The organism is Peribacillus butanolivorans (assembly GCF_001273755.1).
Lineage (GTDB): Bacteria > Bacillota > Bacilli > Bacillales > DSM-1321 > Peribacillus > Peribacillus butanolivorans.
The window spans coordinates 613,077-670,747 of record NZ_LGYA01000001.1; the positions used below are offsets into that span (position 1 = coordinate 613,077).

At 37.2% G+C, this 57,671-nt stretch carries 57 protein-coding genes and 1 pseudogene (1 of these 58 only partly in view); 35 read left to right on the forward strand and 23 right to left on the reverse strand.

The annotated features are described in order from the left end of the window. Both lepB and cobT read left to right on the forward strand, forming a co-directional pair. Nucleotides 1–144: the 3' portion of a signal peptidase I gene (lepB, locus tag AKG34_RS02930; RefSeq protein WP_053344700.1), read on the forward strand. Its footprint begins 405 nt before the window's first position; only the last 144 of its 549 coding nucleotides appear in the window; its start codon lies beyond the left edge, outside the window; the stop codon is at nucleotides 142–144. 164 nt (nucleotides 145–308) lie between these two features. Then, nucleotides 309–1,355: a nicotinate-nucleotide--dimethylbenzimidazole phosphoribosyltransferase gene (cobT, locus tag AKG34_RS02935; protein ID WP_053344701.1), complete on the forward strand. Its 1,047-nt coding sequence runs from the start codon at nucleotides 309–311 to the stop codon at nucleotides 1,353–1,355. Nucleotides 1,356–1,490: 135 nt separating this feature from the next. Here the strand turns inward: cobT and AKG34_RS26490 are convergent, their stop codons facing one another. The 3 genes from AKG34_RS26490 to AKG34_RS02945 form a co-directional block, all read right to left on the reverse strand. After that, on the reverse strand, nucleotides 1,491–1,718 hold the full coding sequence (locus AKG34_RS26490; RefSeq protein WP_201783552.1) for a zinc-binding dehydrogenase: 228 nt from the start codon (nucleotides 1,716–1,718) through the stop codon (nucleotides 1,491–1,493). Nucleotides 1,719–2,050: 332 nt separating this feature from the next. Further along, entirely contained in the window at nucleotides 2,051–2,182 is a 132-nt protein-coding gene (locus AKG34_RS29220; protein ID WP_269083720.1) for a hypothetical protein, read from the reverse strand. A gap of 562 nt (nucleotides 2,183–2,744) precedes the next feature. After that, nucleotides 2,745–4,145: a sigma-54 interaction domain-containing protein gene (locus tag AKG34_RS02945; RefSeq protein WP_053344703.1), complete on the reverse strand. Its 1,401-nt coding sequence runs from the start codon at nucleotides 4,143–4,145 to the stop codon at nucleotides 2,745–2,747. Nucleotides 4,146–4,698: 553 nt separating this feature from the next. Between AKG34_RS02945 and AKG34_RS02955 the strand changes: the two genes are divergently transcribed. Next, nucleotides 4,699–5,748 (forward strand): XdhC family protein, encoded by a 1,050-nt coding sequence (locus tag AKG34_RS02955; protein ID WP_053344705.1) that lies wholly within the window; start codon nucleotides 4,699–4,701, stop codon nucleotides 5,746–5,748. Continuing rightward, nucleotides 5,741–6,361, forward strand: a complete 621-nt coding sequence (locus AKG34_RS02960) for a nucleotidyltransferase family protein (protein ID WP_053344706.1) — start codon at nucleotides 5,741–5,743, stop codon at nucleotides 6,359–6,361. Before AKG34_RS02955 ends, AKG34_RS02960 begins: the two co-directional genes overlap by 8 nt. A 174-nt stretch (nucleotides 6,362–6,535) precedes the next feature. Here AKG34_RS02960 and AKG34_RS02965 read toward each other — a convergent pair whose 3' ends face one another. Both AKG34_RS02965 and AKG34_RS02970 read right to left on the reverse strand, forming a co-directional pair. Then, nucleotides 6,536–7,135, reverse strand: coding sequence for a DNA-3-methyladenine glycosylase (locus AKG34_RS02965; RefSeq protein ID WP_053344707.1), 600 nt, complete (start codon nucleotides 7,133–7,135; stop codon nucleotides 6,536–6,538). A gap of 120 nt (nucleotides 7,136–7,255) precedes the next feature. After that, nucleotides 7,256–8,821, reverse strand: coding sequence for an MDR family MFS transporter (locus tag AKG34_RS02970; protein ID WP_053344708.1), 1,566 nt, complete (start codon nucleotides 8,819–8,821; stop codon nucleotides 7,256–7,258). Between the two features lie 270 nt (nucleotides 8,822–9,091). Between AKG34_RS02970 and proC the strand changes: the two genes are divergently transcribed. The 3 genes from proC (at nucleotide 9,092) to AKG34_RS02985 (ending at nucleotide 12,052) form a co-directional block, all read left to right on the forward strand. Then, nucleotides 9,092–9,898: a pyrroline-5-carboxylate reductase gene (proC, locus tag AKG34_RS02975; RefSeq protein WP_053344709.1), complete on the forward strand. Its 807-nt coding sequence runs from the start codon at nucleotides 9,092–9,094 to the stop codon at nucleotides 9,896–9,898. An 85-nt stretch (nucleotides 9,899–9,983) separates the two neighbouring features. Then, the gene (locus AKG34_RS02980; RefSeq protein WP_053344710.1) at nucleotides 9,984–11,351 is read left to right on the forward strand and encodes an FAD-binding oxidoreductase; all 1,368 of its coding nucleotides are present in this window, start codon (nucleotides 9,984–9,986) and stop codon (nucleotides 11,349–11,351) included. Between the two features lie 104 nt (nucleotides 11,352–11,455). After that, complete coding sequence (locus tag AKG34_RS02985; RefSeq protein WP_053344711.1) at nucleotides 11,456–12,052, forward strand: dienelactone hydrolase family protein; 597 nt, start codon at nucleotides 11,456–11,458, stop codon at nucleotides 12,050–12,052. 81 nt (nucleotides 12,053–12,133) lie between these two features. Here the strand turns inward: AKG34_RS02985 and ald are convergent, their stop codons facing one another. The 6 genes from ald to AKG34_RS03015 all read right to left on the reverse strand — a co-directional run bounded on the left by ald (nucleotide 12,134) and on the right by AKG34_RS03015 (nucleotide 18,605). Then, entirely contained in the window at nucleotides 12,134–13,267 is a 1,134-nt protein-coding gene (ald, locus tag AKG34_RS02990; RefSeq protein ID WP_053344712.1) for an alanine dehydrogenase, read from the reverse strand. A 198-nt stretch (nucleotides 13,268–13,465) separates the two neighbouring features. Next, entirely contained in the window at nucleotides 13,466–14,287 is an 822-nt protein-coding gene (locus AKG34_RS02995; RefSeq protein WP_053344713.1) for an EcsC family protein, read from the reverse strand. Nucleotides 14,288–14,337: 50 nt separating this feature from the next. Further along, nucleotides 14,338–15,591 (reverse strand): PucR family transcriptional regulator, encoded by a 1,254-nt coding sequence (locus AKG34_RS03000; RefSeq protein ID WP_053344714.1) that lies wholly within the window; start codon nucleotides 15,589–15,591, stop codon nucleotides 14,338–14,340. Between the two features lie 144 nt (nucleotides 15,592–15,735). Next, nucleotides 15,736–16,734 carry an inorganic phosphate transporter gene (locus tag AKG34_RS03005; protein WP_053344715.1) on the reverse strand — a complete coding sequence of 333 codons (999 nt, stop codon included), beginning with the start codon at nucleotides 16,732–16,734 and terminating at the stop codon, nucleotides 15,736–15,738. Between the two features lie 15 nt (nucleotides 16,735–16,749). Then, on the reverse strand, nucleotides 16,750–17,370 hold the full coding sequence (locus tag AKG34_RS03010; protein ID WP_053344716.1) for a DUF47 domain-containing protein: 621 nt from the start codon (nucleotides 17,368–17,370) through the stop codon (nucleotides 16,750–16,752). Between the two features lie 236 nt (nucleotides 17,371–17,606). Continuing rightward, nucleotides 17,607–18,605, reverse strand: a complete 999-nt coding sequence (locus tag AKG34_RS03015; protein WP_053344717.1) for an inorganic phosphate transporter — start codon at nucleotides 18,603–18,605, stop codon at nucleotides 17,607–17,609. Nucleotides 18,606–19,004: 399 nt separating this feature from the next. Between AKG34_RS03015 and AKG34_RS03020 the strand changes: the two genes are divergently transcribed. Both AKG34_RS03020 and AKG34_RS03025 read left to right on the forward strand, forming a co-directional pair. Beyond that, on the forward strand, nucleotides 19,005–19,835 hold the full coding sequence (locus AKG34_RS03020; RefSeq protein WP_053344718.1) for an aldo/keto reductase: 831 nt from the start codon (nucleotides 19,005–19,007) through the stop codon (nucleotides 19,833–19,835). A 509-nt stretch (nucleotides 19,836–20,344) separates the two neighbouring features. Further along, nucleotides 20,345–20,599 (forward strand): GlsB/YeaQ/YmgE family stress response membrane protein, encoded by a 255-nt coding sequence (locus AKG34_RS03025; protein WP_170946860.1) that lies wholly within the window; start codon nucleotides 20,345–20,347, stop codon nucleotides 20,597–20,599. A 145-nt stretch (nucleotides 20,600–20,744) separates the two neighbouring features. On the opposite strand, the gene AKG34_RS03030 is transcribed toward AKG34_RS03025, so the two are convergent. After that, nucleotides 20,745–21,650: an RluA family pseudouridine synthase gene (locus tag AKG34_RS03030; RefSeq protein ID WP_236694865.1), complete on the reverse strand. Its 906-nt coding sequence runs from the start codon at nucleotides 21,648–21,650 to the stop codon at nucleotides 20,745–20,747. Between the two features lie 231 nt (nucleotides 21,651–21,881). Between AKG34_RS03030 and AKG34_RS03035 the strand changes: the two genes are divergently transcribed. After that, a complete protein-coding gene (locus tag AKG34_RS03035; protein ID WP_053344719.1) occupies nucleotides 21,882–22,301 on the forward strand; it encodes a DUF5365 family protein in 420 nt (139 codons plus the stop codon). A gap of 70 nt (nucleotides 22,302–22,371) precedes the next feature. On the opposite strand, the gene AKG34_RS03040 is transcribed toward AKG34_RS03035, so the two are convergent. Both AKG34_RS03040 and AKG34_RS03045 read right to left on the reverse strand, forming a co-directional pair. After that, entirely contained in the window at nucleotides 22,372–22,842 is a 471-nt protein-coding gene (locus AKG34_RS03040; protein WP_053344720.1) for a thioredoxin family protein, read from the reverse strand. Continuing rightward, nucleotides 22,842–23,279, reverse strand: a complete 438-nt coding sequence (locus AKG34_RS03045; RefSeq protein ID WP_053344721.1) for a disulfide oxidoreductase — start codon at nucleotides 23,277–23,279, stop codon at nucleotides 22,842–22,844. The genes AKG34_RS03040 and AKG34_RS03045 overlap by 1 nt, the downstream gene beginning before the upstream one ends. Nucleotides 23,280–23,670: 391 nt before the next feature. Here AKG34_RS03045 and AKG34_RS03050 point away from each other — a divergent pair, with 391 nt between their 5' ends. From AKG34_RS03050 to AKG34_RS03065, 3 genes are all read left to right on the forward strand, one after another. Further along, nucleotides 23,671–25,218, forward strand: a complete 1,548-nt coding sequence (locus AKG34_RS03050) for a bifunctional GNAT family N-acetyltransferase/carbon-nitrogen hydrolase family protein (RefSeq protein ID WP_053344722.1) — start codon at nucleotides 23,671–23,673, stop codon at nucleotides 25,216–25,218. 156 nt (nucleotides 25,219–25,374) lie between these two features. Beyond that, complete coding sequence (locus AKG34_RS03055) at nucleotides 25,375–27,105, forward strand: phospho-sugar mutase (protein WP_053344723.1); 1,731 nt, start codon at nucleotides 25,375–25,377, stop codon at nucleotides 27,103–27,105. Nucleotides 27,106–27,305: 200 nt separating this feature from the next. Further along, on the forward strand, nucleotides 27,306–27,833 hold the full coding sequence (locus AKG34_RS03065; RefSeq protein ID WP_053344725.1) for an NADPH-dependent FMN reductase: 528 nt from the start codon (nucleotides 27,306–27,308) through the stop codon (nucleotides 27,831–27,833). Nucleotides 27,834–27,959: 126 nt separating this feature from the next. On the opposite strand, the gene AKG34_RS03070 is transcribed toward AKG34_RS03065, so the two are convergent. Then, a complete protein-coding gene (locus AKG34_RS03070) occupies nucleotides 27,960–28,202 on the reverse strand; it encodes a YhdB family protein (protein WP_053344726.1) in 243 nt (80 codons plus the stop codon). Between the two features lie 128 nt (nucleotides 28,203–28,330). Between AKG34_RS03070 and AKG34_RS03075 the strand changes: the two genes are divergently transcribed. The 9 genes from AKG34_RS03075 (at nucleotide 28,331) to AKG34_RS03115 (ending at nucleotide 38,037) form a co-directional block, all read left to right on the forward strand. Further along, nucleotides 28,331–29,299, forward strand: a complete 969-nt coding sequence (locus AKG34_RS03075) for a M14 family zinc carboxypeptidase (protein WP_053344727.1) — start codon at nucleotides 28,331–28,333, stop codon at nucleotides 29,297–29,299. A gap of 48 nt (nucleotides 29,300–29,347) precedes the next feature. Next, nucleotides 29,348–29,668, forward strand: coding sequence for a DUF3889 domain-containing protein (locus AKG34_RS03080; RefSeq protein ID WP_053344728.1), 321 nt, complete (start codon nucleotides 29,348–29,350; stop codon nucleotides 29,666–29,668). 476 nt (nucleotides 29,669–30,144) lie between these two features. Then, complete coding sequence (locus tag AKG34_RS03085) at nucleotides 30,145–31,026, forward strand: radical SAM/SPASM domain-containing protein (RefSeq protein WP_053344729.1); 882 nt, start codon at nucleotides 30,145–30,147, stop codon at nucleotides 31,024–31,026. Nucleotides 31,027–31,232: 206 nt separating this feature from the next. After that, on the forward strand, nucleotides 31,233–32,075 hold the full coding sequence (locus AKG34_RS03090) for a MurR/RpiR family transcriptional regulator (protein ID WP_053344730.1): 843 nt from the start codon (nucleotides 31,233–31,235) through the stop codon (nucleotides 32,073–32,075). 21 nt (nucleotides 32,076–32,096) lie between these two features. After that, nucleotides 32,097–33,254: a M20 peptidase aminoacylase family protein gene (locus AKG34_RS03095; protein ID WP_180320452.1), complete on the forward strand. Its 1,158-nt coding sequence runs from the start codon at nucleotides 32,097–32,099 to the stop codon at nucleotides 33,252–33,254. Next, entirely contained in the window at nucleotides 33,244–34,038 is a 795-nt protein-coding gene (locus tag AKG34_RS03100) for a GNAT family N-acetyltransferase (RefSeq protein WP_053344731.1), read from the forward strand. The genes AKG34_RS03095 and AKG34_RS03100 overlap by 11 nt, the downstream gene beginning before the upstream one ends. Nucleotides 34,039–34,051: 13 nt before the next feature. Continuing rightward, nucleotides 34,052–35,161 carry an o-succinylbenzoate synthase gene (gene menC / locus AKG34_RS03105; RefSeq protein ID WP_053344732.1) on the forward strand — a complete coding sequence of 370 codons (1,110 nt, stop codon included), beginning with the start codon at nucleotides 34,052–34,054 and terminating at the stop codon, nucleotides 35,159–35,161. 169 nt (nucleotides 35,162–35,330) lie between these two features. Further along, nucleotides 35,331–36,410, forward strand: a complete 1,080-nt coding sequence (locus AKG34_RS03110; RefSeq protein ID WP_053344733.1) for a YkvI family membrane protein — start codon at nucleotides 35,331–35,333, stop codon at nucleotides 36,408–36,410. 211 nt (nucleotides 36,411–36,621) lie between these two features. Continuing rightward, a complete protein-coding gene (locus tag AKG34_RS03115) occupies nucleotides 36,622–38,037 on the forward strand; it encodes a SpoVR family protein (RefSeq protein ID WP_053344734.1) in 1,416 nt (471 codons plus the stop codon). A gap of 268 nt (nucleotides 38,038–38,305) precedes the next feature. Here AKG34_RS03115 and AKG34_RS03120 read toward each other — a convergent pair whose 3' ends face one another. Beyond that, complete coding sequence (locus AKG34_RS03120; RefSeq protein WP_053344735.1) at nucleotides 38,306–38,632, reverse strand: antibiotic biosynthesis monooxygenase family protein; 327 nt, start codon at nucleotides 38,630–38,632, stop codon at nucleotides 38,306–38,308. Between the two features lie 1,189 nt (nucleotides 38,633–39,821). On the opposite strand from AKG34_RS03120, the gene AKG34_RS03125 reads away from it, so the two are divergent. Further along, on the forward strand, nucleotides 39,822–40,010 hold the full coding sequence (locus AKG34_RS03125) for a hypothetical protein (RefSeq protein WP_053344736.1): 189 nt from the start codon (nucleotides 39,822–39,824) through the stop codon (nucleotides 40,008–40,010). Nucleotides 40,011–40,639: 629 nt separating this feature from the next. On the opposite strand, the gene AKG34_RS03130 is transcribed toward AKG34_RS03125, so the two are convergent. Then, nucleotides 40,640–41,419: a PhzF family phenazine biosynthesis protein gene (locus AKG34_RS03130; RefSeq protein ID WP_053344737.1), complete on the reverse strand. Its 780-nt coding sequence runs from the start codon at nucleotides 41,417–41,419 to the stop codon at nucleotides 40,640–40,642. A 115-nt stretch (nucleotides 41,420–41,534) separates the two neighbouring features. Here AKG34_RS03130 and AKG34_RS03135 point away from each other — a divergent pair, with 115 nt between their 5' ends. Continuing rightward, a complete protein-coding gene (locus AKG34_RS03135; RefSeq protein ID WP_053344738.1) occupies nucleotides 41,535–42,923 on the forward strand; it encodes an aminotransferase-like domain-containing protein in 1,389 nt (462 codons plus the stop codon). A 777-nt stretch (nucleotides 42,924–43,700) separates the two neighbouring features. On the opposite strand, the gene AKG34_RS03140 is transcribed toward AKG34_RS03135, so the two are convergent. Then, nucleotides 43,701–46,358, reverse strand: a complete 2,658-nt coding sequence (locus AKG34_RS03140; protein WP_083450880.1) for a heavy metal translocating P-type ATPase — start codon at nucleotides 46,356–46,358, stop codon at nucleotides 43,701–43,703. Nucleotides 46,359–46,399: 41 nt separating this feature from the next. Next, nucleotides 46,400–46,720, reverse strand: coding sequence for an ArsR/SmtB family transcription factor (locus tag AKG34_RS03145; protein ID WP_053344739.1), 321 nt, complete (start codon nucleotides 46,718–46,720; stop codon nucleotides 46,400–46,402). Between the two features lie 123 nt (nucleotides 46,721–46,843). Between AKG34_RS03145 and AKG34_RS03150 the strand changes: the two genes are divergently transcribed. The 7 genes from AKG34_RS03150 (at nucleotide 46,844) to AKG34_RS03180 (ending at nucleotide 52,156) form a co-directional block, all read left to right on the forward strand. Beyond that, nucleotides 46,844–47,311 (forward strand): copper resistance CopC family protein, encoded by a 468-nt coding sequence (locus AKG34_RS03150; RefSeq protein ID WP_053344740.1) that lies wholly within the window; start codon nucleotides 46,844–46,846, stop codon nucleotides 47,309–47,311. A 300-nt stretch (nucleotides 47,312–47,611) separates the two neighbouring features. Beyond that, nucleotides 47,612–48,295 (forward strand): DsbA family protein, encoded by a 684-nt coding sequence (locus AKG34_RS03155; protein ID WP_053344741.1) that lies wholly within the window; start codon nucleotides 47,612–47,614, stop codon nucleotides 48,293–48,295. Then, nucleotides 48,295–48,732: a disulfide oxidoreductase gene (locus tag AKG34_RS03160; RefSeq protein WP_053344742.1), complete on the forward strand. Its 438-nt coding sequence runs from the start codon at nucleotides 48,295–48,297 to the stop codon at nucleotides 48,730–48,732. The genes AKG34_RS03155 and AKG34_RS03160 overlap by 1 nt, the downstream gene beginning before the upstream one ends. A gap of 754 nt (nucleotides 48,733–49,486) precedes the next feature. Beyond that, a complete protein-coding gene (locus AKG34_RS03165; protein ID WP_053344743.1) occupies nucleotides 49,487–49,972 on the forward strand; it encodes an arsinothricin resistance N-acetyltransferase ArsN1 family A in 486 nt (161 codons plus the stop codon). A gap of 20 nt (nucleotides 49,973–49,992) precedes the next feature. Next, nucleotides 49,993–50,205: a hypothetical protein gene (locus AKG34_RS28210; protein WP_053344744.1), complete on the forward strand. Its 213-nt coding sequence runs from the start codon at nucleotides 49,993–49,995 to the stop codon at nucleotides 50,203–50,205. A 56-nt stretch (nucleotides 50,206–50,261) separates the two neighbouring features. Continuing rightward, nucleotides 50,262–50,717 (forward strand): MarR family winged helix-turn-helix transcriptional regulator, encoded by a 456-nt coding sequence (locus AKG34_RS03175; RefSeq protein ID WP_053344745.1) that lies wholly within the window; start codon nucleotides 50,262–50,264, stop codon nucleotides 50,715–50,717. A 65-nt stretch (nucleotides 50,718–50,782) separates the two neighbouring features. Further along, nucleotides 50,783–52,156, forward strand: a complete 1,374-nt coding sequence (locus tag AKG34_RS03180) for an FAD-dependent oxidoreductase (RefSeq protein ID WP_053344746.1) — start codon at nucleotides 50,783–50,785, stop codon at nucleotides 52,154–52,156. A gap of 283 nt (nucleotides 52,157–52,439) precedes the next feature. Here the strand turns inward: AKG34_RS03180 and AKG34_RS03185 are convergent, their stop codons facing one another. The 3 genes from AKG34_RS03185 to merR are packed head-to-tail and all read right to left on the reverse strand — an operon-like array spanning nucleotide 52,440 to nucleotide 53,817. Beyond that, nucleotides 52,440–52,898: an NUDIX domain-containing protein gene (locus AKG34_RS03185; RefSeq protein WP_053344747.1), complete on the reverse strand. Its 459-nt coding sequence runs from the start codon at nucleotides 52,896–52,898 to the stop codon at nucleotides 52,440–52,442. Nucleotides 52,899–52,907: 9 nt separating this feature from the next. Beyond that, the gene (locus AKG34_RS03190; RefSeq protein ID WP_053344748.1) at nucleotides 52,908–53,366 is read right to left on the reverse strand and encodes a putative iron-sulfur cluster-binding metallochaperone; all 459 of its coding nucleotides are present in this window, start codon (nucleotides 53,364–53,366) and stop codon (nucleotides 52,908–52,910) included. Between the two features lie 13 nt (nucleotides 53,367–53,379). Continuing rightward, the gene (merR, locus tag AKG34_RS03195; RefSeq protein ID WP_053344749.1) at nucleotides 53,380–53,817 is read right to left on the reverse strand and encodes a mercury resistance transcriptional regulator MerR; all 438 of its coding nucleotides are present in this window, start codon (nucleotides 53,815–53,817) and stop codon (nucleotides 53,380–53,382) included. A gap of 358 nt (nucleotides 53,818–54,175) precedes the next feature. Between merR and AKG34_RS03200 the strand changes: the two genes are divergently transcribed. From AKG34_RS03200 to AKG34_RS28590, 4 genes and pseudogenes are all read left to right on the forward strand, one after another. After that, entirely contained in the window at nucleotides 54,176–54,523 is a 348-nt protein-coding gene (locus AKG34_RS03200) for an ArsR/SmtB family transcription factor (RefSeq protein ID WP_053344750.1), read from the forward strand. A 17-nt stretch (nucleotides 54,524–54,540) separates the two neighbouring features. Continuing rightward, complete coding sequence (locus AKG34_RS03205; RefSeq protein WP_053344751.1) at nucleotides 54,541–55,839, forward strand: arsenical efflux pump membrane protein ArsB; 1,299 nt, start codon at nucleotides 54,541–54,543, stop codon at nucleotides 55,837–55,839. A gap of 33 nt (nucleotides 55,840–55,872) precedes the next feature. Then, the gene (arsC, locus tag AKG34_RS03210; protein ID WP_053344752.1) at nucleotides 55,873–56,292 is read left to right on the forward strand and encodes an arsenate reductase (thioredoxin); all 420 of its coding nucleotides are present in this window, start codon (nucleotides 55,873–55,875) and stop codon (nucleotides 56,290–56,292) included. An 88-nt stretch (nucleotides 56,293–56,380) separates the two neighbouring features. Beyond that, a pseudogene (locus tag AKG34_RS28590) lies at nucleotides 56,381–56,499 on the forward strand (arsenic metallochaperone ArsD family protein); the annotation flags it as partial. Between the two features lie 87 nt (nucleotides 56,500–56,586). Here the strand turns inward: AKG34_RS28590 and AKG34_RS03215 are convergent. Next, entirely contained in the window at nucleotides 56,587–57,342 is a 756-nt protein-coding gene (locus AKG34_RS03215; protein WP_053344753.1) for a SurA N-terminal domain-containing protein, read from the reverse strand. Between the last annotated feature and the right edge of the window lie 329 nt (nucleotides 57,343–57,671).

Sequence of the window (57,671 nt, forward strand, 5' to 3'; positions counted from 1 at the left end):
CCCAATGGTTATTTATTTGTCATGGGAGATAATCGTAGGGATAGCTGGGATGGCAGAAGATTTGGTTTTATATCCGAGGAATCACTTGTGGGTAAAGTGGAATTTCGTTTCTATCCATTAAATGAACTAGGGATGCCACAGTAAAAATTATAAACTTGGAATACGCGTGTGTTAATTATCCATATTACTTGAGGAGAAATTTTATAGCGTAATAATATGGACTAAGTTGTATTTATAGCAGATGATAGATTAAGAACCTTTTCCAATGGTTAAGGTTTTTTATTTTGAATTTTGGAGGTTTTTTCATAATGAAGAATGAATTAGCCACTCTCTCCATCCCAATGCTGGATGAAGAAATGGGACAGCAGGTAAAAAGGTATGTGGATTCTCTGACAGTTCCGCAGGGAAGTTTGGGACGGCTAGAAGAATTAATAATTGAATTAGCAAAGATGACAGGTGAAGCCTTTCCTGAAGTATCGAGACCGGGCGTGATTGTGTTTGCAGCCGATCATGGGATTACGGATGAGGGGGTTTCCGCTTATCCAAAAGAAGTGACAGAACAAATGGCTCTCAATTTCCTGAATAACGGAGCCGCCATCAATGTATTCAGCCGTGCGATTCATGCTTTTTTTGACATAGTTGATATCGGGATTGACGCTGATATTGAAGCACCGGAATTAACTTCAAGGAAGGTCCGCCGTGGAACAAGAAACTTCTATAAAGAAGATGCGATGACACGGGAAGAGGTAAACCAAGCGCTTGAAATCGGGTATGAGCGCGCACAGAAAATGATTGAACAGGGAGCGAAATGTCTAATCCTCGGTGAAATGGGAATCGGAAATACGACAGCTAGTTCTGCAATCATCTCCGTTATTAGCGGGAAGAGCGTAGAATCGCTTGTAGGCCAGGGAACAGGACTAAAAAGTGAAGGTATTTTACATAAACAAAGAATTATTGAAGAAGCAATCTTATTAAGAAAACCTATTCCTGATGATCCAATCGATATTCTGATGAAAATTGGCGGATTCGAAATTGCCGGGATGGCAGGAGCCATGCTTGCAGCAGCCAATAACCGAATTCCCATTCTTGTTGATGGTTTTATTACAACGACGGCTGCTGTAATTGCAAACCTGATTTCGGGTCGTGCATCTGATTATATGTTTGTCGGACATCAATCCGCAGAGCCGGGACATAAAACGGCCATTGAATTGCTTGGTAAAGAGCCAATTCTTCAACTGGGAATGAGAATAGGAGAAGGAACAGGAGCCGCAGTTGCTTTTCCTATTCTTAAGTCGGCGACATTGGTCATAAAGGAAATGGCAACATTTGAGTCGGCAGGTGTGTCAAACAAATAATAATTATAATAAGAAGGAGGCTTTCTATATGAAGGCCTCTTATTTTTATGTAAAAAGACCTGCTAAGAAAAAACCATCATGCATCTACCGTGATTTCTTGTTTTTTACCATGAGCGGTTCGGTGCATCCGCTTTATTAGGTTTTGTTATTATGTTCCAAAGTTATTACTACATTACCCTTTTTGTGTCCTTTTTCTACATAGCTATGGGCCTCGACAATTTGTTCCAACGGATAGTGCCTATCTATGACAGATTTTATCTTTCCCGCCTCAATAAGCTCTTTGAGAAAGATTAGATCCTCAGTGCTTCCGGGTGTTATTCCACCTATTACTTTCTTGCTGCCTATCATTGAAGTCCAAAGCATTTGAACAAACTGTGGTAGCCCAGCGACAGCTGCAAGATAGAATAACGAGAACAAAGGAGAGTTATTTACTGAAACGTAATATCTCTGTTAGAATTTTCAAGAATATGGATACCGATATTCAGTATTTAAAGTTTAGAAAAGAGAGTTTTTTGATAGACAAAAGATTACTATCCTTGCTCCACTAATAGGTGCGATTCTTCATTAAGAAGGATCGCCTTTCCTTATGCAGATAAAGGGGCAGGATAGTTGATCTTTGGTGTCGTAATTGACTCAAACTATTCATTAAGAAGAATGTAAATCAGCTAAAAAAGAGGATATTAAATCCTCTCAGTTTATTTGTCTTTATCTAATTGTTCATCAGATTTTTGGACGATTTCTTTTAATTCTTCTATGTCACCTTTAGCATTAATAATTTCAAAGATCTCATTTAAGCCTTCTGAGGTTTTTTCATCTTCTGTTTTCACTTTACCCCTCCTAATTGTGGTTATTTATAAGGTCTCCAAAAACTAGAAGATAAAACATTAAAAGAAAAAAAGGGATTAGGAAAAGTGTACAAGTTGATTTCATAATAAAACCCCTCCAAATAGGAGAGGTTGTAAAGGTTTTATGGAGTTGTTTAAGTTGGTAACACTTCCCGATATTACACATCAAAGGCTGCTTGTGCTTTTGTAATTTGAAGTTAGCTAATTAAGTTAATTCTTCCTTACCGGCAATGATATCATAGCGTCTGCTTGCTGTTGTAATTGGTCATGTAGAATTGAACTTCTGTTTCAGCACGAAAGTATTTTTCTTTTGATATGAGGATCGAGGTGTGTTCGAATTCTAGAGAGAAAGTACTTGTTCAACTACAGGTGCGTTAGTTGATTAAGGAACACAAAAATGACTAAGGTTTTTAGGTATTGATTTAGTGAAAGGGTCTTAAAAATAATCAATTTCTTTAAACTTTTCAATGAAGATTTCATACTTAGATTTAAAATGAACAAATCTCAATAGCATTAATTTGATTAAATTTTATTTAAAGCTACATTACTCAGGAGAGAGTTGACTTTGATATTTCTTCATTTTTCGAACGACAGAAGGCTGGCTAATGCCTAAAAATTTAGCCATTTCATATGTGGACTTACATTGTTTATGTGCTTTCATCATCATCCATTTTTCCACTTGTTCAAGAGCTGTCTTGAGATCGCTGTCCTCAACCATCATTTGATCGATCATTAGGGTATCATCCTTTTTCTCCAAAGATTCTTGACTATGAAAATAGGAGGGGAGGAAGCCTGGGAAAATAATGGAGTCTTCGGAAGTCAAAATGAGCCGTTCAATTAAGTTTTCTAATTCACGTACGTTCCCGGACCATTTATGCTGGATGAGGATTTCGTATGTGGAGGGGTGCAATTTTTTGTCGGTCTTGTATTTCTTGTTAATGATCTCGAGATTATGATTGATTAAGATGGCAATATCCTCTTTTCTTTCTCGTAAAGGTGGGATATGGACAGGAATCACGTTTAAGCGGTAATACAAATCGAGCCTAAATGATCCTTTTTCTACCATTTCTTCGAGGTTTTGATTTGTTGCTGTTACGAGCCGAAAGTCTATCTTATGCTCTTTTTTTCCACCCACTCTTTTAAAGGTTTTCTCCTGCAGAACATTTAATAATTTCACCTGCATATCCAGGGGAAGTTCTCCGATTTCATCTAGAAATAAGGTTCCGTTATGTGCCAGTTCAATCAATCCTTGTTTCCCATGCTTTTGCGCCCCTGTGAAGGATCCTGCTTCGTATCCAAACATTTCAGATTCAAAAAGACTTTCTGGAATGGTACTGCAGTTGACTTCGATGAATGGTTCTTTACTGCGATAGCTCTGATTATGGAGCCTTCGGGCAAAGACGCTCTTTCCAACCCCCGATTCCCCGAGAAGCATGACAGTAGCATCCGTTTTTGAAACACGGAGTATCGTTTTGGCGATTTGCCGCATTTCCTTGCTTCGATAGATAAGTTCTTCCTGTTCCCGAAGTTCCTCGACCTCAGTTTGGTAGTCTTGAACCTTTTTCTTCAATTGTCCGTATTGATCCTGTAGGTTTCTGATTTCTGTTTGGTCCTGGGCATAACTAACGACGCGAACCAATTCACCATCATCATTAAAGATTGGATATGCAGTCGACATGACAATTTTTCCCGTCTTCGTATGTTGCATGATTTGAATAGGTGTTCGTTCTTTCAAAACCATAGCGGTGATCGATGGAGAAAGTATTCCTTCAGTTTCCAGCTGGTAAACCGATTTTCCAAGATAATGGTCAGGCTCAATTCCATAAATCCACCAGTGGTTAGGATTCGTAAATAAAATAAAACCCTTTTCATCGGTCACGGTAATATTGTTATTGGATGTGCTGATGATGGTGTCCAATACTCTTTTCACATTGTTATCACTCATTATTTTCTCCTTATCTATTGTTCTAGTGATTCAAATATAAATCAAAAACAAGGGTAAAATCAAGAATTTTCAGTTATTTTGATTTGGAAGTGAATCATTTGTGACCAGGATCTTTTTGGTCAGCTTTGCTTTAGCAGCCTTTGTTCAAATGGTGGTGGGCTTTTATTCTAATAAATTTATAAAGCGTGCAGTTTTTGTTGGTGGAGCTGGTGCGACGATAATTTTATTTATGCTTTTAACTCTTTTTACAACGAGTTGTACAGTAAGGAATATTAGGCTGTGTTTCGTATCTAATCGCAGCAATAGGACTGATTCTTTTGGCATTTTTATCTAGGTGAGCGGTTCATATAAAGGCGGTTTATCGCTATTTTATGTTTTGTTGCTCTTTCACTGTTTCTTAGCATAGTTTTAGTAAGAAAGAATACTAAATAGATAGTATAGAGAGAAATTTTTTTGTGAAAAAATGGATAGAAAAGGGATTTTCCCTTTTTATCTTTCACTTTCTTCATAAAGGTCAATAATTAACTCTTAGCAGGCAGGAGGAGAAACGGATATGTCACGGTTACAAGAGTTTAAAGATGTATTTAAAAATATTAAATTAACATGGGAACGTAACGAACAAGCGGTGATTGCCATGCAAATTAGTGTGAAAGGTTCTACCTACAGACTGCCAGGTACCAAAATGATGATGGCTTCTGATGGGCAAATGTTCGGTACGATAAGCGGAGGATGTTTGGAAAGCGATCTTTTTGGGTGGGCAGAAAAGGCAATGGAAATGAAAAGGCCTTTAACACATAAATACGATTTAAGTGAAAATGAAGTGTGGGGTTTAGGAATAGGATGCAAAGGGATTCTTGAAATGCTCATTCTACCTATAGATCAAAATGATGTATTTTGGAAAAAAACAGAAGAAATTATCCAGAAGGGTCAAGCTTTCTCTTGTGTACTGGAAATACCTACTGGGAGGAGGTTATTGATTGAAAAAGAAGGTAATATAATTGGGGATTTGGATAATCTCCCCTGCGAGGTTGTTGAAAAAGCAAGAAATAGTATGGACACGCAAACTCGTGCAGAAATAATGAGCTGTGACGGAAGCAGATTTCTAATTGATGCAGTTAAACCTGGGGAAAAATTAATTGTTGCGGGAGCCGGAAGGGATGCAGTACCTGTGGCTGATTTGGCTGCTAAAGCTGGTTTTTCAGTTACTGTATTAGATTCACGTGTGGAATTTAACAACCCTCGACTTTTCCCCTTTGTTATACATTTAATCGAAAATCCTGAAGAGATTAATTCAAATAATGTCACGGATTCATGGTGGATCATCATGAATCATTACCAAGAGATTGATGAAAAGGCATTACAACTTGCTTTGAAAAGTAATCCACGGTACATCGGTGTTCTTGGTCCTATGGCTAGAACAAAAGAAATGCTTATAAATATTGGACAAACTTTTTCCGATGGGCCGATACATTCACCAATTGGTTTGGATCTAGGAGCTGAAACGATGGAGGAAGTAGCCATAAGTATTGTTGCTGAACTAATGACAGTCAAAAATGGTAGAAATCCGGTTCCACTCCATGGAAAGACGAAAATCCATGCTTAAGGTAGGAGCTGTAATTCTTGCAGCTGGAATGTCAACACGTATGGGAAAACCTAAACTATTATTACCTTTAAATGGTCAACCTCTTTTTAAATATGCTCTTAAAGCAGCGGTTGATGCTTCATTACAGCCAATCGTTTTAATCGCAGGTCATTATATAGAAGAAATTCGACATTATACTCATGATTTAGAAGATATAGAAATAATTTATAATCAAAATTATGCAAATGGTATGGCTTCTTCTCTGAAACTCGGTATTCAGGCGGTAAAAAAAGATGTGGATGCTGTCATGGTTTTCTTAGCGGATCAGCCCTTAGTTTCCAAATCAATTGTACAATTACTAATTGACCACTATAAGGCTCATAAGCATGAAGGGATTCGTATTGTCCGGTCAAAATATAAAGAAGATTTAGGTCATCCAATTCTGTTTGATGCTGAATTATTTAATGAATTCGATTCAATAGATGGAGATCAAGGAGGCAAAGAAATTATAAAAAAATATACACAATTAACAAAGATCATTTCCTTTGATAACCAGATGTGGGGAATGGATGTTGATGCACCTGAAGATTACTTAATAATGAAAAAATATTTTGATTTAGAACTTTACACTTAGAAAAGCCTTGGCTTGAAAGGGACTACTGCACGAGTCGCAGCTATATAATCGTGGTTGAGCAGTGCCTTTTGTAATTTTTCGGTTGCCCATTCTAACTTTTATTCTGAAACCCAAAAGGAAAGAGTGACCGTGTTTTGCGGTCACTCCTTTTAAGTATAGGAAAATAATAAATTATTAGCGAGATATAAAAGGATTGTCGGTTACCCAAAAACGCCATGGATAGTCCTTCGCTTCTCCGGAGTTGCCAATGCCGATGCGGGGTCCGCTGGATATGTGCTCAGGCTTTTTTCCAGTAGCAAGATAAAGCGGCGGCTTTGTGAAAGGTTGCCCATAATCGGCCATAGTAATGCCTAGTGCTTTGGATAACTTTCCAGGTCCGTTCGTCAACTTTCGAAAATCAGCAAGCCCACGTCTTTCATGCATTAACTCAAGCCCTGAATAGGGTTCCACAGCCCGGATTAAGATGGCTTCCGGCTTATCCAGCCCACCGCTTACGACATTGACAAGCGTATGGGTGTGCATGACGTATGTATAGATCATTCCGGACTTTCCGAACATCACTTCAGTCCGCTTCGTCCTTCTATTTCCAAAACTATGTGCAGCCCTATCTTCCGGTCCCATATAGGCTTCGGTTTCAACAATAAATCCAGAAGCGATTCCTTCTGATGTTTCTTTTACCAGCAGGCAGCCGAGAAGGGATTTTGCCAGCACGAGCGTTGGCTGCTGATAAAACTCCGGTGGTAATATTGAATGGAAATTTGTATCCTTTAGCATAGTATCACTCCATATAGTCTCTTATAGATAAAATTCCCTTATTGTAGAAAAAGAAACCTAGGGATGAAGGAAAGTAAAAAGACCGGCTGGAAAGGCGCCGGTCTCCATGTTAATCATTTATTAACCTAAATCTTTTTCCGTTTCTTGATCTCTTTTGATTTTTCCAGAACCAACTGAAAGAGCAACTAATATTCCTACAGAGACAAAAAAGATACCAGTGACAAATACACTTGAAAATGCATCAATCCAGGCATTTTCAATGGTTTTTATAATGATATTGCTGACCTCAGCCGGCATTTTCAGATTCTCAGGATAGAGCATGATATTGAACAAATTATCTGTTTTATCGGCAAGTGCCTTCAATGCTTCTTGTATTAGGGTGTTTTTTTCACTAACAACCGCGTCATCCATATTTTGCTGTAGATTGTGATTCATGACTGCATTCAAAATCGTAATACCCATCGTTCCGCCTATTGATCGAAAGAAGGTCGAGGCTGCAGTGACCGATCCTAACTGTGATTTTGGAAATTCATTTTGAACGGCAATCATCAGGGTCGGCATAACAAGACCCATTCCCACACCTAAGACAGCCATGAAGGAATAAGCGGTCAGAATTGTAGTTTCACCATCCATCGTACTCATTAGGAAAAAGCCGAGAGTCGCAATGGCCATTCCAAAGGTAAGCACGGTACGAAAACGAAATTTTAACAACAGCCGCCCGCCAACGACACTAGAAAGAATCAACCCGATCATCATCGGAGTCATGGTCGATCCGGCTTTTGTTGGTGACACTCCTAAAACTCCTTGCATGAACAGTGGGACAAACATAATAGCCCCGAACATGCCCAGACCTAGCAAAAATCCTAAGATATTCGTGGTGGCAAAAACTCTATTTTTAAAGAGAGATAAATCAAGAATTGGTTCAACTGCTTTTCTTTCAAAAATGATAAATAGGACAATAAAGACAAGGGTGCTGCCGAAAATCAAGAGAGATTCAAGTGATATCCATTCGAATTTATCACCCCCGAATGTTAAGCCCAATAAAAGCAGGACAATACCAGGAATTAAGGTGAAAATACCAAGGAAATCGATATTCACTTTCTCTGTTTTTTGAATCGCTTCGTTCTTCAACCCGACATAAATCAAAATCGCTGATAATAATCCCGTCGGTACATTAATGAGGAAGATCCAATGCCAGCTGATATGGTCGACAATCAGTCCACCCAGAAAAGGACCAATTACAGAACTTAAGCCAAAAAGGGCTCCGAATACACCCTGCCATTTGGCTCTTTGTTCAGCAGTGAAAATATCGCCGATAATCGTTTGGGATAAGGGCATGATCATCCCGCCCCCGATTCCTTGCAGCCCCCGATAGATAATCAGCTGCTCCATCGAAGTGGCAGTGGCGCATAAAAAAGAGCCAATCGTAAAAATAACTGTACCAATCAAATAAAGGGAACGTCTGCCATATAAATCTGAAAGCTTCCCAACAATCGGTACAACGGTCGTAGAGGCAATTAAATAGGCAGTCGTCACCCATGCAAAGATAGTGAAACCATTCAATTCCCCAATAATCGTTGGCATTGCTGTCCCGACGATTGTCTGTTCCAATGAACTGAAAAACATACCAATGATCAATCCTGTTAAGACAAGCTTGGTATTGACTGCTCTTTTCTCGATTTGCATTTCATTTCTCCATTTCCTTAAACTGTATTCCTTTTTTCAACTAATGACTAATAGGTCAAAATTATATAGTGGAAATGACTTATAAGTCAATCCTTTTTTTTCGCTAAAAAATTCAGTTGCATAAGTCGTTTATTCGTCTATTTCATCTTAGTAATTCGACTAGAAATATGCAATTCCTTCCTAATCTAAATATCTGCGACGTGTTTCCATTTGCCATATCCTATATAATAAGAGAGAGTATAGATGAACTTATGATTGGAAGTGTAAGATATGAATAAAAAAATCGGGTTTATTGGATGCGGTAAAATGGGAGCGGCAATGCTTGAAGGCATGTTGCGCTCGGAAGTCATCTCACCTGAAAATATAATGGTCAGCACAGCAAGTGTTGAGACTTTGACGAAGATCACCTCGAAATATAAGATTGAAGGCTGTTTAGATAATAAAGAGGTAGCCGGTTTTGCCGATTTGCTCTTTTTAGGGATTCAACCCGCCATGCATAAGCAAGTGCTCGACGAAGTTAAGATTCATGTGAAAGAAGGAGCTGTGATCATTACAATGGCAGCTGGAATAACTACATCACAAATTGAGGAAGGTTTGGGAAAACCAGTGAAGGTTGTCCGAACGATGCCAAACACTCCTTCCCTTGTCGGTGAAGGCATGACGGCAATCAGCATTAATCGTGAAATCACAGCAGCTGATATTACTGATGTTACTACACTGTTGAATTCTTTTGGAAAAACAGAGCTTATACATGAAGATTTGATGGACGCAGTGCCAGCAATCAGTGGATCCTCACCGGCTTATGTATACATGTTTATCGAGGCGCTTGCGGATGGAGCAGTTCGTGACGGTATTCCACGAAAACAAGCATATCGAATGGCCGCACAATCTGTAATGGGTGCTGCTAAAATGGTGCTTGAAACAGAAAAGCATCCTGGCGCTTTAAAGGACGATGTATGCACTCCGGGGGGGGCAACAATATCTGCGGTTGCTTCTTTAGAGGAGAATCAGTTCAGAGCTAGTATTTTACAAGCGATGAAAGCCTGCACTGATAGAACGAAGGGGCTCGGACAGTAAGAATTATAGATTGCCTATTCTCAGGCAATCTACTTTTTTACATAATATTATCAGAATGTTTAGTTAAAAAAGAGGGGGAAGCAGAATGAATACATATATAGAGGATTTAAAAAAGATACTAACGGAAGAACAAGTCACGGTGAATGAAACTATATTAGAGCAGCACAGTCATGATGAATCGTATCATACTCCGCACTTACCGGATATGGTCGTTTATCCAAGAAGTGCTGTAGAAGTGAGCGCAGTCATGCGTTATGCGAATGAACATGAAATACCAGTCATTCCTTTTGGTCTAGGTTCGAGTTTGGAAGGACATGTGGTTCCAATTAAAGGGGGAATTTCGCTCGATTTATCCTTGATGAATCAGGTGTTGGAAATCAGGGAAAGTGATTTTTTGGTGAAGGTCCAACCAGGTGTGACACGGACGCAGTTGAATAAAGAATTGAAAAAATACGGATTGTTTTTTTCTGTCGACCCCGGAGCCGATGCGACATTGGGAGGGATGGCAGCTACGAATGCAAGTGGCACAACTTCGGTTAAATATGGGATAATGCGCGATCAGGTTCGGGATTTGGAAGTGGTTCTAGCAAACGGTGAAATTATCCATACCGGAAGCTTAGCTACAAAATCATCATCCGGGATACATTTAAATGGCTTATTTGTCGGTTCGGAAGGCACGCTAGGTGTATTTACTGAACTGACTCTAAAGGTGTACGGCATTCCTGAAGTAACAATGGCAGGGAGAGCTTCATTTCCAACCGTTGAACAAGCAGTATCTGCCGTCAATGGAATCATGCTAGCTGGGATTCCAATTGCGCGTATTGAATTGGTCGATGCCGAGTCTATTAAAAAAGTAAATCAATTTATGGACAAATTTTATGAAGTTAAACCAACATTATTCTTGGAGTTTCACGGGAATTTTGCCGGACTAGAACAGGATGTCAATTTTGCTAAGGAAATCGTAAGTGATTTTGGCTGTGAGGATATCCAGTTTGAAACGGATTCAAAAGCGCGAAATGCATTATGGGAAGCTCGCCATAATCTTGCATATGCTTTTATTCACAGTGCTCCTGGTAAGAAGCTGATGGTCACGGACGTAAGTGTGCCCCTCCATGAATTGTCGAATGCCATATTAGAAACAAGGAAAAAAGTCGAACAATCCAAAGTAGAAGGAGCGATTGTGGGCCATGTGGGTGATGGAAATTATCATGTGTTATTCATGATTGATCTAAGTAATCTAGAGGAAGTGAAAGAAGCGAAGCGGTTAAATGAAGAAATAGTCGAATATGCCTTAGCGAAAGGCGGTACATGTACGGGTGAACATGGGGTTGGGCTTGGAAAATCCAAATATCAGCGGAGAGAGCATGGAGCGGCATATGAGGTGATGAAAACGATCAAGCAGGCATTGGACCCGAATGGAATAATGAATCCAGGGAAGATTTTTGTAGATTGATAGTTGAAACATGAAAGAGGGTGCTTTAGGCACCCTCTTTCTGAAACGACAAAAGGGACAGGGGAACTGTATGATGAAGAGAAAAATCTTAACAGGGGTACAAGATGTTCAAGATACAAACAAAAAATACTAATAAAGTAATCATTGTACTGCATGAAATTTACGGGGTTAATCAACATATGAAGGATTTTTGTGAGTTATTATCAAAACAGAACTTTGATGTCATTTGTCCAAACTTTTTGCAACGGGAAGAACCATTTGCTTATGTGCAAGAAAAAGAAGCATATCTTAATTTTATGGATAATGTAGGTTTTACTAAGGCATCGAACAAAATAAAAAAGATAATATTGGAAGCTAATGAGGAATACTCAAAAATATTCATCATTGGATTTAGTATAGGGGCGACAATTGCTTGGTTATGTAGTGAGGAGATATTTGTTGATGGAATAGTAGGATATTATGGCTCCCGCATAAGGGATTATTTAGAAAAAGCACCAAAATGCCCTACATTGCTGATCTTTCCTCAAGAAGAACGATCGGTTGATGTAGCCGAGTTAGTTTTACATCTAGATAAAGAGAATATCGAGATACATACATTTAATGGTTTTCACGGTTTTAGTGACCCGTTTTCTCCTAAATATAATATAGAATCAGCAGAAAAAGCCAGTAGCCGAGTTATTAGGTTTTTACTAAAGTCATAGTAACTGTAGCGGGAAGATTCCCGATTAAGTGCAATAAAAAAGACTCCAGACGCGATGAACGTCTTTGGAGTCTCCTTATTATTATGCGTTAATATTATTTGGGTTTAAAGCATTTTCAACACTAACATAGTTGTAGCCTAGGTCTGATGCAACTGCTTCGAACGTGATTTCTCCATTGGCTACATTGACGCCTTTTGCAAGGGCATCGTTTTCAAGGATTGCTTTGATGGCGCCTTTGTTGGCAATTTGCAGTGCGAAAGGTACAGTTACGTTCGTTAAGGCAACTGTAGATGTTTGAGGCACTGCTCCTGGCATATTTGCTACCGCGTAATGAACTACTCCATGTTTAACATAAGTAGGGTTATCATGTGTTGTTATGTGGTCAACCGTTTCAAAGATACCGCCTTGGTCGATAGCAACATCGACAATGACTGAACCTGGAGACATTGATTTAACCATTTCTTCAGTAACGAGCTTAGGAGCTTTAGCACCTGGAATCAGAACTGCACCGATCACTAAATCAGCTTCTTTGACTGCTTCAGCTATATTATAAGGATTTGAAATGAGTGTAGTTAGTTCATTTCCGAAAATATCATCCAATTGACGAAGGCGATCAGGACTTAAGTCAAGAATGGTAACATCTGCGCCTAATCCAATGGCGATTTTAGCTGCATTTGTTCCAACCATACCGCCGCCGACGACAGCGACTTTACCACGTTTAACTCCAGGAACTCCGCTTAATAGAATTCCTTTACCACCGTTATTTTTTTCAAGGAACTGAGCACCGATTTGCGCTGCCATACGTCCAGCCACTTCACTCATTGGTGTCAATAAAGGAAGTGTACGGTTTACTGCAACCGTTTCATAAGCAATAGCCAAGACACCGCTTTCTTTTAGAGCCTGTGCAAGAGCTGGTTCAGCTGCAAGATGCAGATATGTGAAAAGAATTAAATCTTTACGGAAATATTTATATTCAGATGAGATAGGTTCTTTTACCTTCATGATCATTTCTGTGCTTGCCCAAACGCTAGCAGCGTCCTCGACTATAACAGCTCCAGCTTCTTGATATGATTCATTTGTAAAACTGCTTCCTAATCCTGCGTTCATTTCGATTAATACTTCATGTCCCGCATTGACTAATGCTACAACCCCAGCTGGAGTGATAGCTACACGGTTTTCGTTGTTTTTAATCTCTTTCGGAATTCCTATTCTCATCTTAATCCCTCCAATAATTTGTTTTACTATTTGTATCACAAGTATAATGGGAAAAAGAAACAGTTAGTATGTGGAAATCAGAAAAAGGAAAAAGGTGTATTTGTGGAATTCCACAAACGCAGTATCAATAATCATGGACTTGCCAGGGTTAAGTGCTTAGTTTAGATAGTTAACGTGAGAAAACATTACGCTGAAATCTTAATTTTTTGCAACCGGTTCGTGCATTCGCTCCAAAATCCTTCTTTTCTTATATAGCATTATTCCCGTATCGGCCATATCAGCGATCATAGAGCGATTGGTAAAGGCACCAAAGATTATTCCAGCAACAGGTACCATTTGCAGAAGCTTTTTCCAACCAAACTGATCACGATATGTATAAACAACTTCCCGCCATCCTTGCAATTCAGAAGCAAGTTCTCTTTTGGATTCAGATTCGGGAAGGTGCATATTCGACAATTCCTTTAACAGTGCCTTTTTTCCGACAACATCTGATGTAGTAAATTGTAGGCATTTGACGATGAAAATACGCTCCTGACGGTCTCGTGGATTGTAGCCGTAAGAGAGAGCAATTTCCTGAAGTGTCTTGATTGACATACCAAGAAGCAAGGGGATGTCAATAGCTAAGGTGAAGATTCCACCTATGCCGGTAGTAGCACCCTGAACTGTGGCCAATTTACTTCCGGACTTTTTAATCTCTTGACTAACACTGTCCATAATATGAAGGGGAAGTTTTGAAACATCTTCTATGGAGGAAACATTCAGTTCAGGATTCTTGGCCTGCAGCTGATTTAGAATATTGGATTCCTTTGTTAAATAGTGTCCTCCGGTTTGAATATAGCTACCGATTTCATCGAGCATGACACCAAGCTTTTTCTGTATGAAGTCCGGTGTTAGCTTGTCTAAAAGTTTGAAGGGGAGACGTCCAATTCGTTCCCAAAACCATAACCCATTCTGGTCTTTTTCCCATTTTTCAATGATTTTTAATTCTTTCTCAAGTTCTTCATTCGATTCTAGATTCATTTAACCAACCTTTCCATTTATTTGTTTTTTCCATATGTTGATGGAATATTTCAATTTTTCTTGTGAAATTTGTCAAATTCATAAAGTTTTATATCTAGAAATAGAGACATTTTTTGAATCGGATCTTTTAAACGAATATTTCCTACTTCTGTAATCCGTTTTAAACGGTAATTTAAGGTATTCACATGGATATGAAGATTTCTTGAAGCTTCATTTGGATTGCAGTCTTTCTCTAAATAGACAGTAAGTGTTTGCAGTAATTCTGTTTGGTTTTTCAAGTCATAAGCTCTTAGCTTCAAAATAGAAGGATGAGCGTGACGTTGTTTGTTGTTTGCAAGAGTTTCAATCATTTGAAACATGCCTAGCTCTTCATAATGTAAAATAAGCTTCATATCATGAGGAAAAATATTTTTCATTTTTAAGGTATATTGAGCTTCTTCATAGCTTGATTTTACATCCATTAAGTTTTTATACATATTACCTGAAGTACCAAGGATATGTTCAACGCCAAAACGCCGTTTCATTTCTAATATGAAGAAAGGAATGAAATCATAAATGGATGTGGTAAAAGAAGGGCAATTTTCTTGGTCTGATCCCGCAAAAAGAATGAGCTTGTTATGGTCAATGGCAAATAAGAACCTGTTTATCTTTTGAGTAGTCGTTAACATATAGGAAATGTAGCGTTCTACTTCGCGATTGATCTCTTTAGGGAATTCGAATACTAATATGGAAAAAACAACAGGAACTTGGATAGAAAACTTCGTGAAATTTTCTATTATTTCTGATTCTTCTTGATAATGTCCAGTTAACATACGCCAAAGAAACTCCTGATGACCTGCTTCTTTCCTTTTCTTTTTTAATTGTAATTGCTGCAACTGGTTTTTCGCTTCTTTTGCAGCAAATTGAAGAAAGTCCATATCTTCTTCGGAGAAAGGTTGATTCACTTCCAAGGCCCAAATGAAGCCAAGGACTTCATTATTTTTCCTAATAGAGACTGCCGCTCGATTACCGAGACCGACATCATTGATAGCCCCAATTTTAATAGGAACGTCCTCTTTCAATAAAGCCGGGATAAACCCATCTTTCCATAAGCTGTTGATGACTTTTTCAGGAACGCGCCTTCCGATAATGGTCATGATGCGTGCTTGGTCGGTTGTATCATCATGCGTACTATAAGCAAGCAGGCGATGGTTTCCGTCCTCAATTGTAATGGGACAGCCTAAGACGGAACTGATTCTATCCGCAAACTCCATCATATCTCCATAAAGGTCTTTAAAAATATCTCTATTTGTGAATTCCTTCATTATTATTTTGCCCCTCGCTTAAAAGATTCCTTTTACTTTAAATTTTAAACGATTATTCATGATTTAGCATAGAATTATATCCATGTTTTTTACGGGAGAAACAGAAAATCCCTACCGATGGAAACCGGAAGGGATTTTTTTATTTTAGAATAGGAAATTAATCAATAGGTAAAGCAAACCTGCTAATGTTGCTGAGATAGGAATGGTAATGAACCAGGTAACAATCATTCTTCTTGCCGTTCCCCATTTTACGCCCTTAACACGGTGGGCTGAACCAACTCCAAGAATCGAAGAAGAAATAACATGTGTTGTACTAACTGGCATGTGTATCACGGTCGCGCCAAAAATGATTAAGGCTCCTGTTAAATCCGCAGCAACACCATTGACAGGGCGGATCTTCATAATCTTGCCGCCAACGGTTTTAATGATTTTCCATCCGCCAACAGAAGTCCCAAGTCCCATTGCTAACGCACAGGAAAATTGAACCCAGAAGGGGATGTCAGTACTTGTTGCATACCCGTTTGCAATAAGGGCCATTGTAATGATCCCCATGGCTTTTTGGGCGTCATTCGTTCCGTGGGTATACGATTGTAGAGCTGCAGTTGCAATCTGTATAGTACGGAATCTCTGGTTTGTTTTTGTCAGGTTATTATTTTTAAATATAACTTTAAAGATGCTGTATACGATAAATCCAATTACAAAAGCAATTATAGGGGAGAAAATCAAAGCTTGAAGAATTTTCAAAAATCCTTCCCATTTAATACCGGCGAAACCAGCTGCTGCAATGGCGGCACCTGCAATCGAACCAATCAATGCGTGGGATGAACTGCTTGGTATCCCGTAATACCATGTAAGGAGGTTCCATATAATAGCGGCAAGTAAAGCTGCCAAGATTACATATGAACCATTTGGAAGCGTGAACGGATCCACAATATCCTTAGTTATGGTCTTCGCTACGCCTGTAAACGTCATAGCTCCGACGAAGTTCATGATGGCTGCCATGACAATGGCATGCCGAGGTTTCATGGCCTTTGTTGAAACAGCTGTAGCAATTGCATTTGCTGTATCATGGAAACCATTGATGAAGTCAAATGCTAAAGCAAAGAAAACGATTAATATAGTTAAAATTAATAAAGTATCCATTTATGGGGGTACTCCTTAGGCGTTTTTCATTATGATTGTTTCAAGTGTATTGGCCACAGCTTGACAGTGATCAGCGATCTCTTCAAGGCTTTCGTATATTTCTTTATATTGAATGATTCTGATTGGATCCTTTTCAACCGTAAACAAGTTTTTGATTGATTGACGTTGGATTCCGTCACAAACAGATTCAAGGTCTTTAATTTTAATTGCATTTTCACGAATCATTGGTAATTTTTTTGTGGAAAGTGTATCGACAGCTATTTCAATCTCATACGTACACTCTTTAATTGCATCCACAAATTTAAGCATATACTCATCAGCATTGACGATGGAGTACATTTCGAATAATGCGGCGCAGTGTTCCAAACCGTCTATGACATCATCCATTCTCATGGTTAATTCTAGGATATCCTCACGTTCGATAGGAGTGATGAAGGCATTGTTTAGTTCTTTAATTACGTTATGAACCATTGAATCGCCTTTATGCTCATAATCTTTCATAGTATCTGAAAATACTTTTAGATCGGAGATATTCTTCAGTTTATAATCCGCGAAATAGTCAGCACCTTCTTTAAGGTTTTGAGCGATGTTAAAAAGCATTACTGCGAATTTGTCTTTTTTAGATTTAAAAGCCATGTTAAGCCTCCCAATTAGTCATGCAAATTTTACGTAAAATTATTATACGCTTAGTATTAACAAGTTGATTGTAACGAATTCATGTGGTATCAGGAAAGGTTTTTCGACGAAAATTTACAAAATCTTAATAAAACTTTACAATCGAAAACAAGGATAAGTAAAAAAAGGGAATCAATTACACTTAAAAGGACTAAATCAGTAGAAAAAACCTTTCCGATATGGAAAGGCTTAAGGTTTTATAAAAATAAAGCAATTAGATAATAAATCAATCCTGCTAAAGAAGCAGAAATCGGCAAGGTTATGAACCAAGTGATTAACATACTTTTAGCTGTTCCCCATTTTACACCTTTGATACGGTGTGCAGAACCTACCCCAAGTATAGATGATGAGATGACATGTGTCGTACTGACCGGCATATGCAGGAATGTAGCACCGAAAATTATCGCTGCACCGGTCATATCGGCAGCGACCCCATTTACTGGACGTATTTTCATGATCTTACCGCCCACCGTTTTAATGATCTTCCAACCACCGATTGAGGTACCAAGCGCCATTGCGATTGCGCACGATAATTGCACCCAAAAGGGGACATCAGAGCTAGAGGCATATCCGTTAGCCATTAAAGCCATAGTGATGATACCCATGGATTTTTGAGCATCATTTGTTCCGTGTGTATAAGACTGAATGGCAGCTGTAAGAATTTGTATTCTCCTGAATCGCTTGTTAGTCTTTCCTAAATTATTATTTTTGAAAATTACCTTAAAGATGCTGTACACAATAAATCCAAGTGTAAAGGCAAGAATCGGAGATAAAATTAATGCTTGGACGATTTTGGTGAATCCACTCCATTTAATCGTATCGAAACCTCCAGCCACAATGGCAGCTCCCGCTATAGAACCAATAATAGCATGGGAAGAACTGCTTGGAATACCAAAATACCATGTGATTAAATTCCATGTTATTGCAGAAAGTAGAGCAGCGAGGATTACATATGAGCCATTGTTTAATGTGAAAGGATCAACAATATCCTTCGTAATGGTATGTGCTACACCAGTGAATGTCAGCGCTCCTAATAAATTCATGACCGCAGCCAAAATGATCGCATGACGTGGTTTAAGCGCCTTAGTTGATACGGCTGTTGCAATAGCATTGGCTGTATCATGAAATCCATTGATAAAGTCAAAGATCAAAGCAAAGATAATAATTAGCGCGGTTAAGATGAATATAGTATTCATACATGGAAGACTCCCTTAATATTCAAGTATGTAATGAGAAAATTTAGATAGTGACCAATGAATGGGCGTTGGACAACTTTGCAACTCCACATTATTAGAATGGAAGTTTTACGTTTGATTATTCTTTAAAGATGGCACCTTCTTCTTTTTCTTGGTTTACGGACGGACTATTCAATTGTAACTAATTTCTTATCTATTAGCATAGATATTTCGTCATTTTTTTACAAAATATTTAACTTAATGAAGGATTAAATGATAAATTTTCACTTTAAATTGAAAATTTTGGATAAAATGTTTGTGGAGTCATTTAATAAACCTTTAAATTCCGAGGCTTATGGTTAGAAATAAAAGGTAGGACGATGATATAGTTGGTAAATAAAAGGTAAGGGGGATTGGCAAATGATATCAAGTATAGAGGAAACGATTACTTTACATAATGGAGTAAAAATGCCGCAGGTAGGTTTCGGTGTATTTAAAGTGAAAAATGGCAGTGAAACGGTTGAGTCTGTCAAGAAAGCAATCGAAGTAGGATACCGTTCAATTGATACGGCTGCCGTTTATGAAAATGAAGAAGGTGTAGGACAGGCTATTAGAGAAAGCGGAATATCGCGTGAAGAATTGTTCATCACATCTAAAGTGTGGAATACTGATCAAGGGTATGAAACGACCCTTCAGGCATTTGATGATAGTTTGAAACGCCTTGGTTTGGAATATTTAGATTTATACTTAATTCACTGGCCAGGAAAAGACAAATACCTGGAAACGTGGAAGGCGTTAGAGAAGCTTTACAATGAAGGAAAAGTGAAATCAATCGGTGTAAGTAATTTCCATGTCCACCATTTAGAAAAATTATTAGCGAACAGTGAAATAAAACCTGTCGTAAACCAAATAGAATTACATCCACTTTTGACTCAAGTTGAAATTCGTGATTACTGCGAAAAGCATGATATCAAGGTAGAAGCATGGAGCCCGCTAGGTAGGGGGAGCTTAATAGAAGAACCGACTATCAATCATATTGCAAAGAAGCATGGAAAAAGCTCTGCTCAAGTATTAATTAGATGGCATCTCCAACATGAAATTGTCGTTATCCCTAAATCGATTACGCCGTCCCGTATCGAGGAAAATGCACAAGTGTTTGACTTTTCATTGAGTCTTAACGAAATGAATCAAATTGATGCCTTAAACAAAAATGAACGATTTGGAAGCAATCCGGATGAAATTTTGTTTTAATGATTGATGATATAGACTTTAAAGAGAACTGAAAATGATATGAGGGTGTCCCAGTAATTTCGGGGCATCTTTTTTTCGTTATAACATATTTGAGCTAGATACTGCTTATAATATGAATGTGACAAAAGTGCAGCATAGTGTATACCCTTTTCATAAGTCTAATAATCATTTTTTCTTTACCAAATATTTTTAAAAAAAATGAGGTTTTAGATTATTTTAACGGGGAAAATAATGAGTACAGCGGCAAACAAAAAGAAAAACACACTAACATTGAGGAGTGTCCAATCAGTTCCTCAGGGTCAATAGCTAGCTAACTTTTCCCACTAACTAAAGCATTCACATTCATTAGATATTGTGCATAATCGGCATCATACCATTTGAGTGTAAAGGTTAATGAATTGAACAGGGCATGAATATTTGGAAGTGATGAGATTTCTTGGAGTCTGCTGTAGAACAGGAAAATATACTGTCTGGTATAAAAATACAACTACTTAAGGAGGAAATATATTATGGGATTTTTATGGTCATTAATTATCGGAGGTATTATCGGTTGGTTAGCAGGTATGATAGTAGGACGTGACGTACCATTTGGTATCATTGGTAACATCATCGCTGGTTTTGTTGGTGCATGGTTAGGTTCATTAATTCTTGGGAACTGGGGACCTTCAGTAGCAGATTTCGCTATTATTCCTGCATTAATTGGAGCAATCGTATTTGTCTTCATATTAAGCTTGATTTTAAAAGGCATGAGAAAAGCTTCTTAAATATCACAATAAAAGCTGGCTCAAGAGGCCAGCTTGTTTTTTTGATTCATAATCCTTACTATACAGCTTTAGAAACGGCTGCTTATAATGATAAAATTTTAAAAAAACTGACTCCTACTTATCTGGAGTCAGCTTTTTTTGTATATTAGAGAGTCTCAAATATCCCGGACTTATCTAAGAAAGGTGCTTCTATTATCATTTTTTCTTCGGAAATTGGATGGATAAATTCAATTTTTCGAGCATGAAGGGCTTGCCGTGGAAAGGTATTTTTTCCGCCGTACAAGGTATCACCAGCCAAGGGATGATTTAAGTGGCTAAAGTGCACCCTGATTTGGTGGGTGCGGCCGCTTTCCAAAGTGCAACTCACAAGCGTTAAGTTTTTCTTCGAATCCCGCTTAAGCACTTGGAAATGGGTAACAGCCACCTGGCCAGTAGGTGAAACCCTTCGTCTAGTAGCATGATGGCGGTCTCTACCAATTTTTTCGTTGATTTTACCTTCATTCTTTTGGATGATTCCTTCAACTAAAGCGACATATGTTCGTTTGATTTTTCTTTCTTCCAGCATTCTATCCAACATAGACCCAGTGAGGCGATCTTTGGCAAAAAGAACGGCTCCGGTGGTATTTTTATCAAGCCTATGAATATGCTTAATCATACAGGTTTGGCAGGTGTTATGAAGGTGGTACGCTACACCATTGATGAGCGTATGTGTATCGCCGGGTTGAGAAGGGTGGGTATCCATTCCTGCCGGTTTATTGGCAATCAATAATAAGTCATCTTCATATAAGATAGAAATCCCTAAATCTACAGCTTTAACGGTTTCATTTTCAGCATTCATTAAAGGAATGCTAATCGTATCGCCTTCGGATAGAGTAGTTGTCCATGAAACAGTATTTCCGTTCAATTTTACTTCTTTACTCATTCTCCACTCATGCACCAATTTCTTTGGCGCCTTCCAGTGGTCCTTAAAAAGCTTATCTAATGTTAATCCATTCCAACTTTGAAGTACTTCAATTGATAATATTTGGTTTGTTATATGAAAATGTCCCAATATAATTCCTACTTTCGACTTATATGATTGTAATTAATTGAAAAAAATATATAATGATTACGAATAAAAGTAAAATTAGTAACATTAGACCTATTGTTTAGAATTCAGTGGCGAAAATTACCACGTTTTTTTTACAATATTTATGTTATTCTAGAGGGAAAGAAATCGCTTGTCCTAGAATATACATACTATTAGATAGGTCTAATGGATCTAAAAAAGGTGGTTTTTTTAGTGAAGACGGTCTTTTCTTCAACCGAAGAACAAGAGCAAGAAATTGCGAGTCTCGTTGCACGTTTCTACAAATCTGTATTTCCTAAATACTTCACAGAAAATGAAATTATTCATTTTCGAGAGATAGGCGTTTTGCAGCCGAATAAAAGTACATTTACCTACTTTGCAACACTAAGAGACGCATTTCAAGTAATGGCATGCCTTCAAGTCCTCTTGTCCATTCTAGACAAAAAGAAGATAGAGGATTCTTTTATAATTGAATCTAAATTTGGAGAATTATTTCAACATAACATTACTCTATTGAATGAATGCGGAATCTTTTTCCCTTTTTATTATGACCATTTTACACGTATAAACCATGAAGCAAGTAAAGATATGCAAATGATGGATATTCAGGTGGCGAATCAATATTTAGTATAAAACATTAAAAATGAGCCGGCTATAACGGAAATACTTTTCCCGTTATAGCCGACTCATTTTTTTTCTATCCTTAATTAATATCATTGTCCTCAAACCATTTTTTGAAGGTTTGTTCTTCGTTATAGCCAACTATACGTTCTTGTTCTTTTCCGTTTTTAAAGTGAACAATTGTCGGTGTGCTTTTGATGCCATAATCGCTCCAGCCTTGTTCAAACTCCAATAAATTGTATTGAACGAGATCGATACCCATTTCTTCAGCCAACGGAGCTACGATAGGTGTAGTTTTTTGACAGTGAGAGCACGTAGGGCTATAAAAATAAACAGTCATTTCTTCTTTATCTTGAAGGTCATTCTCTAATTCTTCGGGAAGGATCAGATTTTGATAATTTGGGTCATCCAATTGATCGACGGTGGCGGATTTAAGATGCTCTTTGCCATACGGATTTCCTTTTGATTTTTCTTCTTTTTTTAAGTTTGTCAAAACGCCTAGAATGACAAAAAGCGCGACGATTATCACTAAAAATATAACCATTTTCTTCATTAAGCTGCAACCTCCTTGGATCTTGTCCATACGATGTAACTGCATATGAAAATAATGACAAATGCAGCTAAAGCTAGAAACGGGATGGTAATAAAACCAAAAACGTTAATATATTGTCCTGTACAGGGAACCCTTCCGCATGCTAGGGTATGTTCGGAAAAAAATGATACCTTTTGTATTAAATAATGATAAGTTGAAATAAATGCTCCAATTGCAGATAATATCATGCTATAGAAGCTGATCCAATAATCTTTTCGAATGATTGCAATTCCTAAAATGATTGTAAAAGGATACATGATAATCCGCTGATACCAACAAAGCATACATGGTTCATATTGCTTAATCTCAGAAAAATATAAACTTCCAAGCATAGCAATGATGGAAGCAGCCCAGGCTACAAATAATATATTCTCCCCGCTGCGTTTTGTATTGTTCATCGATCCTCTTCCCCATCTCTTTTTTCTCTTATAAAAATTATAGTATGTATGGATGCGGTCTGTAAAATATATATTCTTTTTATGGGGGTACAGAATAGATTTGGTCGCGGGAAGAATTAAAAACTTTAAAAGAGTGGCTGTTAGCTTAACAGATAATAGGTAATTAAACATAATTTAACAGGAGTAATGATGGTACGATAAGGCTACCCAGTACGTGAATTGGCAGTAAGAAAGGTAATAAAAAATAAAGATGTTATCTATATGCTTCCGAAAGGAAGAAAAGTCATACTTTATCTAGGAAGTATTGAATAGGTTGGAGAAGGTTCAGTTGTTTTAATTTTTGAATAAGGGGTATAATTCTTATGGAAGAGATTAAAGGAGTTTGAGGAAAATGCCTAATTTGGACCTGCATAAATATGAAAAAATAATGGAAATACGTAACATGAGGCTAGGGGACATTGATGAAATAATTGCTTTACAATCTAGTTGCTTTCCTGGAATGGATCCATGGAAGCGCGATCAGCTTGAAAGTCATCTGGAAATTTTTCCAGAAGGACAATTTGTAGCTGAATATGATGGAAAAGTGATTGGATCATGTTCTAGCCTCATTATTAATTTTGACGAATATGATGATCGCCATACATGGGATGATGTAACCGATAATGGATACATCACGAATCATAATCCGGACGGTTATAATTTATATGGAATCGAGGTCATGGTCCATCCTAAATTCCGCAGGATGAAAATTGGTCAAAGACTATATGATTCAAGAAAAGAACTTGTTGCCCATTTGAACTTAAAAAGCATCATTATTGGCGGCAGGATTCCTAATTACCATAAACATGCGGAGGAATTGCTACCTAGAGAATATGTGAAAGAAGTGCAATTACATAAAATATATGATCCGGTTCTATCGTTCCAGCTTTTAAATGGCTTCACGCTCATGAGGATAAATCCTAATTATTTGCCTGATGATTTGCAATCCAATAAATATGCTACACTCATGGAGTGGAATAACGTTGATTATCAGCCGAAAACAAAACGTTATTATAAAACATCTGAACCGGTACGTATCTGCGTCGTGCAATACATGTTGCGTAAAATCGATTCATTCGAAGACTTCGCTAACCAAGTCGAGTATTTCACCGACGTTGCTTCGGATGCTAATGCGGATTTCGCCGTATTCCCGGAATTGTTCACGACCCAGCTGATGTCTTTCTTAAATGAAAGATCACCAAGCTTGGCAGTACGGAAACTGTCGGATTTCACGGAACAGTATATTGAATTGTTTACCACTTTAGCTGTAAGGTATAACGTCAATATAATTGGCGGTTCTCATTTCGTTAAAGAAGACGATGATAATATCTATAATATAGCCTATTTATTCCGCCGTGATGGGACGATTGAAAAGCAATATAAAATTCATATTACACCGAATGAAAGAAAATGGTGGGGCATCAATGCTGGTGACCGTGTACGCGTCTTTGATACAGACTGTGGAAAGATCGCCATTCAAATTTGTTATGATATTGAGTTCCCGGAACTTGCTCGGATTGCGACTGATATGGGAGCTAAGATTATTTTTACGCCATTTTGTACGGAAGACCGACAAGGTTATCTGCGTGTTCGCTATTGTGCTCAGGCCCGTGCAGTGGAAAACCAAATTTATACGGTTATTTCTGGGACTGTCGGGAATCTGCCGCAAACGGAAAATATGGATATTCAATATGCACAATCAGGGATTTTCGCCCCGTCGGATTTTGAATTTGCACGTGACGGGATTGTTGGGGAAACGAGCCCGAATCTTGAGATGGTTCTGATTGGCGATGTTGATTTAGAAATATTAAGACGTGAGCGACAATCGGGTACCGTAAGACAATTAAAAGATAGACGCCATGATATTTACAAACTACATTATCAAAAAGGTGAAAAATAAAGATATAAAGTAGCTCGTGATGAAAAAGCCACGCTCGATGTGGCTTTTTTTATTACGAGCCTTACTTCATTTATTGGGAAAAATGTGATAATTTTGTTATAGAAGCAGATACATAAGAGTTTTTTAAAAAAAGGTCGTTGAGAGGGGATGTCAGAGATGGACTGGAAATCAGTATACACCACTTGGGCAGGATATCAGAATTTAAATGGGGAATTACGTGTCCTACTTGAGGAAATGCAACAGGATGAAGCTAAACTCGAAGATGCCTTTTATAAGAATTTAGAATTTGGAACAGGCGGTATGCGTGGAGAAATTGGAGCAGGAACCAACCGAATGAATATTTACACTGTAAGAAAGGCTACGGCTGGATTGGCTCAATATATTTCAACGTTCGGGGAAGAGGCAAAAGGAAGAGGTGCTGTCATTGCTTATGATTCAAGACATAAGTCTCCGGAATTTGCACTCGAAGCAGCTAAAACCTTGGCTACATTTGGCGTAAAGGCTTATTTATTCGATGAATTACGCCCAACTCCAGAATTGTCATTTGCTGTTCGCAAGCTAAATGCATTTGCTGGAATTGTCATCACAGCGAGTCATAATCCACCTGAATATAATGGTTACAAGGTTTATGGATCAGATGGAGCACAGTTACCTCCGGAAGCTGCTGACCAAGTGATTAGCTACGTGAATGCCATTGAAAATGAACTTGAAATACAAATTAAAGATGCTAAAGATCTTAAAGAGCAAGGGCTTATAGAAATAATCGGGGAAGAACTGGATGCAGCTTATAATATAGAGTTGCTCACAGTTCCTGAAAATCCACAGCTTGCTGAGGAAATAGATGTATCACTAGTCTTTACCCCACTTCATGGAACGGCAAATAAATCAGTCCGTCGTGCCCTGCAGAGCTTAGGTTATCAAAACGTCCATATCGTTAAGGAACAGGAATTACCGGATCCAGACTTTTCAACGGTCAAATCTCCAAATCCGGAGGAACCTGCAGCATTTGAATTGGCCATCGAGCTTGGAAATAAAGTCGAAGCGGACTTATTAATTGCGACAGACCCAGATGCCGACCGACTTGGTATTGCCGTGAAGAACAAATCGGGCAAATATGTCGTTCTGACTGGAAATCAAACAGGTGCGCTTTTTCTAGATTATTTACTAGCTCAGAAAAAAGAAAAAGGTACGATACCTAAAAATGGAATTGTCTTAAAAACCATTGTGACTTCAGAAATCGGGCGGACAATTGCAGAGTCCTATGGCTTAAAGACGATGGATGTACTTACCGGATTTAAATTCATTGCTGAGAAAATAAATCAATATAATAAAAGTGGCGAACACAGCTTTTTGTTCGGGTATGAAGAAAGCTACGGATATTTAATTAAGGATTTTGCTCGTGATAAAGATGCTATTCAAGCAGCAGTGCTTGCTGTCGAAGTCTGTGCTTATTACAAAAAGCAGGGATTGACTCTTTATGAAGGTTTATTGAACGTCTTTGAAAAATATGGCTTCTATCTGGAAGGGTTGCGTTCATTAACGTTAAAAGGAATTGAGGGAGCGAAACAGATTCAAGGAATATTGGATCAATTCCGTCAGAACCCGCCAACGCAAATCGCAGGCATCCAAGTAGTCGTCGAGGAAGACTATCAGAGCAGCAAAAAGCATTCACTAACTTCAAATAGTGAAGAGCTAATTGAGCTTCCGAAATCAAACGTATTGAAATACTTCCTTAAAGATGGGACATGGGTATGCCTTCGTCCTTCAGGTACAGAACCGAAAATTAAATTTTATTTCGGTGTCCAAGGCAAGACGATGGCGGAATCAGAAGCTAAATTATCAGCTGTTATAGCAGACTTTATGGTGAAAATTGAAGCATTAGTCTAAAGTGATAAACAGATGAATGTATACGAAGGGCTTCAGGTCCTTCGTTTTTTTGCGTAAAGTTGTTTTTTAGATGAAGTTGGAATACGTTTAGTGGAATAAATGTCTCTAATTCAAGGAAATTTTTAGCGGGTTTTGATATACTGAAAAAGAGAGTAACATGGGTGAAATATTCAAATAGAAACAATGGAGGAGTATTATACATGAAATTAGTCATCATTAATGGATCACCACGTAAACAAGGGCGTACAGGGATTGCCTCTCGCTTCATTTCCAAGCAATATGGAGCAGAACTAATCGATTTAAGTAACAGTGAGATTCCTTTATATTCAGGTGAAGGTGAGCAATATCAATTGAATGTAATTCAAGATTTTCGTAAAAGTATTGAAGAAGCGGATGGAGTGATTTTGACATCTCCGGAATATCATGGTTCGATGAGTGGTGCTTTGAAAAATGCATTGGATTTTCTAAGCAGTGATCAATTTACACACAAACCAGTTGCTTTACTAGCTGTATCAGGCGGTGGTAAAGGTGGGATTAATGCGTTAAATTCTATGAGAACAGTGGGCCGCAGCCTATATGCAAATGTGATTTCAAAACAATTAGTGCTTGATCCGCATTGCTTCGATTATGAGAATGACGGTTTAACTGAAGAGCCTGCGTTACTTGTCGAGGCCTTAATTGAAGAACTTAAAATGTATGCAACTGCTTATGCAACAATGAAAAAATAATGGATGAGGGTCAGGTATAAAAATACCTGACCCTTGTTTTTTAGGTTTTCACCAGCCACAGTTAAATCCTCATGAAATTAATCTTCTTGTATATATTTTCCCGTTTTGCAAAAACTATTGTTGATTTTAGCTTGGGAGTTCACTTAAATAATCACTTGTCTTTTCTGCCGCATGATCCAAATAACGAAGCAGTGCATACAGTTGAGATTGAATAATTTGATAATCATGCTCAAACCGATAGGCGTGTAAAAAATGTTCTATTTTTTTCGAAAGAAAGTGATCTTTCGTACGAACCATTAATACTAACAGGCTGTCCCAATCAGAGCGGTGTGTGTGAAACAAAGCCTGATCATAATCCGCAATTTTCATGTAGTTCTCCTCCTTAGGAGCTATTTGTATTTTGTTCAGATTGGGTAGAACATTTACTTACAATAAGTGGCGATGTATACGGGCCGCGGTTGTTGCTTTTTACCTGAATAAAAATAAAAGGTGAGAACATGAAAAAGATAATCTTAATAGTATTGATTGGTCTTCTTTTTTTTCCTGAAGCACCACGCGCAGAACAGGTGTATTCACCTGGACAAATGGAAAAGGACCTACAAGAAATTCAGGATCAGTATAAATTTGAAGTCCAAAAAATTGGAAAAACGGAAAAAGGAAAATATATAAAAGCAGTCAAGTTAGGGAAAGGGAAAAAATCCATCTTACTAGTAGGCTCACATCATGGGCGAGAATGGCTAAGCTCTATCCTGTTGATTACTATGCTAAAAGACTATGCAGCAGCCTATCAAGCGGGCAAGCCAATAGGCGGGTTTCCTTCAGGTTTATTGGATGAAGTGAGCATCTGGTTTATCCCGATGCTGAATCCTGATGGAGTCAGCATTCAACAAGGAGATTTATCAAATTTGAATTTCCTTGAAAAAGCAGGGGTCTGGAGAATGAATAGATATAGTACGAATTGGTCGCGGTGGAAGGCCAACGCAAAAGGGATTGATTTAAACAGGCAATATCCGATTGGGTGGGAAGAAGTAATGAGTGATGCAAAAAAACCTACTTATCAATTTTATAAAGGGGAACAACCACTAGAAGCTACAGAGGTAAAAGCGCTTGCGGATTTTACGAAGAAAGTTGATCCCACAATTGCGGTGTCCTATCATACATCCGGCCGAGAAATTTTCTGGCATTATCAAAATAAGAGAGAGAATATGGCGAGGGATTATGGCATTGCGAAAAAAACAGCAGAATTAACAGGTTATGAACTGACCTTTCCGGAAAAGGAGGCGGTAGGCAGCGGATTTACGGATTGGTTCATAACCGAGTTCAAGCGCCCGGGAATGACAATTGAACTTAGTTATTTGGTGGATGAAACCAATCCCCCATTTTCTGTATTTCCTGAGGAATGGAAACGGAACCGGTTAGTTGGGATTATGCTTGTAAAAGAAGCGAACAAGCTGCATAACAAATGAACAATTTAACATAATAAAACTAACAGGATGTATGAGGAGGAAATGGTTTTGAAAAAAGTCATCATGATGATTTTAGGACTTCTTGTAATTTTACAATTTGGTTCCATATCAACACATGCCCAAAAACCAGATTACGAAAAATACGGAAAGATTGCAATCGCCGTCGTACAGGCCGATTACCCTGAAGTTGAGATTACTGATTATGAATATAAGGGAAGAAAAACAATAGGGAAAAATCAGGTGGAAGACGATTTTAGTTTCTTAGTCGTGGAGAAAGGCAATAAATTCAAAGTCACTGTGGCAGTCCAACATGATCTTACCAATGAAAAATTACTTAGTTTAAAGGTCACAGAACAGAAGGAAAAGTAAATTTACTCCAATATATTTTAGTATTATTTAACATCTTCGGTTTTTGAGGATGTTTTTTCTATTAACGATGAACAATTAATCACGAACTTTTCCGCCTTCCCACATTAGGAAAAAGATGGAAGACTAGGGATAAAAGTGCAGAGCATAAGGCTCTGGAATATGACCTTAGTGGAATCATGGCCTGAAACTAAAATCAGATCTATCTGTTGATTTATAAAAAATACAAAAGATCTATAGGTGATGAGGAAGTGAAATGAGGAAATTAAGCCATGATTGACTCAATCAGGGGATTTTTGGAACCTTGAATGAAAGGGTAATTGGTAAATGAAATCAAATATATAATAAGTTTACATAATTGTGATTTTAATTTCACCCTTTGTACCGCTACAATTAACTTTTCATTGCATTTATGAGCCGCTAACACGTATAGTTAGAATCAGATTGACAATATAGCATGACTTTAGGGGTATTTTATAATGAGAAAGTTTAAGAAAGTTTATGTAGAAATTACGAATATATGTAACTTGAAATGTAATTTTTGTCCTAGTTCTAGCTTGCAGAGGACATTGAAGTTTATGGATCCGGATGGTTTTACTCATGTTATTGAGAAAATCAAACCACACACCGATCATATTTATTTTCACCTGATGGGTGAACCATTTTTAAATAAAGATTTAGGAACGTTCTTGGATATTAGTGCCGAACATGATCTGAAAGTGAATATAACAACGAATGGTACTTTGATTCAAAAGGTAAAAGAAAAGCTGCTTTCCAAAAAAGCACTTCGTCAGGTGAATATTTCACTTCATAGCTTTGAAGCGAATGATACGAGTAATAGTCTAGACTCATATGTGAGTAATATTGCCGACTTTATTAATGAGGCAAACGAAACAAGTGAAATGATCTGCGCAATTCGATTATGGAATATGGATACGGATGAGCTTAAGGCGAGTAATGGTCTAAACGATGATATTCTCAGTATGTTGGAGGAGAAGCTTTCGTTGGATATTCGATTAAGTGAAGCTCTTCAGGATAAGAATAATATTAAACTGAAGGACCGTGTTTATATAAATATGGCTGAAAAATTTGAATGGCCAGAATTGGACCGCGACATTATCGATGAGAATATTTTCTGTTATGCTCTAAGAGACCAGTTAGGTATCTTAGTGGACGGTACAGTTGTTCCTTGCTGTTTGGATAGTGAAGGGAAAATTCCACTGGGGAATATATTTGAATCATCTCTTGAAGAAATTATAAATGGTGAACGGGCTAAAAATATGTTTGATGGTTTTTCGAGAAGATGTGCAGTCGAAGAACTATGTAAACGATGTGGCTATGCAAAGCGTCATAAAAAATAAGAGGTAAAGAAAACCACGAAGAATCTTCGTGGTTTTTTTTGACTAATGTTTAATATTTATTAAGGTTTTTTTATTAAAAATTCTGAATATTGTTGTTTTATTAAAATGCCCATGATAAAATATTCTCTATTATAAATGAAGTGAAAACTTCATATAGTAATAAAAAAAGTTTTGGATTCATATTTTGTCTGTAAGGGGAAGGTTTTATGGATTTGCAGCAAAAAGTTAAAGAGGTATTCCCTGGATTATCTACTGGCCAAAAAAAGGTAGCAAATTACTTGTTAGTTCATTCACATACATTTGCAGTCAGCTCAGCTCAAAAGTTAGGGAAGGATATAGGGGTGAGTGAAACAACCATCATTCGCTTTTGTTATTCGTTAGGGTTAAGTGGATTTGCGGAACTTCAAAAACTTATTCGTAATCAATTAATATTCGAGAGTAGCCTGAATGAATATCATTCTTCTAAACTAGAAGTTGCGAATCAGCCAAACTTCATGGCACAAGTAATGCAGAAAGATATCGTCAGTATCGAAAAAACAATAAAAAATCTATCTAATGATGATTTTACAAAATCAGTCGATAAATTGGCGGCAGCCGACCAAGTATTAATTTCCGGACATCGTTTATCATTTTCAGCGGCGCATTGGTTAACTTTTACGCTTAGACTTGTAAGGGAAGAAGTCCATTTATATAGACCGGATACAGATGACATTTTTTTACAACTAAACAAAATAACTGAAAATTCTGTTTTTGTAGCAATCTCATTTCATCGTTATGTGAAAGAAACTGTGAAAATTACGGAAATGGCAAAACAAGCGGGTGCATTTGTAATCGGAGTTACCGATTCTGAATTGGCTCCAATTGCGGACTTTACGGACGTTTTATTGCCCATTTCAGCACCTAGAACTTCCACTATCGATACTGCACCTGTTCTATTCTCATTATTAAATAGTTTAGTAGCAGGTGTATCGATTAAAGACGCGCAGGGATTTAAAGAAAGAAAGGCTATGTATGATGCGTTCAATCAAGATGATGATTTTTTCTTTTAACAGAAAAAAGGGGAGAAAGAAATGGATATAACACAATCAATTGAAAAATTAAGACCTCGTATTATCGAAATATTTGACCATTTACACTCTCATCCTGAAACAAGTTGGAATGAAGTGAATACTACAGCATTCATTTCGAATGTTTTAAAAGAAAATCAGTGCTCTGTGAAAAAATTTAAAGATTGTACGGGCGTAATTGGAGAAATCGGGAATGGAAGTTTCACTGTCGGATTACGATCAGATATTGATGCACTTTGGCAAGAAGTGCATGGGTCGTTTCAGGCCAATCATTCCTGTGGACACGATGGGCATATGACTTTGGCTCTTGGAGTTTTCCTGGTATTGAAGGAAATGAACTTTCAACCCAAAGGAAAACTGAAATTCATTTTTCAACCTGCTGAAGAAAAAGGTACGGGTGCATTAAAGATGATTGACGAAAAAGTAGTGGATGATGTTGATTTTCTTTATGGTGTGCACTTAAGACCAGCGGAGGAAGTGAAAGATGGACAGGCGGCACCAGCAATTGTTCATGGAGCTGCACAGTTTATTAAAGGAGAAATAGTAGGGACAGATGCACATGGAGCTAGACCGCACCAAGGGCAAAATGCTATTGAAATAGGAGCATCATTCGTTACATTGTTAAACAATATCCATCTCAATCCATCCATACCTTTTTCAGCAAAAATGACACAGTTTTTTGCAGGTGGCGAAAGTTCCAATATCATTCCAGGGAAAGCTACATTTTCATTGGATTTAAGAGCTCAGGATAATGAAGTAATGAAAGACCTTACTAAAAGAGTGGAAAAAGTTGCAGAAGCTTTGGCTGTCGCAAATGGAGTTGAAATTAATCTGGAGTCGGGAGCTAATGTAGCTGCTGCAATTGTGAACAACCAAGCTCAAGAAATAATGGCTGAAGCAATTGCTGATACTCTAGGGAAAGAAAATTTAGTAGCTCCAGTTATTACAACTGGAGGAGAAGATTTTCATTTTTATACATTAAAAAAACCAGAAATCAAAGCGACGATGCTTGGGTTAGGCTGTGATTTGACACCAGGTCTACATCATCCGAATATGACATTCAATAAAGAAGCTTTGCTATCCGGAATTGAAATTCTAACGAAAGCGATCATTCTTACTTTTGAAAAATATGGTGAGGGGGAACGACGATATGACAAATGAATTAATCATTAAATCTTTATCTACTCTAGAAGATTTACAAGAAGTGCAGCAACTTGAAATTCTCGTATGGGGCATGGATTGTGTCCCTACCCATCAAACGCTTACAGCAGTCAAAAATGGTGGCATTATTTTAGGTGGTTACATCAATAATCAATTAGTAGGTTTTCAATACAGTTTCCCGGGATTTAAGGATGGAAAGGTTTTTCTTTGCTCACATTTGTTAGCTATCCATCCGGACCATCAAAAGAAGGGATACGGTAGATTACTTAAATTGGCACAAAAAGAAGAAGCACTCAAAAAAGGCTATCATTTAATTACCTGGACATATGATCCATTGGAGAGTGTGAATGCAAACTTGAATATCGGTAAACTAAAAGCAGTTTGCCGTACATATATGGAAGATTGTTATGGGGAGCTTAAAGGCGCACTTAATGAAGGACTGTCCACTGATCGTTTCATGGTGGAATGGAATTTAGAGCAAGAAACTGAGAGTGATGAGCAACTTACTGATAAAGCGACGCATATCGTAACGACGGAAATGAATAAGCAAGGCTTTCCGTTCATCGAAGATTATAGTTTGGAAACAACTGCGGAAGTCGTGGCTATACCCATTCCAACGGAAATTCAAAAAATAAAAAAAGAAAACCTTTCCCTTGCAATTGATTGGCGTGTAAAAACAAGTGAACTATTCCAAACGCTTTTTTCCAAAGGGTATGTTGTAGTAGGAATTGAACGAAAACAAGGTGAAAACATCCAAAACTACTTATTAAAAAAAACAGAATAAGAGGAGAATAGAGATGAAAATAAAAGAAGTGCGTTTACGTCATTTGAATATGGATTTGACTGCTCCATTTACAACTAGTTTTGGAACATTTGTAGATAAAGAGTTTATCCTAGTGGAAGTGAAAAATGAAGAGGGACTTTCAGGTTGGGGAGAATCAGTCGCGTTTGGAGCTCCTTGGTATAACGAAGAAACAATTAAAACCAATTGGACTATGCTGGAAGATTTCCTGATCCCGCTTGTGTTGGATAAAGAATTAGAACATCCGAGTGAGGTATCGGAAATGTTCTCACATATTCGTAAAAATAATATGGCAAAATCGGCAATCGAGGGAGCTATCTGGGATTTATACGCAAAAGAAAAGAATATCCCATTAAGTACAGCTTTAGGCGGAGAACTGGATAAAATTGATGTAGGCATAAGTATTGGAATACAAGAAACAGTAGCTGATTTACTTAAGAAAATTGAAAACGGCTTGAAAGATGGTTATAAAAGAATCAAAATCAAAATTCAACCAGGTTGGGATGTAGATGTAATCAGGGAAGTACGCAAGCAATATCCTGATGTACCGATTATGGCAGATGCAAACTCAGCCTATCGTTTGAAAGATATCGAATTACTGAAACAACTCGATCAATTTGATTTAATGATGATTGAGCAGCCTTTGTCATCTGATGATATTGTGGATCATGCGACATTACAAGCGCAAATCAAAACACCGATTTGCTTGGATGAAAGCATACACTCCGTGGAAGATGCACGAAAAGCTCTTGAGTTGGGAAGTTGCAAAATCATCAATATTAAAATCGGAAGAGTAGGCGGCTTAACGGAAGCAAAGAAAATTCATGATTTATGTAAAGAACGAAATGTACCGGTTTGGTGTGGTGGCATGTTGGAATCAGGTATCGGACGTGCCCATAATATCGCATTAACAACACTTGATAATTTCACAATGCCTGGTGATACGGCAGCATCGGCAAATTATTGGCATAAAGACATCATTCAACCCGAGGTTACAGTGGAAGATGGAGTCATTATTGTTCCAAAGACGGCTGGTATTGGCTTTAAAGTCGATTACGCAACTGTCGATGAATTTACTTCTTATAGTAAAAGATATACCAAATGAGTAATTAAGCAGTTTTAGTATTCCAGCTTCGCGAGCGATGTGAAAAACCTTATCGTAAAAACGCTGAAGCTGGAAAGTTATTAATGAAAAAAACGGGTAGAATTGAATGGAGAAATGTTTCGTGCACGCAAAATTGTCAGAATAATCATTTAATTAAGGTGGAATTCATATGAAAAACAGTGTAAATCTTGCAGGTGCATATATTGGAATTATCATCGGAGCAGGATTTGCTTCAGGACAAGAAGTATTGCAATTCTTTACGAGCTTTGGAATCTACAGTGTATTGGGAATTGTAGTAGCAACTGTATTATTTGCTTTTCTAGGTATGCAGGTTACACATTTGGGCTGTGCCCTTCAAACACGCTCTCATAAAAGTATAATCGATCATATTTGTGGTCGTTATTTAGGTAGAGTGGTTGATGTTATGATCACGTTTTTCTTATTTGGTGTAACTGTCATTATGATTGCAGGTTCTGGTACTATTTTTGAAGAACAATTTGGCATTCCAAGTGTAGTAGGAGCTGTAGTGATGACAGTACTTACCATTGGAACTCTCTTACTTAATGTTAATAAAATAATGTCTATCATTAGTGCAGTCACACCATTTTTATTTGTCATCATGATTATTATTTCGGGTTACTCATTCTTTACATCTGATCTTAGTTTTAATGAGATCATTTCTTCCTCTAGTAAAGAAACAGCAGCAACTGGAAATTGGATTATGGGTTCATTACTGTATGTTTCCTATAACATGGCTGCTGGAATTGCTATGTTAGCCGTAATGGGTGGTACGTTTAAGAATAAGAAAGAGGCAGGTATGGGCGGTATTTTAGGTGGAATCGGTTTAGGAATCTTATTATTCTTGATCAATATGGGAATGATGTCTGATTTAAAAGGTATTGAAGGTGCAGGAATGCCCACTCTTTTATTAGCCAATCAAATTTCTCCATGGTTGGGTTATATTCTATCAGTCATCCTTTTAGGAATGATTTATAATACTTCAGTTGGAATGCTTTATGCTTTTACTGCTAGATTTGTTCCATCCGAAACAAAAATCTTCAAAATTTCAGTAATTGTTGTAGGGATTCTGGCTTTCCTCGCTAGTTTCGTAGGATTCATTAAATTGGTTGGAACCGTATACCCAGTTACAGGATATTTAGGTTTTGTCATTATAGCAGCGCTTATTATTTCTTGGGTTCGCTCAAAATCGAAAAAAAGAGCAGTAAATGCAGACTTCGTGAAGTATTAAAAGTGAAGGGGATTTAACTGATACAATATCGTTCCCTGAATTAAATAACATTGATAATGAAAATAGAGTTTATTTCTAAATATATTCCTAACATCTTCGCTTTATGGAGATGTTTTTTTCTATTAACGATGAACCTTTAAACGTGTTAACGGCATTTTTCCGCCTTTTTTTCATACATTAGGATAAAGGCGGAAGACAAGGGGGATATCGGATGAATGGAGCGGAGCAAAAGGCTCTGGAATATGCCATTAGTGAGATTACAGAAATAGCAACTGGGTTCGGGTTGGATTTTTACCCAATGCGTTATGAAATTTGTCCTTCAGAAATTATTTATACATTTGGTGCATATGGGATGCCAACTCGTTTTTCTCATTGGAGTTTTGGAAAGCAGTTTCATAAAATGAAGCTACAGTATGATTTTGGATTAAGTAAGATTTATGAACTGGTTATTAACTCTAATCCTTGTTATGCTTTTCTTCTTGACTCCAATTCACTTGTGCAAAATAAATTGATTGTTGCCCACGTTTTGGCGCATTGTGATTTCTTTAAAAATAATGTTCGTTTCAATAATACAAAGAGAGATATGGTAGAAAGTATGTCAGCCACGGCAGAAAGAATTCGAGAATATGAAATTCTGCATGGCAAAAAGGAAGTAGAAACATTCCTCGATGCCCTTTTGGCTATCGAAGAACATATCGATCCGTCACTTATGAGACCAAAGCTTGCCTGGACGATGGAGGATGAGGAAGAAGAAGAGGAAATAAAGCCTGCAGCGACTCAATACGATGATTTATGGAACCTTGATAGTAAGGATAAGCCAAAGAAATCTAACGTGAAAGGTCGGAAAAAATTTCCTCCGAGGCCTGAGAAAGATATTATGCTTTTCATTGAGCAGTACAGTAGGGATTTAGCAGACTGGCAGCGGGATATCATGACAATGATCAGGGAAGAGATGCTGTATTTCTGGCCACAGCTCGAAACGAAAATCATGAACGAAGGCTGGGCATCCTACTGGCATCAGCGTATTATCCGTGAATTGGATTTATCTTCAGGTGAAGCAATTGAATTTGCCAAATTGAATGCAGGTGTTGTTCAACCATCACGAACCAGCATTAACCCTTATTACCTTGGGTTGAAGGTGCTTGAAGATATTGAAGAACGCTATGATAATCCAACTGAAGAAATGATAAGACTTGGCGTTAAGCCTGGATCCGGTAGGGAAAAGATGTTCGAAGTCAGGGAAATTGAATCGGATATTTCCTTTCTGCGCAATTATTTGACGAAAGACCTGGTTATGCGGGAGGATATGTATTTATTCCAGAAGCAGGGCAAGGATTATAAAATTGTCGACAAAGCGTGGGAGCAAGTTCGCGATCAGCTCGTCAGTATGAGAGTGAACGGAGGATTCCCATATATCACAGTAAATGACGGCGATTACATGCGGAATGGTGAACTTTACTTAAAACATTGGTACGAGGGTATTGAATTGGACCTGAAATATCTTGAAAAAGTCATGCCGTATATCCATCAGCTCTGGGGACGTTCCGTGCATATGGAATCGGTCATGGAAGGAAAAGAAGTCCTGTTTTCCTATGATGGAAAAAGTATTCATCGGAAGTATTTATAAGGAAGAATAAACTGCTGAGTAATCGGCAGTTTTTTTGGTTTAGTTTCAAAATTCAATACTTGCCACACTGATGAAGTGACTTGATTTCTCTGTGTCCAAGTTACTTAATTATCCTGCTGATTTTTTTCTTAATGATTCAAAACAAAAAAAGACGTTATTTGTAAGGCGATTCTTCCTTTTTGGTTGAATAAGAAAAAGGTTGCTGCAGCAACCTCCTTAATTGAGGTAAAGTCCCCGTTAACTAAAGATGTACAATATTTATTTATCATTACATTTCGAAAAGGTTATCTCGCTCCACTTTACAAACTCTAACTGCGAAATTTTTATACCATTCTGTTTTACCTTTGTCTTGTGCAACTTTATGTGCTGAATGTTCCTTCCAATTCTTTATTGCATCTAGAGATTCCCAGTATGACACAGTGATTCCTAGCCCCTCATCTCGAGCACTTTCCATGCATAAGAAACCCTGCTGTTGAGAAGCTAACTCTTCCATTTTGTCTGACATTTTTCCATAACCATTGTCACCTTCCGTTCGCTGTGAAGAAAAGATCACTGCATAATAGGGTGGTTGAAGAGTTTTTGCAATCCCACTCATTTTTTGCCCTCCTAATAAATCGAATATTGAGACATTTATATCTTCTGAATTTTAACATAATTTCTGGTATTTTTGTTTAATTAACCTGCCCCGTTTTGAATAAGAAAGGCTGCCACAGCAAATGAATGTACTATCCCCCCAGACGATCTCTACGAAATATGAACAACATGGTACCCCCTTTAGCATAAACCATCAAGGCTCTTTAAGTGTGAAGAACAAGTTGCTATGTTAACCCTTAGTGATAGTTAAGAATCGATCTTCTTTATTGTTGAATAAATAGTAACAAATAAGGCGTTTCACAGAGGACGGTAAACAACATTACGAATGGAGTTATAATTATTACCGAATGTTTCACGATTTGGATATTTACTTCAACGGCTATTCATATAACCAAACATGGGGGGTTACGGAATTCACGGGCGAATAAATCTTCCGTGTTTTTCTTTTTATATAAAATAGTGTTTCAGTAAAATTAACAACATTTACCATAAAATCAATGAGCTTGAAGTGATAAGATGGACTAGATGTGGTAACTTTGTTTATTTCTCCAATGTTAATTGCAACAAAACAGAGTATATCCTTCGAGGACGATGATTTCATAAGTGAGCTCGAGGTCACAACTAAATTTCATATTAATCCATGTAAATATTCCATTTGGAACTATACTGAACGGTGAAATCATCAACAATGTAAGCCTGATTTTGAAACACTGATGTAAAGATTTTAATCTAAAGAATAATCAGAACATACTATACAATACAGCAACGAAATATATTAACTGTGGGGCTGATTAACGTTAGCAGCTCGTAAAAGTAGTTCCCAGACGTTTTCAAAAATCATATGAATGATTGATTAAAACGTTTAGAGAATCGCCATACAACAGCAAATGCAAGTGCGGGGGCTTCCTTACTATATGTACGGATATTGGCGCAATGCTATGTCGAGAGTTGCCCGCCCGATATTCATTACTACTGGATGGAAAGCTAGAGGAGATACATACGCTTATTGATAACAAAAAATGTATATGTACGTGCCAAGTGGGATGATATTACCCGTTTAACTAAGTTATTCGAGAAGAATAAAACTAACGTTGACTATTATTGCAACGGTGTTTAAAAGAAATCTGTTAATGCTTCCGTACAGTTCGCTATTCATTTGTGAATCGAAAGTAAAATAGGGGGACTTTGGGATGAAAGAATGGATGTTGAAAATGTTTCAAGAATCATCGGGCAACTTAATCGAATTAATAACCGTTACTCTGATAGCAGGGCTAATCGGTTTAGTAATCATATGCGTTCGTGGTCTTTTTTATAAAGCGTTGGACTTCTTTTCAATACCTGTTGGTCGGTTAATAGAGAAATTGGTTAAGAGAAACTAGATATGGGGTTATAGTCCGATAAAAACACTCCTCGTTCGCTTTTAAAGTCGAACCCTCGCTAGAATATATGATGAGTTCTATAGACACAGGAAGTCGATGGGGGGGAAGCTGCGTTTTTTATGGCACGATCGAGCTGTGGGAAATGGTTGCTGGACAACAATGTCCAATGCGTAAACCTTAGATTTCATTTGCTGTTTTTTCACACTAAAAAAGCGAAAATTAGCTTGCTGAAGTAAATACTTCTGCAATGAGGCATTGGGAAAAAGAGGGGTTAATTCACTAAGAAAGAGATAAAATAAAAAGGATCTAGGATTTTTACAATAGTTGAATTGAGAAAAATATTAGTCATTAGTAGTTTATATGTTCCAGCTAGCAACCACAAAATTTAATAATCAACTAACCATTCTAACTGAACTAATGAAATCTACTAAGAGGATTACCAACCACAATATTTGTTATAGTGGTCGGCTTAGTGTTAGAGGTAAAATATAGAAATTGGCATTATGAAACCTAGCAAACTAAATAACTGGTCAAGAACGATTAATCTCAAAGTAAAACGGTTGAAATAGCCCAGCTATCGGATTCTTCGATTTTTCGTTCCATTTCTATTAAGAAGTTAACATCATTTCTCAACGTATCTGTAGATCAGCAATAGCGTATAAAACTGCAGACCCACTGATTTTCACTCTATCTCCAGAAGATTTGCAGTATAATGTTCCTCCGCGTTTGGAAAGCTGTCTTGCTACCATTTCATTCTTACCAAGGCGTTTTGCCCAGTAAGGAATAAAATTACAATGTGCAGAACCACAAACAGGGTCTTCATTCACCTTGAGCTTCGGGAAAAAGGATCTAGAAACAAAATCGTATTTATTACTTTTCGCCGTGATTGAAACGCCCAAACCATCCGGCAATTTTTCTAGCATAGAAAAGTCGGGGGATGCATTTTGAACATCCTCTTCCTTTTCCAATACTAACATCAAATCTCTGCCCAGATAGGTTTCTATAGGCTTAACACCAAGAGCTTCGACTATTTGATCAGTTAGAGGAAATTCTTCTGGCATCCTGCTTGGAAAATCCATTTCGTAAAGTTCATCTTTTTTTAATACAACAAGTTCACCACTCATTGTTTGAAACTTGATTTCCTCCACATTATTTTCGTAATAGTTGGCAATTACATAAGCCGTTGCCAAAGTAGCATGGCCACAGAGTTCAATTTCGTCTGCCGGCGTAAACCATCTTAATCTGTAGCATTTTCCCTCTTTCACAGCAAATGCTGTTTCAGAAAGGTTGTTTTCAGTAGCGATTTTCTGCATAGTATCATCCGACAACCATTCCTCCATGATGCAGACACCAGCAGGATTTCCTTCAAACACTTTTTCAGCAAACGCGTCTACCACGTAATATTTCATTCTAATGACCTCCTTGTCTTTATCTAAAACTCATATTTACAAAATTACTTTATCATCGTAATTGTATGCTTTCAATGATATTATTGTATGCAATACAATTATCAGGAGGTTCAATATGCCTGTAAATTCATTTGAAAATTACCCCATGACGTGGAAACCAGATAAGAAACAGCTTGCTTCTCCAATATATAGATCCATTGCAAGCTTATTAGAATATGATATTCTCAATGGCTACCTATCACCTAATACCAGACTTCCGCCTCAAAGGGAACTAGCAGATTATCTTGATATTAATCTTAGTACAGTAACCAGAGCTTTTAAAATATGTGAAGTTAAAGGATTAATTTACGCTGTTACCGGAAGTGGAACCTTTGTCGCTCCTAATGTGGGAAATGCTATTTTCATGGCAGATAGCGAAGAGAAAAAGAGTTTCGTAGAGATGGGTATTATAGAACCACTTGATTGCTCAAATGCATTAGTAGCAGAAACGATTAAAAGAATTGTCACTAAAAATTATTTGGAAAAATTATTGGATTACAGACACCCATTAGGCATGCCTTATCATAGAATGGCAGCCAAAAAGTGGATGGAGCGTTTTAACATGGATGTATCTGTTGAAAATATCGCGATAACTTCAGGGGGGCAAAATTCTCTTACACTGATTTTAATGTCCCTGTTCAATCCCGGGGATAAAATTGCGGTGGATGCGTATACTTATCCTAATTTTATAGAATTGGCGAATATGCTTAATATTCATTTAGTTCCAGTAGAAGGAGATACCTTTGGAATGTTACCAGAACGGTTAGACACCATATGCAGGGCTAATCATTTGCAGGGGATCTATTTAATTCCTTCCTGTAATAATCCGACTGCTATCATTATGGATATGAATCGAAGAAAAGATATAGCAAAGGTCATAAATAAACACAGCCTTATACTAATGGAAGATGACATATTTTCTTTCCTCGCACCTCAAGGCTATTTACCGATTTCACATTTTGTACCGGAGCGGTTTGTTTATAGTTTAAGTATCTCTAAATCAATAAGCTCCGGAATGCGAGTTGGATTTTTGGCTTACGCAAATCAGTTTGCCGAAAAAATCACGCACGGAATTTTCAATATCAATATAAAAACCTCCTCATTAAATGCAGAAGTTATAACTGAGTTGATCAATACTGGCAGTGCAGAGAAGATTATTTCGCAAAAGAAAGAAATTGCAAAAGAACGTAATCTTATCTATCAAAAATATTTTCAAAAAGAAAATTCTAACGAAAACCCGTTGAGTTTCTTTCGTTGGCTTCCGTTGCGCCAAAAGTATCAGCTGAAACAGTTTGAACAGAACGCTTTGGAACATGGTATTCATGTTTATCATTCGCATCGTTTTTTGGTCAAAAAAGATAAATCCGATCAGTTTATTCGTATTTCGCTGACATCGGCCAAGGATTCTGATGAATTAGAGAAAGGGCTTTGCATACTTAAGAATTTCTTACTAAATATCGAATGAAAAATGATGTATTTTAAAGGAACTGACTTGCAATGTTTTGGCTCACGTTAGAATTGGTTAAATATCATCTCGAATGATAGAAAAAGGACTAATTACCGAATTTGAAGCTTAAGGGCTCCACGAGCCGTCAAGCAGTCGTTTTCTAACCCACCATACAACTCTATTAGGTATTAGAATTCAGCAATTATTGGAATCTGGGCGAATAAATATTCTAACTCCATTTCATATTAACGGAGTTTAACCAACAAACGATAAAATAACTTTTGTGAGAAAACTAAACGAAGAAGAATTCACAATCGGTGATATCGATGAAATAGTTGTGAGTGCTGTGGCAGTCCCGTTCTAGCGAAATTGAAAATTAAAAAAATTCTTGTAGCGAATAAAAGCAGAAGACCAATCTGAAACCAGGCTGGTCTTTTACTATGAAAAAAGGAATGTTGAAGGAATAATCATCGATGTAGCCGCTAGATTTGTAATTAATGACGATTAATATAAATAATTTAACTGATTTAAAAATGAAATTAAAAAATGACAGGTAAGTGGAATCAGATATTCCTTACTACGAAGCTATATATTATTTAGGGTACATAATGATGGGGAATGTAAGCAGCAAGCAGTTTCTTCTCCAATACCTAGCCAAAACAAAAGGGATGCGATTTGTAGATGGCTAACGGTTTGTTAGCTTAAGATCGGAGCTGTCTTTAAGGCAGTTTTTTCTTAAAAATTCTAATTGTAAAAAAATGAGATGTTTCTTATCAAGAAACATCTCATAAATATCTATTCTTTAAATTTTAACAATCTCATTGCATTTAAAATAACAATTAATGCTGCACCTGTATCACTTAATACAGCCATCCATAGTGTAAGCCAACCTGGGAAGATAAAGACCAACGCAAGGACTTTAATAATGATAGAGAACCAAATATTTTGTTTAATAATCGTTAAAGCTTTTTTGCTTAACTTCATTGTATGAGATAATTTATCAAGATTATCAGCCATTAAAACAATATCAGCTGTTTCCATCGCGGTATCAGTTCCTGCACCACCCATAGCAATACCTAAATCTGCTGTTGCAAGTGCTGGCGCATCATTAATACCGTCTCCAACCATTGCCACCTTATGACCTTCATTTTGTAATTTCTTTATGGCATCTACTTTATCCTCTGGCAATAATTCTGCGAAATAACGATTAACATTCGCTTCTGAAGCAATCATTTTAGCGGTTCCTTCATTATCTCCAGTCAACATGACCGTTTGATTAACTCCACTTTGTTTTAATGTTTCTAAAGCTGATGCTGAAGTGTCCCGTATTGTATCAGAAACAGCAATAATCCCGTTAACTTGATTTTGTGTCCCTATTATAACTACTGTTTTCCCTTTGTTCTGTATTTCATGAATATGTTTTTTTATATCCTCTAAATCTACATTCATTTCTTCGAATAGCTTTAGATTACCTGCGTAAAAAATATCTCCTTGAATTGTAGCTTGAACGCCTTTTCCTACAATACTTTTGTATAACTCACCATTTTTAGGTTGGATTCCTTTTTCGTTGCCGTAAAGAACAATCGATTTTGCAACAGGATGTGTTGAGAAACCTTCTAGTGTTAATGCTATGGACAGTAATGTCTCTTCTGATACGTTTATCGTCTTAATTTCTGATACTTTAGGCTTTCCTTCCGTTAAAGTTCCTGTTTTATCAAATGCAATAGCCGTGATGGCACCTGCTTTTTCTAAAAACGTTCCGCCCTTAATTAATATTCCGTTCTTTGCGGCGTTTCCAATAGCTGATACAATCGCAACAGGAGTAGAAATAACTAAAGCACAAGGACAAGCTACAACTAGTATTTCAAGTCCTTTATAAAACCACTCTCCCCAAGTGCCAAATCCAAGGAGTGAAGGTACAACCATAACTGCCAATGCTAAAATAAATACAACAGGTGTATAAATACTTGCAAACTTATCTACAAATGCTTCTGTTGGTGCTTTTTGTTCTTGTGCTTCTTCAACTAAGTGAATAATTTTTGATATAGTCGTATCTTCCACTAACTTAGTGACCCTAATCTCAAGAGAACCATTTTCATTTATAGTTCCTGCGTATACTGTATCACCAATATTCTTATCAATAGGAATGGATTCTCCTGTAATGGGTGCCTGATTTACACTTGATTCACCTTGAATGATTTCACCGTCTAATGGAATTTTATCACCTGGTTTAACAAAGATAATGTCACCGACTGTTATTTCTTCAACTGGTTTTTTAATGATTTCTGAGCCAACATAGATCCAAGCTTCAGGGGGAGCTAAATCCATAAGATTACGAATCGAATTCCTTGTTCGTTCAATTGATTTTGTTTGTAGTAAATTGCCGATTGCAAATAACCAAACAACGGTAGCGCCTTCAAGCCATTCACCGATTAGAGCAGCTCCAATAGCCGCAACAGACATTAGGACATTCATATCCAGTGAACGACTTTTTATTGCATAGAATGCACTTTTAACTGGCTTAGACCCACTTATCACCATTGCAATGGCGTACAGTATTGAGGACATCATTGTAGAAACTCCATTAAATGAACCGATAAAGCCAAGAGCAATTAGTACACCAGATAAGATGACTAAACCATTTTCGTTTTTATTTTTATGAGTCTGTATCGACTGATTGTTTGATGGTAATGAAGCTTTAAAACCGATTTTAGAAACTTCAGTCATAATATCTTCGACACTATTGGAATGTTCGATTTTCATTTTTCCAGTCGAGAAATTAACGCTGACATTTTTAACGGATGAAAGGGTATTTAAATGGTTTTCAATGCTCTTAGCACAACTACCACAATCCATTCCTTCAATTTCAAATGTTTTTATATTACCATTTTGATTTAAAGGTTCAATAGAAAATCCGAGTTTTTCGATTTCACTCTCAATCGGGATAAAGGCATCAGCGTTACTGGCTGCAACTTGCATTTTCGCTGTGCTGTAATTAACCTTTACTTCAGCTATATCCTTTAATGTGCTTAACCCTTTTTCAATGGTTTTTGCACAAGCAGGACAATCCATTCCATGCACTCTGTATGCCATCTTCTCGCCAGGAGGAAGAGAATTCGAGATTGTATCTTTTGTCTGTTGATCATTACTACTACAACAGTTTGTTTTCACAGAAATTTTATCTTCTGTTGTTTCACTATTACAACAAGCATTGTTTTTTTGCTTATTGTCACTTGCAGGGGAAGGGCTACAACAGCTTATTTTTTCTTGTTCATTAACGGTTTCTTTCGATGAATTACTGCTACAACAATTATTTTTTTCTTGAATTAAAATAGGAAATGGATTATTTCCATTTTCTGAATGATGGTTACTTGAACAACAACTTGAATTCTCTAGTTTTGCGATTGATTCATCAGAAGTGCTACAAACATTTTCCTCTTTATTTTCCTTCATTTTATTTGAGCCACAACATTGTTCATCCAATTTAATCACCCCTAATCTATATGACGATCGCAACATGCAACATCATTTTGAACATCTCCAAGAACTGTATCAAACATCGTTAATAAATCTCGTATATGTTGATTTCGTAAACTGTAATAGCTGTATTTTCCTTCATTCCTCCCCACAATAATTCCACAACCTTTTAAACACGCAAGATGTTGAGAAATATTAGATTGATTACCGCTAATCTCTTCTACAATTTGTGACACCGTTTTTTCTTGATTTTTTATACATTCGAGGATTTGAATCCTTGTTTTATTAGAAAATCCATGGATTAGTTTAACCTTCATATCAATATCAATATTTTGCATATATTTACCTCCGAACATATTAGACAGGACTAATGTGTTTTGTTATTATCATATTAGCAATACCTAATATGTGTGTCAAACAATGTTAAATAATTACATAATTAATGAAAAGGAGTTTATTGAATGACTAAAAAGGTTTCAATATTATTTTTAATCCTGTTCTTTTTATGTTCTAATCAAGCATTCGCACACACTTCACTGAAAGAGTCAACACCTAAAGAGGGTGAAGTAATAGCACAAACCATTCAAGAGGTAACTTTAATTTTTGGAACCAAAATTGAACAGACAAGTAAAATTACTGTTTTAAATTCAAACGGAGAATCTATTCCACTTGGGAATTTCGTAATCGAAGACGATGAAATGTGGGCTACTTTCCTTCAGCCTTTAGCGAACGGAGATTATAAAGTTAACTGGACGATAATAGGTGGAGATGGACATCCGATAGATGGTCATTTTTCTTTCACTGTAAATGGTCCTATGGCTGAAACTCCTACGAAAGAGCAAAAAAAGAGACTGCACAAGTTAAAGAAAAAGAAGTATTTACGCCATCAAAACAAGAATCTGAACAAAATAAAATGCAGTCTTACATAATACCATTAACCATAGGTGTTTTATTATTTATAGTTATAGGGAGTTTTTTGTGGTTAATGAGGAGGAAAAAGTAAAAAATGATCATCTTGGAAAAATTAGCGAGGCATTATTATATCTTTGCTTTTCCCTTCTAACAGGTAGCTTTCTATTATATCTTTTGCCAAGTCATTATCGTCCAGAAATAAACGTACCAAAGGGTGCTCTTTAATGTTGGCGACTGGTTTGATTTTCGAAAGAAGTTATTTAACTCTTATGTTAAGTAATTATAAGTTTAGAAAATAATTTCAAAGAGGTGCTATGATGATGAAAAGTAAAAATTCACCATTTAAGATTGCGGTAATTTTAACATTAGCCGTATTTGTTTTATTGGCTGCACTAGTTATGGTTAACAATATGAAATCTAAATCAAATAGTGAAACAACTTATGATAAACAGCCACCAATAGAAGGTCAACCTACTTTAGGTGATTCTGATGCTCCGATAACAGTAGTTGAATTCGGCGATTTTAAATGCCCTTCTTGTAAAGCCTGGGGGGAAACAATTTATCCACAATTAATGAGTGATTATGTAGACACGGGCAAAGTGAAGTTTTCGTATATAAATGTGTTATTTCATGGGGATGAATCCAAGCTAGGTTCATTGGCTGGAGAAGCAGTATATAAACAAAATCCAGAAAGTTATTGGATATTCCATAAAGAGTTATTTAAAGCACAACCAAGTGAGAATCACGACGGATTATGGATAACAAATGAGAAAATTTTAGAAATAGCAAAGACTATTCCTGAGATTGATGTACAACAATTACAAAACGATTTAGAGAACCAAACGGGTTTAGAAGAAGTTAATAAGGATGAAAAATTAGTTGAAGAGTTTAAAGTGCAATCTACACCAAGTATCATGGTAAACGGTACGATGCTTGAAGACCCCTTTGACTATAAAAAGATTAAAAGCCTTATAGATAAAGAGTTTGAGGAAAGTAAATGATGAAAAAAACTGCAAGAGGGTCAAATAATAAACAGTTACTTCTTTATATGGCGTGGCTAGTTTCTGTTGTGGCAACGTTGGGGAGTCTTTATTTTAGTGAAATTCGAGGGTTTATTCCTTGTGAGCTATGTTGGTATCAGCGTATATTGATGTACCCATTAGCCTTAATTCTTGGAATTGGTACTTTTCAAAATGACGCATCTGTAAAAAGATTTATACTCCCAATGGCGATAATTGGTTGGTGTATCTCTCTATTCCACTACCTCGAACAAAAAGTTCCAGGGTTCGCCGAATTAAAACCATGCGTAAATGGTGTTCCTTGTAGTGCAGAATATATTAACTGGCTTGGCTTTATCACTATTCCATTTTTAGCATTATCAGCTTTTTCTTTGATTATCGTGTTCATGCTTTTGATAAAAAAAACAAAAAAAGATTAAAGATAAAAGGCAATCCGATATGGGGAAGAGCTTGAAAAAGCATTTATCAGAAATGGGCGCTACTCTAATTGTCACACTCAACAACCTAAGACTTCTCAGATTAAAAGACAAATAACAGAGGGCTCCCATGGAGGGAGCCTATTTTGATTGGAGGGGAAAGTAATGAATAACAAGTGGAATAAATTTATTTATAAATGTTGGTCGCCTATTTACGATAGGTGCTTCTCCTTGGGTAGAATGGTTATTAAGCAAAGATATTATTGCTCCTTTGCACATACAGTTCATCCCAACTTTTCAAACCATCTTGTTAATGATAATTTCATTCTTATTTTTGACGATGATTGTTGTAAGTTTTAGAAAAACAAAACCCTATTTAGGAATAGTATTCGGGATAAGTTTTATTGCGGCCTTATATATGGGATTGATGATGTCAATTTCAATATAAAAAAGTAGAAAATTCATAAAAGAAATTAAATCTAATCCCGTTAAAAAACCTCGGCAATTGCTGAGGTTTTTTTGCATATAAACAAATAAGAACCATAAAAGCTTAATAGCAATGTGATTCGATTAGTAAATTGCAAAGACGAGGAACTCCACTAATGACTTTGAGTAAACATAATGTTTGTTTGTATCACTTAAAATGTGAATTTCATAAAAAATATTTGCAACTTGCAAGTATCGGTGTTATAAATTGGATATAGAATATTTGTAATGAATAATTTGCTTTTACAAGTGAAAGGAGAAGGGGGAAGTTATGATCATTCGTGAAGCGATGGAAGCGGACATAGATTCCATCAAAGTAATTTACAATCAAGGTATTGAGGATCGGGTCGCCACGTTAGAAACAGAGATGAAGGACCAATCTTACATGGAAGAATGGTTTGCCAAGCACATTGGACGATATAAGGTAATTGTCGCTGACCAAGAAGGGGAAATCGTTGGATGGGCTTCCTTGAATCCATATAACAGCCGCGATGCTTATAAAGGGGTTGCCGATTTATCCGTTTATATCTCAAGAGATCATCGAGGAAAAGGGGTTGGCGGTTTATTGCTGCAATCAATCGAAAAGTTCGCAGAAGAAAATGACTTCAATAAAATTGTGTTATTCACTTTTCCCTTTAACCAGATGGGTCAAGGATTGTACAAAAAACGGGGGTATCGAGAAGTAGGAGTGTTTAAGAACCAGGGAATTTTAGACGGGGAATTTGTCGATGTGATGGCTATGGAGAAATTACTTTAAACAATTAGGGGGTAGGGATTATGACAGTGAACCATTCAAGCGTATTGTCTGTTGGTTATTTTGATGCTTATTTCAAGCTGGTTTTAGCTTCTCGTGAACCTGTGGTGGAAAAGGCAAAAGAATTCATTGAAGCCAACTTTTTTAAAGGCGAAGCGTTTTATTATGGCGAGCAAACTCACCTAAATTTCATTACGGCTTTTAACAAGCTGAAGGATCAACAAAAAAATAGTTGAATCAAATAGTTGCAAAATGCAAATAATCAGCGTATAAATAAAGTGAGGTGAAAGTAATGGAAAATGAAAACCTTAGAGGTCTCTTCCAACTCTTGACAAGACGTTTTGGATTATTGAATAAAAATTGTTGCAGCGCTGATGGAATTGAGATATCCCTCGTTCAAAGCCATATCCTGTATGAAATAAACCGACAAAATAAGGCTTCCATCCAGCAAATTGCAGAAACATTGGGAACGGATATTACGACGTTCAGTCGACAAATCCAATCCCTAATAAAATTGAATTTGGTCACAAAAACCCCTGATGCGGAAGATCGGAGAATTTCTATCCTTTCTCTGACCGATGAAGGCGTGAAAATCAATCAAACTATCGATCAACAAATGAATGATTACTTGAATGAGATCTTCAAGACGATGAATGAGTTTGAAAAGGAATCAGTCGTGCGTTCTCTGACATTGCTTAATGATCGAATGTTGAAGTCTTCAGTATGTTGTACTACTCCATGGGGGTAGTATAATTTTTCGACAATACTTGCAAATTACAACTTTTTTAAATGAAAATATAGGAGGGAATAATGATGGTTCAATTTGATAAAAGTGCATTACCCGTAGCAATTATAGGTGGGGGTCCTGTGGGGCTGGCCGCTGCCGCTCATTTACTAAAAAAAGGGGAGAAGTTTATCGTATTGGAAGCGGGGGATTCCGTTGGTTCGAGTATGTTGGAGTGGGGACACGTTCGAATGTTTTCTCCGTGGCAATATAACATCGATAAAGCAGCAAAGGAATTACTGGAAAACGCTGGATGGACGTCACCTGACGAAAATGCTTTGCCGACAGGTCGCGAACTGTTAGAAGAGTACCTTCTTCCGCTTAGTAACCTTCCAGAAATAAAAGAACAGATTATCTTACAGGCAAAAGTAGTCGGTGTTGCCAAAAAGGCTCACGATAAATTAAAAACAGGAAAACGGGACACGGTTCCCTTTCAACTGTTTGTAGAAGTGAATGGTGACACAACAGTCATTGAAGCGAAAGCTGTCATTGATTCCTCAGGTACTTGGACCAATCCAAACCCGATCCTTTCAAATGGAATTTGGACGAATGCGGAGAAACAATTACACAATCAAATCCACTATGGCATTCCTAACGTCGTACAACTAGAAAACAGATATCAAAATAAAACCACCGTGGTGATCGGAAGCGGTCATTCTGCCATAAATGCATTATTGGATCTGGCCACCTTACAGGAAAAATTTGCGGATACCAAGATCTACTGGGTTCTTCGTAAAAAACAGATCCATGAAGTGTACGGTGGGCAAGAAAACGATGGCTTGGCAGCTCGTGGAGAATTGGGCATTAGAATTCAGCAATTAGTGGAGTCTGGACGAATCCATATTCTTACTCCCTTTCATATTAACGGCGTGTACCCAAGGAACGGTCAAATCACGGTGGTGGGAGAACTAAACGGAGAAGAATCCACAATCAGTGATATTGATGAAATCGTTGTGAGTACGGGTTTCAGACCTGATACATCCTTTTTAAATGAAATTAGGATAAACCTTGATTCAGCTGTGGAAAGCATAGAAGCGCTTGCTCCGCTAATTGATCCTAATATTCATAGTTGTGGAACCGTGCGGCCGCATGGTGAACAAGAATTACGGCACCCTGAAAAGAACTTCTACATTGTTGGCATGAAGAGTTATGGAAGAGCACCTACATTCTTACTGGCGACAGGCTACGAACAAGTTCGTTCCGTGGTGGCTTATCTTACTGGGGAAGTAGAAGGGGCAAAAGAAGTACACTTGGAACTCCCTGAAACTGGAGTTTGCAGTACGAATCTAGCTTCTAGTTGCTACGACTCTGATACTCCAGCAACTGAAACAAAGGGCAGTTCATGCTGTGACAGTCCCGTTCTAGCGAGATTGGAAATTAAAAATAATTCTTGTTGTGAATAAACCAAAAGACCAGTCTGAAGTCAGGCTGGTCTTTTTATATGATACTTTTTATTTCGAGATGCAATATTAAATTATTTTTGGATAGTCGGACCACTTATTGTGTCTTCTTTTGCCATATGGAACTAACGCACCCGTTAGTTCATTAAGAAAAGCGATTCTTATTAAAGAATCGCGCCCGATTATTGAAGTTTATGAGTTTCTATTAGCGAATTTAGCTCAATAAAGGGTACCACCAACATTTTATCCTGTGGGAACTAAGATGGGAAACTTCATTGTGATGCATTCAAATTTTTTCAAGCTGCCCTTTTAATTCAACCAACTTATTCTTAATAAACGGAGCTGTTTCTTCAGGCAACTGTTCTAATTTAAAAAATTCAGCTTCAATTTCTTGATTTTCATCAGGCGTTACTTCTCCTTTATAGTCTGTACATAAGTATCCTATCGCAACGATGTGATACTCATCTTCACCGTCCTCTGGCTTCATATAGAGTTCCAGACCAGAATAAACACCAAATAATTGTAATGAATTTATTGTTAGCCCTAAATCATCTTGTACATTTCTTTTAATAGATTCCTCAACTGACTCATTTAATTGCAAAATTCTGCCAGGAATTCCCCGAGTTGCACCTGAATATCTATTCAGTAAAATTTCTCCTTTATTATTTATAATGGCTACACTTGGCCGCACCACTATCAGTGGAGAATTTCCAATCATTTCTCTTATATCTTCACAATAACCCATAAAACCCTCCTATGAAAATTGATTAATAAACTTTGTAACATTTCCTAAACAACAACTACCTTGAGGGTTGTTTACCTCACACCCACATCGGTTTTCTTTTATATTTTCGCGAATATGTTCTACTGGATTAGGAGTAAGTCCTTTTTCCGCATATTGTTTAATTTTTTCTTTTGTCCAATCAAAACAATAACAAATTGGTGTAGTTGCTGAGTCATCTTTTTGATGAATAGCTACCTTTATATCAGATACAAGGTACTTTTTATTATTCGTATCAAAATAGACTACATTACAATCTTCAGTTGAACAAAAATACTGAATTTCTTTAGAGTTCAATGTTTCTAATGCAGATGGTTTAAGCAATGATTTTAAAGTAATCAACTTTACATTTCTAGCTTTATTTTTACATGATGGACACTCACCATTATTTTTAATTTTTATTTCTTTAAGGTTGCTACAACAATCTTCCATCATTTTTCCACCTTTACATTTTATTATTTCTATAAATATTTTTCTGTTTCTTTTCTTCATACATTAAAGTTTCAATAATAGGACATTCGTAAATATCTTTGTTTTCAGGACATCTTTCTTTAAGGTCTATCAACATTTGTTCAATTTTTATAAGATCTTCAATTTTACGCTGGATGTCCTCTAATTTAAGAACGGTGAAATCATATATGTCACGGCACTTTTCTTCATTGCGATCGACAACCACTAGCAATTTATCAATTTCATTTAAGGTAAATCCCAATTCCTGCATCCGTTTTATGAAATTCAATCGATCGCCCGTTTGTTGGGAATACATTCGGTATCCTTTTTCGGTACGATTAGGCTCTGGAATTAAGCCTAAACGCTCATAATATCGAATGGTCTCCTTGTTAACGCCACACTTTTCAGCTAGTTCTCCAATACGATATTGCATATATCTCACCTCATATAAAGTATAAACCCTGTACCATAGTACAGGGTCAAGGGAAGTATTATTTACTATATTATCGATCTACTTTCTTTAACTAAACTACCATTTTTTAGTAAGCCTTATTCAACAATATGGCCCAATTGTTGAACAAAGATCAAACAGCACTTTTCAACTAATCTGCCCCATTAGTTCATCAAGAAAATCAATAACACCCTTTATGAAACATCATTAAGCAGACTCATATTTAAAATTATATTGTTGAATATTTATTACTTGATTAAATAAGAATATACTTATACAATGATATTAAATAACTATATAAGCATATGATTATTTATTCGATTAGGCTAGGAGGGATAAAATGCAAACGAATGAAGCGTTGGATATAGAAGCTACGGCAAACGTTCTTAAACTTTTAGGTGATAAAACACGTTTGACCATGGTGAAAATTATGTCTGAACATGAATGTTGTGTCTGTGAATTTGTAGACCTATTTGATATGAGCCAACCTGCTATTAGCCAACATTTACGAAAGTTGAAAGATAGCGGAATTGTGAATGAAGCGAGAAGGGGACAATGGATATTTTACTCGTTAAATCAAACATCCGCTTATTACTCATTTATTCAAACAGTTATCAAGGATTTGCCAAGTCAAGCATTTAAAGTAGAAGAATTAACAGCACAAGGAAAACGAATTTGTTGTGACTAACGAGGAGGAGAACATCAGTGGGTTCTGTTTTATTAGCTAGTATCATCTTTTTGCTGACGTTGACACTCGTCATCTGGCAACCCAAAGGATTGTCAATCGGATGGTCAGCATGCGGGGGTGCGGTACTTGCCTTACTAGTTGGGGTTGTTGACTTCAATGATGTAATTGCCGTTACGGGTATTGTATGGAACGCGACGTTGGCATTCATTGCTATTATTATTATTTCTTTGATTTTAGATGAAATTGGTTTCTTTGAATGGGCAGCTCTACATATGGCTAGAGCGGCTAAGGGAAATGGAGTAAGGATGTTTGTGTATGTGAGCATTCTGGGAGCCCTAGTCGCTGCGTTCTTCGCAAATGATGGAGCCGCTCTCATCTTAACTCCGATTGTTTTGGCAATGGTTCGAAACTTGAAGTTGGAAGAGAAAATGATCTTCCCATTTATCATCGCGAGTGGGTTTATTGCGGACACTACATCCTTACCGCTTGTGGTAAGTAATTTGGTCAACATTGTTTCTGCGGACTTTTTTGATATCGGGTTTATTGAGTTCGCCTCTAGAATGATCGTTCCCAACCTGTTTTCATTAGCAGCAAGCATCCTGGTATTATATTTGTATTTCAGAAAGAGCATTCCGAAGAATTATGATATAGCTCAATTAAAGATGCCAGTCGATGCCATTCGGGATGTAAAAATGTTTCGCCTGTCTGGGATTGTTTTAGGTGTCCTGTTGGTAGGCTATTTTATCAGTGAATTTTTCAACATTCCTGTATCCATCATTGCAGGTGTTATCGCCATTTTCTTCTTGTTTATGGCAAGACGAAGTCCAGCTGTTAATACCAAGACCGTTGTAAAAGGCGCACCATGGGCGATTGTGTTCTTCTCCATTGGAATGTATGTCGTGGTGTATGGATTGAGAAACGTTGGATTGACGAACATTTTAGCTGATCTTATCCAAGTGACGGCCGATCAAGGATTATTCGCTGCTACTGTCGGGATGGGCTTCATTGCCGCCATTCTCTCATCGCTTATGAATAACATGCCGACGGTCATGATAGACGCTCTTGCAATTGATAGTACCAATACAACAGGTGCGATTAGGGAAGCCCTTATTTATGCAAATGTCATAGGTTCGGACTTAGGACCGAAAATTACACCGATTGGTTCTTTGGCTACATTATTGTGGCTACATGTCCTTTCATTAAAAGGCGTGAAAATCTCATGGGGAACCTACTTTAAAACGGGAATCATCTTAACCATCCCAACATTGTTCATCACATTAGTTGGCTTATATATATGGTTGCTCATTATTCATTAAACACATACTTTACTTTAAAAGGAGAGGTACAATATGGCTAAAAAAACCCTTTACTTTTTATGTACAGGTAACTCTTGCAGAAGCCAAATGGCAGAGGCATGGGGCAAGAAATATTTAGGAAACGAATGGGAAGTGCTTAGTGCAGGAATTGAAGCCCATGGGTTAAATCCAAATGCCGTAAAGGCAATGAATGAAGTTGGAGTGGATATTTCCAATCAGTCATCAGATATCATCGACACTGACATTTTAAATAATGCAGATTTTGTTGTGACTTTATGTGGTGATGCAGCAGACAAATGTCCAATGACGCCACGGCATGTTAAACGTGAACACTGGGGCTTTGATGACCCAGCTAAAGCGGAAGGAACAGATGAAGAAAAATGGGCTACTTTCCAACGTGTTCGTGATGAAATCGGAGCAAGAATTGAACGTTTCTCTAAAACAGGCGTATAAATAACATTGAAAAGCCGCGAGTGATCTCTTGGCTTTCGTTTTATCCATAGCATAAGTAAATGATTATATATTGAGGGGAGATGAGCTAGTGATGAAAGTTGAAAACTTTGATCCGTCAATGTGTTGTTCAACTCCACCGGTGTTTGCGGGCGAAGTATTGATCCTGAATTAACAAGGGTGGCTATAAGTGCCTTCAACAGAGAAAATACATATACCGAAACACTCGACTCTACTTAAGACATAAGCATTAAGTTTCAATACAAAGAGCTGCCAATTCGGCAGCTCTCTTCTTAATTAAATTTTAATATTAACTTTTGCATCTTTTTGAAGCTCTTCCACATGTTTCACAAGCTTTTCTTGTTTCTTTTGTTGCTCTAGTTGCTTCTGGATTTGCGGCTTCATTTTTTCAAGTTTCTGTGCCTCTTGCCCACTTGCCTTCGCTTGCTCCTTAACCTGGTCGTAATACTTTTCAATTTCTTCATCTGTTGCTTCTTCTACTTTAATCTCTTTATCAACGTACTTCGTATACGGAATATTTTCAGCGATCTGAGTTTTCAACTTTTCCAAATTCAACCCCTCTTGTTTCATCGCTTCATTAAATTTCTCATCATTCTCGAATCGGCCTTTCATTTCTGCAAGTTGCTTTTCGATTTCATCCTTGGAGGCTGTGTAGCCCTTTTTATCAGCTGCTTGAAGCAGCAGTCTTTGCCCCACTAAAGAATTGATCGTTTGCTCTTTAATTTGTTCGGCTACTTTCTTCGAGGTTGGGTCTTGTCCCAATTGTTGCATCTGCATTTGTGTCGTAGACAGCAAGCTATTATATTCCGCACCTGAAATTTTCTCGTCATTGACGATGGCCACCGTTTTCTTTTCATCTACCTTTTGCTTGTCTAGTTCTTTCTGCAATTCTTCCATCTGTTTTTGCTGATCCTCAGTTGTTTTAGCCGTCTCTTTCTCGTCATTTTTTTTACCAGCTTCATCGTTCGAACCACAAGCTGTTAAAACAACTGCCAATAATCCAATAACGATAGGGTACAATAGTTTCTTCATATTCGGTCTCCTCTCGTATTCGAAACTAAAAAATCATCTAATGCGCATTATAAAGGAATTTCCCTTTAAAACACAATATAATCATTCTTTTTTCCAGAAAACAGGAAGATAGTTTAGGCATTACCTCATTTAAAAGGTGAAACTTTCTAGGAAACTGAATCCATTTACCCTTCATAGATTCAATAAGCTGAAAAGAGATAGTAAGGCCGGCATACACGAACAAAAGGGAAAGTATTTCGATCCATCCATAGCGGAGACTTTCATAGACTATTTTTTATGAGCAAAGATCTGATTGTTTAACAAGATACATATAGAAACGCCTGGGATTG

Excerpts from the sequence above, each read along its gene's own strand:
- AKG34_RS03040 (WP_053344720.1), bottom strand. The coding sequence starts at position 22,842 with ATGAAGAAAATGGTTATATTTTTAGTGATAATCGTCGCGCTTTTTGTC.
- AKG34_RS03005 (WP_053344715.1), bottom strand. The coding sequence starts at position 16,734 with ATGGATACTTTATTAATTTTAACTATATTAATCGTTTTCTTTGCTTTA.
- AKG34_RS03075 (WP_053344727.1), top strand. The coding sequence starts at position 28,331 with ATGAAAAAGATAATCTTAATAGTATTGATTGGTCTTCTTTTTTTTCCT.
- AKG34_RS03020 (WP_053344718.1), top strand. The coding sequence starts at position 19,005 with ATGATATCAAGTATAGAGGAAACGATTACTTTACATAATGGAGTAAAA.
- AKG34_RS03175 (WP_053344745.1), top strand. The coding sequence starts at position 50,262 with ATGGAAAATGAAAACCTTAGAGGTCTCTTCCAACTCTTGACAAGACGT.
- AKG34_RS03085 (WP_053344729.1), top strand. The coding sequence starts at position 30,145 with ATGAGAAAGTTTAAGAAAGTTTATGTAGAAATTACGAATATATGTAAC.
- AKG34_RS02970 (WP_053344708.1), bottom strand. The coding sequence starts at position 8,821 with ATGCAAATCGAGAAAAGAGCAGTCAATACCAAGCTTGTCTTAACAGGA.
- AKG34_RS03025 (WP_170946860.1), top strand. The coding sequence starts at position 20,345 with ATGGGATTTTTATGGTCATTAATTATCGGAGGTATTATCGGTTGGTTA.
- AKG34_RS03115 (WP_053344734.1), top strand. The coding sequence starts at position 36,622 with ATGAATGGAGCGGAGCAAAAGGCTCTGGAATATGCCATTAGTGAGATT.
- AKG34_RS03160 (WP_053344742.1), top strand. The coding sequence starts at position 48,295 with ATGAAAAAAACTGCAAGAGGGTCAAATAATAAACAGTTACTTCTTTAT.
- AKG34_RS03185 (WP_053344747.1), bottom strand. The coding sequence starts at position 52,898 with ATGGGTTATTGTGAAGATATAAGAGAAATGATTGGAAATTCTCCACTG.
- AKG34_RS03065 (WP_053344725.1), top strand. The coding sequence starts at position 27,306 with ATGAAATTAGTCATCATTAATGGATCACCACGTAAACAAGGGCGTACA.
- cobT (WP_053344701.1), top strand. The coding sequence starts at position 309 with ATGAAGAATGAATTAGCCACTCTCTCCATCCCAATGCTGGATGAAGAA.
- AKG34_RS02985 (WP_053344711.1), top strand. The coding sequence starts at position 11,456 with ATGTTCAAGATACAAACAAAAAATACTAATAAAGTAATCATTGTACTG.
- AKG34_RS03010 (WP_053344716.1), bottom strand. The coding sequence starts at position 17,370 with ATGGCTTTTAAATCTAAAAAAGACAAATTCGCAGTAATGCTTTTTAAC.
- AKG34_RS03200 (WP_053344750.1), top strand. The coding sequence starts at position 54,176 with ATGCAAACGAATGAAGCGTTGGATATAGAAGCTACGGCAAACGTTCTT.
- AKG34_RS03145 (WP_053344739.1), bottom strand. The coding sequence starts at position 46,720 with ATGCAAAATATTGATATTGATATGAAGGTTAAACTAATCCATGGATTT.
- ald (WP_053344712.1), bottom strand. The coding sequence starts at position 13,267 with ATGAGAATAGGAATTCCGAAAGAGATTAAAAACAACGAAAACCGTGTA.
- AKG34_RS02965 (WP_053344707.1), bottom strand. The coding sequence starts at position 7,135 with ATGCTAAAGGATACAAATTTCCATTCAATATTACCACCGGAGTTTTAT.
- AKG34_RS03120 (WP_053344735.1), bottom strand. The coding sequence starts at position 38,632 with ATGAGTGGGATTGCAAAAACTCTTCAACCACCCTATTATGCAGTGATC.
- AKG34_RS03045 (WP_053344721.1), bottom strand. The coding sequence starts at position 23,279 with ATGAACAATACAAAACGCAGCGGGGAGAATATATTATTTGTAGCCTGG.
- merR (WP_053344749.1), bottom strand. The coding sequence starts at position 53,817 with ATGCAATATCGTATTGGAGAACTAGCTGAAAAGTGTGGCGTTAACAAG.
- AKG34_RS03155 (WP_053344741.1), top strand. The coding sequence starts at position 47,612 with ATGATGAAAAGTAAAAATTCACCATTTAAGATTGCGGTAATTTTAACA.
- AKG34_RS03110 (WP_053344733.1), top strand. The coding sequence starts at position 35,331 with ATGAAAAACAGTGTAAATCTTGCAGGTGCATATATTGGAATTATCATC.
- AKG34_RS03215 (WP_053344753.1), bottom strand. The coding sequence starts at position 57,342 with ATGAAGAAACTATTGTACCCTATCGTTATTGGATTATTGGCAGTTGTT.
- AKG34_RS02945 (WP_053344703.1), bottom strand. The coding sequence starts at position 4,145 with ATGAGTGATAACAATGTGAAAAGAGTATTGGACACCATCATCAGCACA.
- AKG34_RS03130 (WP_053344737.1), bottom strand. The coding sequence starts at position 41,419 with ATGAAATATTACGTGGTAGACGCGTTTGCTGAAAAAGTGTTTGAAGGA.
- AKG34_RS03150 (WP_053344740.1), top strand. The coding sequence starts at position 46,844 with ATGACTAAAAAGGTTTCAATATTATTTTTAATCCTGTTCTTTTTATGT.
- AKG34_RS28210 (WP_053344744.1), top strand. The coding sequence starts at position 49,993 with ATGACAGTGAACCATTCAAGCGTATTGTCTGTTGGTTATTTTGATGCT.
- AKG34_RS03015 (WP_053344717.1), bottom strand. The coding sequence starts at position 18,605 with ATGAATACTATATTCATCTTAACCGCGCTAATTATTATCTTTGCTTTG.
- AKG34_RS02995 (WP_053344713.1), bottom strand. The coding sequence starts at position 14,287 with ATGAATCTAGAATCGAATGAAGAACTTGAGAAAGAATTAAAAATCATT.
- AKG34_RS03165 (WP_053344743.1), top strand. The coding sequence starts at position 49,487 with ATGATCATTCGTGAAGCGATGGAAGCGGACATAGATTCCATCAAAGTA.
- AKG34_RS03090 (WP_053344730.1), top strand. The coding sequence starts at position 31,233 with ATGGATTTGCAGCAAAAAGTTAAAGAGGTATTCCCTGGATTATCTACT.
- AKG34_RS03050 (WP_053344722.1), top strand. The coding sequence starts at position 23,671 with ATGCCTAATTTGGACCTGCATAAATATGAAAAAATAATGGAAATACGT.
- AKG34_RS03000 (WP_053344714.1), bottom strand. The coding sequence starts at position 15,591 with ATGAAGGAATTCACAAATAGAGATATTTTTAAAGACCTTTATGGAGAT.
- AKG34_RS02955 (WP_053344705.1), top strand. The coding sequence starts at position 4,699 with ATGTCACGGTTACAAGAGTTTAAAGATGTATTTAAAAATATTAAATTA.
- menC (WP_053344732.1), top strand. The coding sequence starts at position 34,052 with ATGAAAATAAAAGAAGTGCGTTTACGTCATTTGAATATGGATTTGACT.
- AKG34_RS26490 (WP_201783552.1), bottom strand. The coding sequence starts at position 1,718 with ATGCTTTGGACTTCAATGATAGGCAGCAAGAAAGTAATAGGTGGAATA.
- AKG34_RS03055 (WP_053344723.1), top strand. The coding sequence starts at position 25,375 with ATGGACTGGAAATCAGTATACACCACTTGGGCAGGATATCAGAATTTA.
- AKG34_RS03190 (WP_053344748.1), bottom strand. The coding sequence starts at position 53,366 with ATGGAAGATTGTTGTAGCAACCTTAAAGAAATAAAAATTAAAAATAAT.
- AKG34_RS03125 (WP_053344736.1), top strand. The coding sequence starts at position 39,822 with ATGAAAGAATGGATGTTGAAAATGTTTCAAGAATCATCGGGCAACTTA.
- AKG34_RS03100 (WP_053344731.1), top strand. The coding sequence starts at position 33,244 with ATGACAAATGAATTAATCATTAAATCTTTATCTACTCTAGAAGATTTA.
- AKG34_RS03180 (WP_053344746.1), top strand. The coding sequence starts at position 50,783 with ATGGTTCAATTTGATAAAAGTGCATTACCCGTAGCAATTATAGGTGGG.
- arsC (WP_053344752.1), top strand. The coding sequence starts at position 55,873 with ATGGCTAAAAAAACCCTTTACTTTTTATGTACAGGTAACTCTTGCAGA.
- AKG34_RS03095 (WP_180320452.1), top strand. The coding sequence starts at position 32,097 with ATGGATATAACACAATCAATTGAAAAATTAAGACCTCGTATTATCGAA.
- AKG34_RS03135 (WP_053344738.1), top strand. The coding sequence starts at position 41,535 with ATGCCTGTAAATTCATTTGAAAATTACCCCATGACGTGGAAACCAGAT.
- proC (WP_053344709.1), top strand. The coding sequence starts at position 9,092 with ATGAATAAAAAAATCGGGTTTATTGGATGCGGTAAAATGGGAGCGGCA.
- AKG34_RS03140 (WP_083450880.1), bottom strand. The coding sequence starts at position 46,358 with ATGAAGGAAAATAAAGAGGAAAATGTTTGTAGCACTTCTGATGAATCA.
- AKG34_RS03070 (WP_053344726.1), bottom strand. The coding sequence starts at position 28,202 with ATGAAAATTGCGGATTATGATCAGGCTTTGTTTCACACACACCGCTCT.
- AKG34_RS02980 (WP_053344710.1), top strand. The coding sequence starts at position 9,984 with ATGAATACATATATAGAGGATTTAAAAAAGATACTAACGGAAGAACAA.
- AKG34_RS02960 (WP_053344706.1), top strand. The coding sequence starts at position 5,741 with ATGCTTAAGGTAGGAGCTGTAATTCTTGCAGCTGGAATGTCAACACGT.